Origin of the sequence: Streptomyces luteosporeus, from assembly GCF_039532865.1 — a bacterium.
In the GTDB taxonomy this organism is placed as follows: domain Bacteria; phylum Actinomycetota; class Actinomycetes; order Streptomycetales; family Streptomycetaceae; genus Streptomyces; species Streptomyces luteosporeus.
The window spans coordinates 1-53,652 of sequence record NZ_BAAASL010000025.1; the positions used below are offsets into that span (position 1 = coordinate 1).

59 protein-coding genes and 2 pseudogenes (1 of these 61 only partly in view) are annotated in these 53,652 nt (G+C 74.1%); 34 read left to right on the top strand and 27 right to left on the bottom strand.

The features are described 5' to 3' along the window. Positions 1 to 960 (top strand): SbcC/MukB-like Walker B domain-containing protein (locus tag ABD361_RS26330; protein WP_344438686.1); only part of this gene is annotated, 960 nt, incomplete at its 5' end. Here the strand turns inward: ABD361_RS26330 and ABD361_RS26335 are convergent. Then, on the bottom strand, positions 905 to 1,396 hold the full coding sequence (locus ABD361_RS26335) for an Lrp/AsnC family transcriptional regulator (protein ID WP_344438688.1): 492 nt from the start codon (positions 1,394 to 1,396) through the stop codon (positions 905 to 907). The genes ABD361_RS26330 and ABD361_RS26335 overlap by 56 nt on opposite strands. A gap of 94 nt (positions 1,397 to 1,490) precedes the next feature. Here ABD361_RS26335 and ABD361_RS26340 point away from each other — a divergent pair, with 94 nt between their 5' ends. The 9 genes from ABD361_RS26340 (at position 1,491) to ABD361_RS26380 (ending at position 10,586) form a co-directional block, all read left to right on the top strand. Continuing rightward, positions 1,491 to 1,967: a rhodanese-like domain-containing protein gene (locus tag ABD361_RS26340; RefSeq protein WP_344438690.1), complete on the top strand. Its 477-nt coding sequence runs from the start codon at positions 1,491 to 1,493 to the stop codon at positions 1,965 to 1,967. 107 nt (positions 1,968 to 2,074) lie between these two features. Then, a complete protein-coding gene (locus tag ABD361_RS26345; RefSeq protein ID WP_344438692.1) occupies positions 2,075 to 2,746 on the top strand; it encodes a class I SAM-dependent methyltransferase in 672 nt (223 codons plus the stop codon). Between the two features lie 85 nt (positions 2,747 to 2,831). Continuing rightward, positions 2,832 to 3,731, top strand: coding sequence for a TIGR03621 family F420-dependent LLM class oxidoreductase (locus tag ABD361_RS26350; RefSeq protein WP_344438694.1), 900 nt, complete (start codon positions 2,832 to 2,834; stop codon positions 3,729 to 3,731). A gap of 175 nt (positions 3,732 to 3,906) precedes the next feature. Beyond that, entirely contained in the window at positions 3,907 to 5,259 is a 1,353-nt protein-coding gene (locus tag ABD361_RS26355) for a hemolysin family protein (protein WP_344438696.1), read from the top strand. After that, positions 5,256 to 6,269 carry a hemolysin family protein gene (locus ABD361_RS26360; protein ID WP_344438699.1) on the top strand — a complete coding sequence of 338 codons (1,014 nt, stop codon included), beginning with the start codon at positions 5,256 to 5,258 and terminating at the stop codon, positions 6,267 to 6,269. The genes ABD361_RS26355 and ABD361_RS26360 overlap by 4 nt, the downstream gene beginning before the upstream one ends. Before the next feature lie 29 nt (positions 6,270 to 6,298). After that, on the top strand, positions 6,299 to 7,171 hold the full coding sequence (locus tag ABD361_RS26365; RefSeq protein ID WP_344438701.1) for an SGNH/GDSL hydrolase family protein: 873 nt from the start codon (positions 6,299 to 6,301) through the stop codon (positions 7,169 to 7,171). 182 nt (positions 7,172 to 7,353) lie between these two features. Further along, on the top strand, positions 7,354 to 8,787 hold the full coding sequence (gene purB / locus ABD361_RS26370) for an adenylosuccinate lyase (RefSeq protein ID WP_344438882.1): 1,434 nt from the start codon (positions 7,354 to 7,356) through the stop codon (positions 8,785 to 8,787). A 47-nt stretch (positions 8,788 to 8,834) separates the two neighbouring features. Then, positions 8,835 to 9,338, top strand: a complete 504-nt coding sequence (gene mug / locus ABD361_RS26375) for a G/U mismatch-specific DNA glycosylase (protein ID WP_344438703.1) — start codon at positions 8,835 to 8,837, stop codon at positions 9,336 to 9,338. 90 nt (positions 9,339 to 9,428) lie between these two features. Then, entirely contained in the window at positions 9,429 to 10,586 is a 1,158-nt protein-coding gene (locus ABD361_RS26380; protein WP_344438705.1) for an ROK family transcriptional regulator, read from the top strand. 28 nt (positions 10,587 to 10,614) lie between these two features. On the opposite strand, the gene ABD361_RS26385 is transcribed toward ABD361_RS26380, so the two are convergent. Continuing rightward, positions 10,615 to 11,349, bottom strand: coding sequence for a GntR family transcriptional regulator (locus ABD361_RS26385; protein ID WP_344438707.1), 735 nt, complete (start codon positions 11,347 to 11,349; stop codon positions 10,615 to 10,617). A gap of 202 nt (positions 11,350 to 11,551) precedes the next feature. On the opposite strand from ABD361_RS26385, the gene ABD361_RS26390 reads away from it, so the two are divergent. Then, complete coding sequence (locus tag ABD361_RS26390) at positions 11,552 to 12,310, top strand: SDR family oxidoreductase (RefSeq protein WP_344438709.1); 759 nt, start codon at positions 11,552 to 11,554, stop codon at positions 12,308 to 12,310. 218 nt (positions 12,311 to 12,528) lie between these two features. On the opposite strand, the gene ABD361_RS26395 is transcribed toward ABD361_RS26390, so the two are convergent. Beyond that, a complete protein-coding gene (locus ABD361_RS26395) occupies positions 12,529 to 13,440 on the bottom strand; it encodes an RNA polymerase sigma-70 factor (RefSeq protein WP_344438711.1) in 912 nt (303 codons plus the stop codon). Between the two features lie 90 nt (positions 13,441 to 13,530). Between ABD361_RS26395 and ABD361_RS26400 the strand changes: the two genes are divergently transcribed. Beyond that, on the top strand, positions 13,531 to 14,361 hold the full coding sequence (locus tag ABD361_RS26400; RefSeq protein ID WP_344438713.1) for an alpha/beta fold hydrolase: 831 nt from the start codon (positions 13,531 to 13,533) through the stop codon (positions 14,359 to 14,361). Between the two features lie 7 nt (positions 14,362 to 14,368). On the opposite strand, the gene ABD361_RS26405 is transcribed toward ABD361_RS26400, so the two are convergent. Next, positions 14,369 to 14,821, bottom strand: coding sequence for a VOC family protein (locus tag ABD361_RS26405; protein WP_344438715.1), 453 nt, complete (start codon positions 14,819 to 14,821; stop codon positions 14,369 to 14,371). 168 nt (positions 14,822 to 14,989) lie between these two features. Here ABD361_RS26405 and ABD361_RS26410 point away from each other — a divergent pair, with 168 nt between their 5' ends. Next, positions 14,990 to 16,366, top strand: a complete 1,377-nt coding sequence (locus ABD361_RS26410; protein ID WP_344438717.1) for a dihydrolipoyl dehydrogenase family protein — start codon at positions 14,990 to 14,992, stop codon at positions 16,364 to 16,366. Between the two features lie 221 nt (positions 16,367 to 16,587). Here ABD361_RS26410 and ABD361_RS26415 read toward each other — a convergent pair whose 3' ends face one another. Next, the gene (locus tag ABD361_RS26415) at positions 16,588 to 17,373 is read right to left on the bottom strand and encodes an alpha/beta fold hydrolase (protein WP_344438720.1); all 786 of its coding nucleotides are present in this window, start codon (positions 17,371 to 17,373) and stop codon (positions 16,588 to 16,590) included. Positions 17,374 to 17,541: 168 nt separating this feature from the next. On the opposite strand from ABD361_RS26415, the gene ABD361_RS26420 reads away from it, so the two are divergent. Further along, on the top strand, positions 17,542 to 18,960 hold the full coding sequence (locus ABD361_RS26420) for a GNAT family N-acetyltransferase (protein ID WP_344438722.1): 1,419 nt from the start codon (positions 17,542 to 17,544) through the stop codon (positions 18,958 to 18,960). A 47-nt stretch (positions 18,961 to 19,007) separates the two neighbouring features. Then, positions 19,008 to 20,693 carry a DUF885 domain-containing protein gene (locus tag ABD361_RS26425; RefSeq protein WP_344438724.1) on the top strand — a complete coding sequence of 562 codons (1,686 nt, stop codon included), beginning with the start codon at positions 19,008 to 19,010 and terminating at the stop codon, positions 20,691 to 20,693. 6 nt (positions 20,694 to 20,699) lie between these two features. Here ABD361_RS26425 and ABD361_RS26430 read toward each other — a convergent pair whose 3' ends face one another. Genes ABD361_RS26430 through bioB form a run of 4 tightly spaced genes read right to left on the bottom strand, consistent with a single transcriptional unit; the run spans position 20,700 to position 24,841 of the window. Next, on the bottom strand, positions 20,700 to 21,482 hold the full coding sequence (locus tag ABD361_RS26430; protein WP_344438726.1) for a polysaccharide pyruvyl transferase family protein: 783 nt from the start codon (positions 21,480 to 21,482) through the stop codon (positions 20,700 to 20,702). Between the two features lie 43 nt (positions 21,483 to 21,525). Continuing rightward, positions 21,526 to 22,239 carry a dethiobiotin synthase gene (bioD, locus tag ABD361_RS26435; RefSeq protein ID WP_344438728.1) on the bottom strand — a complete coding sequence of 238 codons (714 nt, stop codon included), beginning with the start codon at positions 22,237 to 22,239 and terminating at the stop codon, positions 21,526 to 21,528. Between the two features lie 9 nt (positions 22,240 to 22,248). After that, positions 22,249 to 23,565, bottom strand: coding sequence for an adenosylmethionine--8-amino-7-oxononanoate transaminase (locus ABD361_RS26440; RefSeq protein ID WP_344438729.1), 1,317 nt, complete (start codon positions 23,563 to 23,565; stop codon positions 22,249 to 22,251). Further along, positions 23,558 to 24,841 (bottom strand): biotin synthase BioB, encoded by a 1,284-nt coding sequence (gene bioB / locus ABD361_RS26445; protein WP_344438731.1) that lies wholly within the window; start codon positions 24,839 to 24,841, stop codon positions 23,558 to 23,560. Before bioB ends, ABD361_RS26440 begins: the two co-directional genes overlap by 8 nt. Positions 24,842 to 24,988: 147 nt before the next feature. Here bioB and ABD361_RS26450 point away from each other — a divergent pair. Beyond that, positions 24,989 to 26,134, top strand: a pseudogene (locus tag ABD361_RS26450) (8-amino-7-oxononanoate synthase); the annotation flags it as partial. A gap of 66 nt (positions 26,135 to 26,200) precedes the next feature. On the opposite strand, the pseudogene ABD361_RS26455 reads toward ABD361_RS26450, so the two are convergent. Then, positions 26,201 to 26,383, bottom strand: a pseudogene (locus ABD361_RS26455) (DUF397 domain-containing protein); the annotation flags it as partial. A gap of 15 nt (positions 26,384 to 26,398) precedes the next feature. Further along, on the bottom strand, positions 26,399 to 27,280 hold the full coding sequence (locus ABD361_RS26460; RefSeq protein WP_344438733.1) for a helix-turn-helix domain-containing protein: 882 nt from the start codon (positions 27,278 to 27,280) through the stop codon (positions 26,399 to 26,401). Positions 27,281 to 27,455: 175 nt separating this feature from the next. Between ABD361_RS26460 and ABD361_RS26465 the strand changes: the two genes are divergently transcribed. Continuing rightward, positions 27,456 to 27,884, top strand: a complete 429-nt coding sequence (locus tag ABD361_RS26465) for an ATP-binding protein (RefSeq protein WP_344438735.1) — start codon at positions 27,456 to 27,458, stop codon at positions 27,882 to 27,884. 22 nt (positions 27,885 to 27,906) lie between these two features. Here ABD361_RS26465 and ABD361_RS26470 read toward each other — a convergent pair whose 3' ends face one another. From ABD361_RS26470 to ABD361_RS26480, 3 genes are all read right to left on the bottom strand, one after another. Next, a complete protein-coding gene (locus tag ABD361_RS26470; protein ID WP_344438737.1) occupies positions 27,907 to 28,392 on the bottom strand; it encodes a C40 family peptidase in 486 nt (161 codons plus the stop codon). Between the two features lie 496 nt (positions 28,393 to 28,888). Further along, positions 28,889 to 29,233: a hypothetical protein gene (locus tag ABD361_RS26475; protein ID WP_344438739.1), complete on the bottom strand. Its 345-nt coding sequence runs from the start codon at positions 29,231 to 29,233 to the stop codon at positions 28,889 to 28,891. Positions 29,234 to 29,238: 5 nt separating this feature from the next. Continuing rightward, positions 29,239 to 29,826: an ATP-dependent Clp protease proteolytic subunit gene (locus ABD361_RS26480; protein ID WP_344438741.1), complete on the bottom strand. Its 588-nt coding sequence runs from the start codon at positions 29,824 to 29,826 to the stop codon at positions 29,239 to 29,241. Between the two features lie 64 nt (positions 29,827 to 29,890). On the opposite strand from ABD361_RS26480, the gene ABD361_RS26485 reads away from it, so the two are divergent. The 8 genes from ABD361_RS26485 to ABD361_RS26520 all read left to right on the top strand — a co-directional run bounded on the left by ABD361_RS26485 (position 29,891) and on the right by ABD361_RS26520 (position 36,695). Further along, a complete protein-coding gene (locus tag ABD361_RS26485) occupies positions 29,891 to 30,193 on the top strand; it encodes a type II toxin-antitoxin system Phd/YefM family antitoxin (protein WP_344438743.1) in 303 nt (100 codons plus the stop codon). A gap of 128 nt (positions 30,194 to 30,321) precedes the next feature. After that, positions 30,322 to 30,624 carry an urease subunit gamma gene (locus tag ABD361_RS26490; RefSeq protein WP_344438744.1) on the top strand — a complete coding sequence of 101 codons (303 nt, stop codon included), beginning with the start codon at positions 30,322 to 30,324 and terminating at the stop codon, positions 30,622 to 30,624. 17 nt (positions 30,625 to 30,641) lie between these two features. Continuing rightward, positions 30,642 to 30,953, top strand: coding sequence for an urease subunit beta (locus ABD361_RS26495; protein ID WP_344438746.1), 312 nt, complete (start codon positions 30,642 to 30,644; stop codon positions 30,951 to 30,953). Further along, positions 30,946 to 32,667, top strand: coding sequence for an urease subunit alpha (locus ABD361_RS26500; RefSeq protein ID WP_344438748.1), 1,722 nt, complete (start codon positions 30,946 to 30,948; stop codon positions 32,665 to 32,667). The genes ABD361_RS26495 and ABD361_RS26500 overlap by 8 nt, the downstream gene beginning before the upstream one ends. An 8-nt stretch (positions 32,668 to 32,675) precedes the next feature. Beyond that, positions 32,676 to 33,377, top strand: coding sequence for an urease accessory protein UreF (locus ABD361_RS26505; RefSeq protein WP_344438749.1), 702 nt, complete (start codon positions 32,676 to 32,678; stop codon positions 33,375 to 33,377). A gap of 26 nt (positions 33,378 to 33,403) precedes the next feature. Continuing rightward, entirely contained in the window at positions 33,404 to 34,105 is a 702-nt protein-coding gene (gene ureG / locus ABD361_RS26510) for an urease accessory protein UreG (RefSeq protein WP_344438751.1), read from the top strand. Beyond that, complete coding sequence (locus ABD361_RS26515) at positions 34,102 to 34,896, top strand: urease accessory protein UreD (protein ID WP_344438753.1); 795 nt, start codon at positions 34,102 to 34,104, stop codon at positions 34,894 to 34,896. The genes ureG and ABD361_RS26515 overlap by 4 nt, the downstream gene beginning before the upstream one ends. Before the next feature lie 206 nt (positions 34,897 to 35,102). After that, entirely contained in the window at positions 35,103 to 36,695 is a 1,593-nt protein-coding gene (locus ABD361_RS26520) for an alpha/beta hydrolase (RefSeq protein WP_344438756.1), read from the top strand. A gap of 43 nt (positions 36,696 to 36,738) precedes the next feature. Here the strand turns inward: ABD361_RS26520 and ABD361_RS26525 are convergent, their stop codons facing one another. The 3 genes from ABD361_RS26525 to ABD361_RS26535 form a co-directional block, all read right to left on the bottom strand. Beyond that, positions 36,739 to 37,434, bottom strand: coding sequence for a hypothetical protein (locus tag ABD361_RS26525; RefSeq protein WP_344438758.1), 696 nt, complete (start codon positions 37,432 to 37,434; stop codon positions 36,739 to 36,741). Beyond that, the gene (locus tag ABD361_RS26530) at positions 37,431 to 37,988 is read right to left on the bottom strand and encodes an RNA polymerase sigma factor (protein WP_344438759.1); all 558 of its coding nucleotides are present in this window, start codon (positions 37,986 to 37,988) and stop codon (positions 37,431 to 37,433) included. The genes ABD361_RS26525 and ABD361_RS26530 overlap by 4 nt, the downstream gene beginning before the upstream one ends. 257 nt (positions 37,989 to 38,245) lie before the next feature. Beyond that, entirely contained in the window at positions 38,246 to 39,238 is a 993-nt protein-coding gene (locus ABD361_RS26535; protein WP_344438761.1) for a GlxA family transcriptional regulator, read from the bottom strand. Between the two features lie 53 nt (positions 39,239 to 39,291). On the opposite strand from ABD361_RS26535, the gene ABD361_RS26540 reads away from it, so the two are divergent. Further along, positions 39,292 to 39,687: a cupin domain-containing protein gene (locus ABD361_RS26540; RefSeq protein ID WP_344438762.1), complete on the top strand. Its 396-nt coding sequence runs from the start codon at positions 39,292 to 39,294 to the stop codon at positions 39,685 to 39,687. A gap of 2 nt (positions 39,688 to 39,689) precedes the next feature. Here ABD361_RS26540 and ABD361_RS26545 read toward each other — a convergent pair whose 3' ends face one another. Continuing rightward, positions 39,690 to 40,034 carry a hypothetical protein gene (locus tag ABD361_RS26545; protein WP_344438764.1) on the bottom strand — a complete coding sequence of 115 codons (345 nt, stop codon included), beginning with the start codon at positions 40,032 to 40,034 and terminating at the stop codon, positions 39,690 to 39,692. Positions 40,035 to 40,076: 42 nt separating this feature from the next. On the opposite strand from ABD361_RS26545, the gene ABD361_RS26550 reads away from it, so the two are divergent. Then, the gene (locus tag ABD361_RS26550; protein WP_344438766.1) at positions 40,077 to 40,763 is read left to right on the top strand and encodes an RraA family protein; all 687 of its coding nucleotides are present in this window, start codon (positions 40,077 to 40,079) and stop codon (positions 40,761 to 40,763) included. A 25-nt stretch (positions 40,764 to 40,788) separates the two neighbouring features. Here ABD361_RS26550 and ABD361_RS26555 read toward each other — a convergent pair whose 3' ends face one another. Next, positions 40,789 to 41,610 carry a TIGR02452 family protein gene (locus tag ABD361_RS26555; protein WP_344438769.1) on the bottom strand — a complete coding sequence of 274 codons (822 nt, stop codon included), beginning with the start codon at positions 41,608 to 41,610 and terminating at the stop codon, positions 40,789 to 40,791. A gap of 243 nt (positions 41,611 to 41,853) precedes the next feature. Between ABD361_RS26555 and ABD361_RS26560 the strand changes: the two genes are divergently transcribed. Beyond that, positions 41,854 to 42,261 carry an SSI family serine proteinase inhibitor gene (locus ABD361_RS26560; protein WP_344438771.1) on the top strand — a complete coding sequence of 136 codons (408 nt, stop codon included), beginning with the start codon at positions 41,854 to 41,856 and terminating at the stop codon, positions 42,259 to 42,261. Between the two features lie 34 nt (positions 42,262 to 42,295). On the opposite strand, the gene ABD361_RS26565 is transcribed toward ABD361_RS26560, so the two are convergent. From ABD361_RS26565 to ABD361_RS26585, 5 genes are all read right to left on the bottom strand, one after another. After that, entirely contained in the window at positions 42,296 to 42,454 is a 159-nt protein-coding gene (locus tag ABD361_RS26565) for a hypothetical protein (RefSeq protein ID WP_344438773.1), read from the bottom strand. Between the two features lie 120 nt (positions 42,455 to 42,574). Then, entirely contained in the window at positions 42,575 to 43,528 is a 954-nt protein-coding gene (locus tag ABD361_RS26570; RefSeq protein ID WP_344438774.1) for a cytochrome c oxidase assembly protein, read from the bottom strand. Between the two features lie 54 nt (positions 43,529 to 43,582). Continuing rightward, positions 43,583 to 44,596, bottom strand: coding sequence for an ATP-dependent 6-phosphofructokinase (locus ABD361_RS26575; RefSeq protein WP_344438777.1), 1,014 nt, complete (start codon positions 44,594 to 44,596; stop codon positions 43,583 to 43,585). A gap of 254 nt (positions 44,597 to 44,850) precedes the next feature. Next, entirely contained in the window at positions 44,851 to 45,579 is a 729-nt protein-coding gene (locus ABD361_RS26580) for a type 1 glutamine amidotransferase (RefSeq protein ID WP_344438778.1), read from the bottom strand. Between the two features lie 31 nt (positions 45,580 to 45,610). Next, positions 45,611 to 46,849: a MurT ligase domain-containing protein gene (locus ABD361_RS26585; RefSeq protein ID WP_344438781.1), complete on the bottom strand. Its 1,239-nt coding sequence runs from the start codon at positions 46,847 to 46,849 to the stop codon at positions 45,611 to 45,613. Between the two features lie 169 nt (positions 46,850 to 47,018). On the opposite strand from ABD361_RS26585, the gene def reads away from it, so the two are divergent. Then, positions 47,019 to 47,558 (top strand): peptide deformylase, encoded by a 540-nt coding sequence (def, locus tag ABD361_RS26590; protein WP_344438783.1) that lies wholly within the window; start codon positions 47,019 to 47,021, stop codon positions 47,556 to 47,558. A 12-nt stretch (positions 47,559 to 47,570) separates the two neighbouring features. Here def and ABD361_RS26595 read toward each other — a convergent pair whose 3' ends face one another. Further along, positions 47,571 to 48,227: a TetR/AcrR family transcriptional regulator gene (locus ABD361_RS26595; protein WP_344438785.1), complete on the bottom strand. Its 657-nt coding sequence runs from the start codon at positions 48,225 to 48,227 to the stop codon at positions 47,571 to 47,573. Positions 48,228 to 48,376: 149 nt separating this feature from the next. Between ABD361_RS26595 and ABD361_RS26600 the strand changes: the two genes are divergently transcribed. Continuing rightward, a complete protein-coding gene (locus tag ABD361_RS26600) occupies positions 48,377 to 49,606 on the top strand; it encodes an acyl-CoA dehydrogenase family protein (RefSeq protein ID WP_344438787.1) in 1,230 nt (409 codons plus the stop codon). A 28-nt stretch (positions 49,607 to 49,634) separates the two neighbouring features. Here the strand turns inward: ABD361_RS26600 and ABD361_RS26605 are convergent, their stop codons facing one another. After that, positions 49,635 to 50,135, bottom strand: coding sequence for an EF-hand domain-containing protein (locus tag ABD361_RS26605; protein ID WP_344438788.1), 501 nt, complete (start codon positions 50,133 to 50,135; stop codon positions 49,635 to 49,637). A gap of 342 nt (positions 50,136 to 50,477) precedes the next feature. Here ABD361_RS26605 and ABD361_RS26610 point away from each other — a divergent pair, with 342 nt between their 5' ends. The 3 genes from ABD361_RS26610 to ABD361_RS26620 all read left to right on the top strand — a co-directional run bounded on the left by ABD361_RS26610 (position 50,478) and on the right by ABD361_RS26620 (position 51,461). Next, a complete protein-coding gene (locus ABD361_RS26610; protein WP_344438789.1) occupies positions 50,478 to 50,813 on the top strand; it encodes a hypothetical protein in 336 nt (111 codons plus the stop codon). Positions 50,814 to 50,922: 109 nt separating this feature from the next. After that, positions 50,923 to 51,225, top strand: coding sequence for a hypothetical protein (locus ABD361_RS26615; RefSeq protein ID WP_344438790.1), 303 nt, complete (start codon positions 50,923 to 50,925; stop codon positions 51,223 to 51,225). After that, the gene (locus ABD361_RS26620) at positions 51,222 to 51,461 is read left to right on the top strand and encodes a hypothetical protein (RefSeq protein WP_344438792.1); all 240 of its coding nucleotides are present in this window, start codon (positions 51,222 to 51,224) and stop codon (positions 51,459 to 51,461) included. Before ABD361_RS26615 ends, ABD361_RS26620 begins: the two co-directional genes overlap by 4 nt. Before the next feature lie 22 nt (positions 51,462 to 51,483). Here the strand turns inward: ABD361_RS26620 and ABD361_RS26625 are convergent, their stop codons facing one another. Then, entirely contained in the window at positions 51,484 to 52,245 is a 762-nt protein-coding gene (locus tag ABD361_RS26625; protein ID WP_344438795.1) for a 4'-phosphopantetheinyl transferase family protein, read from the bottom strand. Positions 52,246 to 52,559: 314 nt separating this feature from the next. Between ABD361_RS26625 and ABD361_RS26630 the strand changes: the two genes are divergently transcribed. Then, a protein-coding gene (locus tag ABD361_RS26630) for a GMC oxidoreductase (protein ID WP_344438884.1) crosses the window boundary here: on the top strand, positions 52,560 to 53,652 show its 5' portion. Its footprint extends 524 nt past the window's final position; the window shows 1,093 of its 1,617 coding nt (coding positions 1-1,093); its start codon is at positions 52,560 to 52,562; its stop codon lies off the right edge, out of view.

Consider the following 53,652-nt stretch of genomic DNA (forward strand, 5'->3'; position numbering starts at 1 on the left):
GAGGCCGCGCGCGAGGCGGCCCGCCCGCCCGCCAGGGCGCCCGCCGAGGCGGACCTCGCCGGCGCGGCCGCCCGCGCCGGCTTCGCCGGGCCGGGCGAGGCGGCCGGCGCCCTGCTGGACGCGGCCGGGCAGCGGGAGCTGCGGCAGCGGCTCGAACAGTGGCGGGCCGAGGAACTGGCGGTGGCCGCCGAGCTGGCCGACCCGGAGCTGGTCGCGGCGGCCGCCGCGCCCCCCGCCGACCCGGCCGCCGCCCGGGCCGCCGCCGACGCCGCGCACGAGGCGCTGCAGCGGGCCTTCGCCCGGGCCGCCGCGGCCCGTACCCGCTGCGACGAGCTGGACCGGCTGTCCGCCGAGGCCGCCGCCGACGTGCGGCGGCTCGCGCCGCTGCGCGAGGAGTACCACCGGGTGGCGGAGCTGGCCGCGCTGGCCGCCGGCACCTCCGCCCGCAACGAGCTCAAGATGCGCCTGGAGTCGTACGTGCTGGCCGCCCGGCTGGAACAGGTCGCCGCGGCGGCGACGGCCCGCCTGCAGCGGATGTCGGCCGGGCGCTACACGCTGGTCCACTCCGACGCCAGGGCCGGCGGCCGCGGCCGCTCCGGCCTCGGCCTGCACGTCGTCGACGCCTGGACCGGCAGCGAGCGCGACACGGCGACCCTCTCGGGCGGCGAGACGTTCTTCGTCTCCCTCTCCTTGGCCCTGGGCCTCGCGGACGTGGTCACCGAGGAGGCCGGCGGCACCCGGCTGGAGACGCTGTTCATCGACGAGGGCTTCGGCAGCCTCGACGAGCAGACCCTCGACGAAGTGCTGGACGTCCTCGACTCCCTGCGCGAACGCGACCGCGCCGTGGGCATCGTCAGCCACGTCGCCGACCTGCGCCGGCGCATCCCCGCTCAGCTGCAGGTCGTCAAGGAGCGCTCCGGCTCGGCCGTACGGCACCGGACGGCTCGCTCCGCGGGCTGAGCGCCCGGCGGGGGAGCGGCGAGGAGTACACCACGCTGGTCGTCACCGCGCCCAGTGCCCCGATGCGGCCGGCGACCTCTTCCAGGTGGCGCATGGAACCGGCGGCGACCTTCAGCACGAAGCAGTCGTCGCCGGTGACGTGGTGGGCCTCCAGGATCTCGGGCCTGGCGGCCAGCAGGTCGTGAAAGGGTTTGTAGTTGCCGTTGGGGTAGCGCAGGCGCACGAACGCGAGGACGGGCAGTCCCAGCTTCTCGGGTTCCACGACGGCGGTGTAGCCGCCGATCACTCCGGCCTCCTCCAGTCGCCTGACCCGCTCGGTGACCGCGCTCGCGGACATGTTCACCGCCCGCGCCAACTCGGCGTAGCCGGCACGGCCGTTGCTCTGCAGGGCGTCGAGGATGCGCCAGTCGGTGGCGTCAGGGGAATACCCGGTCATGGGCGATGTCTAGCAGCGGAATCCCCGGCGGGGCAATACCTTTCCCGTGGATCGTTCGTTCCGGCCACTGATCACGGACCGTAGGTTTACCGGCATGACGAACACCGCCATGACGCACACCGCCGTCACCGCCACCCTCGCCACGCCCGCCGAAGCGGCGGCCCACTTCGCCGCCCGGCTGACCTTCTACACCGACGTGGCCGACGTCCACGCCGCGCTGGCCGCGGGCACGGCGGACTTCACCGTGGTCGACTGCCGTTCCACGGCGGCGTGGGACCAGGGTCACGTGCCGGGTGCGGTGCACCTGCCCACGGCGCAGATCCCGCAGCTGGCCGGCGCATTCCTCGATGCGGCCGTGCCGGTCGTCGTCCACTGCTGGGGCCCCGGCTGCGACGGCGCCGCGCGGGCGGCCTTGGCGCTGGCGCGCCGGGGCTACCAAGTGAAGGAGATGCTGGGCGGCATCGAGTACTGGATCCGCGAGGGCTACGAGGTCGAGACGTGGCAGGGCCGGACGCAGTCCGCCCCCGACCCCCTCACGGCCCCGGTCGACGGCGCCGACTGCGGCTGCTGACGCCGCGAGCGTCGACACCACGACCGCCCCGGGAAACGGTGAGCGGGCGGGGTGGGGGAACACCCCCTCTGGGAAGGATCCCGGTAGCCGTCAGGAAGGGGTCCGCCATGCCGCACCGGACCAGAACCGCGCACGACCCCGTGCACCACCCCCTCTTCGCGCGCTTCTACGCGCGCGTCGCTCCCGCCCTCGACGAGCGTGCCGGGGTGCGGGCCCACCGCCGGGAGCTCGTGGCCGGCTTGTCGGGGCGCGTGATCGAGATCGGCGCCGGCGCGGGGCTGAACTTCGCGCACTACCCCGGCACGGTCTCGGAGGTCGTGGCGATCGAGCCGGAGCGCCTGCTGCGCCGGCTGGCGGTGGAGGCCGCCGTGCGGGCCGGGGTGCCGGTGGACGTGGTGCCCGGTGCCGCCGAGGCGCTGCCCGTCAAGAGCGAGGCGTTCGACGCGGCGGTGGTGAGCCTGGTGCTGTGCTCCGTCCGCGACGTGCGGCGGTCGCTGGCGGAGCTGCGCCGGGTGCTGAAGCCGGGCGGCGAGCTGCGGTTCTACGAGCACGGGGTGGCCCGCGGCCGGGTGCCGGCGCAGGTGCAGCGGGCCCTGGACCGTACGGTGTGGCCGGTGCTGTTCGGCGGGTGCCACACCGCCCGTGACCCGCTGGCGGCGATCCGGGCGGCCGGGTTCGAGCAGGTGACCTGCAGACGGTTGCTGGTGCCGGGCGGCAGGATCCCGATGCCGCACGCGCCGCACGTCCTGGGCTCGGCCAGACGCCCGGCGGACGGGTAGGAGCGCCGGAAAATCCACGAGCAAACGGAGGGATCCTCCCCTACGGTGGCGATCGTCAAGATCATCGATCACCGAGGGGGTCTCCATGACGCATCAGGCCGACCGGCCCTTCCGCTTCGCCGTCAACATGTTCACCGCCGGCACGGGCGCCCAGTGGCGCGAGAAGTGCCGCCGGGCCGAGGAGCTCGGCTACGACGTGATCCTGGTGGCCGACCACCTCGGCATGCCGGCCCCCTTCCCCTCCCTGGTGGCCGCCGCCGAGGTCACCGAACGGCCCCGGCTGGGCACCTACGTGCTCAACTCCGGCTTCTACAACCCCGCGCTGCTCGCCCGCGAGGTGGCCACCACCGACCGGCTGACCGGCGGCCGGCTGGAGCTGGGCCTGGGCACCGGCTACGCGCAGGCCGAGCACGAGCGCGCCGGCCTGCCGTTCGGCTCGCCGCGCGAGCGCGTCGACCACCTGGCCCGTACGGTCGACGAGGTCGGCCGGCTGCTCGCCGACCCCGGGCACGTGCCCGCGGCCGTCCAGCCGCGCGTCCCGATCGTGATCGGCGGCAACGGCGACCGGGTGCTGCGCCTGGCCGCCCGGCACGCCACCACCATGGCCTTCACCGGGGGCGGCGCCGGCCCCGACGGCGCACCGCGGCTGCACGCGCCCGCCGCCCTGGAGGAGCGCGTGGCCGCCTTCCGTCGCTTCGAGGCCGGGCAGCGGCCCGCGGGGCTCGCGCCCGCCGAGCTGAACTTCCTGGTCCAGATCGTGACCGTCGGCGGCGATCCCTTCGCCAGGACCGGCGACCTGATCGGTGACGTGTCGCATCTCACCGAGGACGAGCTGCTGGCCCACCCCGCGCTGCTCTCCGGCTCGGTCGAGGAGATCGCCGAGCGCCTGCGGGCCCACCGCGCGCGGTACGGCTTCGGCTACTTCACGATCCTGGAGCCGTACATGGAGGAGTTCGCACCGGTGATCGCGCACCTGCGCGACTGAATCCCACGCTGTTTTGCCTCTCCTTTACCATGGAGGGGCATCAGTACAGCCGACGGAACCCCGCACACGAAAGGTGTGAGCGTCCGCCCATGGGCGAGCCTCCCAGTAGCCATCCCCGGAACCGACATCGCGCGGTCCTTCCGCCCCTGCCCGACCATGGGACGGAGGTGAACCGATGACCGAGCTCCTCCTCCTGGGGATCGCGCTGCTGCTCACGCTGGCCTGCGCCGTCTTCGTCGCCGCGGAGTTCTCCCTCACCACCGTCGAGCGCGCCGAGCTGCAGCGGGCGGCCGAGAAGGGCGAGCGCGGCGCCGAGAGCGCGCTGAAGGCCGTGCGCGGCCTGACCTTCCAGCTCTCCGGCGCCCAGCTGGGCATCACGCTCACCGGCCTGGTCATCGGCATGCTCGCCAAGCCGTCCATCGCGGCCCTGCTCACCGGCCCGCTGGCGGCCGCGGGCCTGCCCGCCTCGGCGGCCTCCTCCACCGCGCTGGTGCTGGGCACCGTCCTGTCCACCGTGGTGCTGATGGTCGTCGGCGAGCTGGTCCCCAAGAACTGGGCGATCTCCCGGCCGCTGCCCGTCGCCCGCCACGTGGCCGGCGCGCAGCGCGCCTTCAGCACCGCCTTCCGCCCGCTGATCCGGCACCTGAACAACAGCGCCAACCACATGGTGCGCCGCCTGGGCCTGGAGCCCTCCGAGGAGCTCGCCACCGCGCGCGGCCCGCAGGAACTCATCGCCCTCGCCCGGCACTCCGCCCGCGCCGGCGCCCTGGAGGCGGACACCGCCGAGCTGTTCGTGCGCACCCTGAACCTGGCCGACCTGACCGCGGAGAACGTGATGACCCCGCGCGTGCAGGTCATCGCCCTGGACGAGCGCGCCACCGCCGAGGACGTCGCCAACGCCACCCTGGCCACCGGCCTGTCCCGCTTCCCCGTCTACCGCGACACCCTCGACACCGTCGTGGGCACCGCCCACATCAAGGACGTCCTCGCCATACCCGCCGACGAGCGCCCCCGCCGCCCCGTCGCCACCCTGATGCGCGAGCCGCTGTTCGTCCCCGCGTCCCTGACCGTGGACCGGCTGCTCGACCGCCTCTCCGGCAAGCGCACCATGGCCATCGTCATCGACGAGTACGGCGGCACCGCCGGCGTGGCCACCCTGGAGGACATCATCGAGGAGGTCGTCGGCGAGGTCCGCGACGAGCACGACCCCCTGGAGCTGCCCGACCTCGCCCCCGCCGGCCGGGACCCCGAGGGCCGCAAGCGCTACGACGCCGACGGCGCCACCCGCACCGACCAGCTCGAACACATCGGGCTGCGGGCCCCCGAGGGCCCCTACGAGACGCTCGCCGGGTTGGTGGCCGCCCTGCTCGGCCGCATCCCCGCCCGGGGCGACACCGTGGCGGCCGGCGGCTGGCGGATCGAGGTCACCGACGACTCCGGGCGCCGCGCCGCCCGCGTCCTGCTGACGGCCCCCCTGCCGCACGAGCGGCAGGCGAGCGCCGACGGCGCCGGGGAGGCGGGCCGATGACCTTCCTGCAACTGCTCATCGGCCTGGCCACGCTCGTGGCCAACGCCTTCTTCGTCGGCGCCGAGTTCGGCATGATCTCCGTGCGCCGCGGCCAGATCGAGCCGTACGCCGAGCAGGGCGACCGCCGGGCCCGGGCCGTGCTGTGGGGCCTGCAGCACATCTCCGCGCTGATGGCGGCGGCGCAGCTGGGCATCACCCTGTGCACGCTGGTCCTCGGCGTGGTCGCCGAGCCGGCCATCGCCGACCTGCTGGGGCCCGTCGCGGACGCCGTGGGCCTGCCGCACCAGCTGGTCCACCCCGTCTCGTTCGTCATCGCGCTCGCCGTCGCGACGTACCTGCACATGCTCTTCGGCGAGATGGTGCCCAAGAACATCGCGCTCGCCGAGCCCGTGCGCACCGCGCTGCTGCTCGGCCCGCCGCTGGTGACGCTGGCCCGCGCTCTGCGCCCGTTCGTCTTCACCATCAACCAGCTGGCCAACGGCGCACTGAAACTGCTGCGGGTCGAGCCCAAGGACGAGATCACCGCCGCCTTCTCCGACGAGCAGCTCTCCCGCATGGTCGCCGACTCCAGCGAGGCCGGCCTGCTCGACCAGCGGGCCACCGCACGGCTGCGCCACGCCCTGAGGCTCGGCACGCGCCCGGTCAGGGACGTGGTCATGCCGCTGGAGAAGGTCGTCTCCGCCCCCTTCGGGATCACCCCCGAGGAACTGGAGCACCTGGCCGCCTCCTCCGGCTACTCCCGCTTCCCCGTGACCGACGACGCCGGACGGATCCTGGGCTACCTGCACGTCAAGGACGCCCTGGACGCCCGGCCCCGCACCGCGCCCTTCCCGCTGCGCCGGCTGCGGCCCATCGCCCGGGTGCAGGCGGACACCCCGCTGGACGACGTCATCCGCGCCATGAGCCGCACGGGCGCCCACCTGGCCGCGGCCATCGGCGAGAACGACCGGCTCACCGGCCTGGTCATGCTGGAGGACGTGCTCCGGCAGCTGGTGGGCACCCGCTCGTGAGACGCGGCCGGCGGTAGGATTTGCGGGCCATGCCGATGAACGCCGCATCCCGCCCGTACACCAGCTTCGTCGCCGTCGGCGACTCCTTCACCGAGGGGATGTCCGACGCACTGCCGGACGGCCGCTACCGCGGCTGGGCCGATCTGCTCGCCACCCGGCTCGCCGGGCGGACGAGCGGCTTCCGGTACGCCAACCTGGCGGTGCGCGGCAAGCTCATCGGCCAGATCGCCGACGAGCAGACCCGGGCCGCCGCCGACCTCGGCGCGGACCTGGTGACCCTGGTCGGCGGGCTCAACGACGTCCTGCGGCCCGGCTGCGACGTGGACCTGGTCTGCGCCCGCCTCGCCGAGGCCGCGGGCCGCCTCGCCCCCAGTTGCCGGCAGCTGGTGCTCATGCGCAGCCCCGGCCGGCGCGGCCCCGTCCTCGAACGCTTCCGGCCGCGCATGGAGCACCTCTTCGGCTTCATCGACGAACTGGCCGAGCGGCACGGCGCGCTGGTCGTCGACCTGTTCTCCTCCGAGACCCTGGGGGACTCCCGGCTGTGGGCCGAGGACCGGCTGCACCTGAACGCCGAGGGCCACCGCCGCGTGGCCGAGGCGGTGTGGCAGGCGCTCGGCCACGAGCCCGAGGACGACTGGCGGGCCCCGCTGCCGCCCGCCGTCCGCCCGGGCTGGGCCGCCCGGCGCACCGCCGACCTGCGTTTCGCGCGCGAGCACCTCGGCCCCTGGATCGGCCGGCGGCTGACGGGGCGCTCCTCCGGCGACGGCCGCAACGGCGCCCACGTCAGCGCCGAGGACGGCAAGGCGTTCTGGGTCACCCCCGTCGACGCCGCGGCCCCCGGCTGCGTGAGCACCTGGCGGCGCTGGCAGGACGGAACCGGCGCCGTGGTCAACGCCGTGTGACCGGCGGATCGTTTCGCCGGTCACGCCGGCGCCGCCCCGGGCACCAACGCGCTCCTGCCGGTGACGCTCGGCCGACCGGGCGCGGGCGCGCGCCCGGGCGGTCTCTCGTAGCAAGGCACGAATCCACCCGGGGCGCCGGCCTGCGCGTTCCGCCAGTAGACTTTCGCCACGTGACTGCACCTGTGTCCTCCAAGCCCCGCATCCCCAACGTCCTGGCCGGCCGCTACGCCTCCCCCGAGCTCGCCGTGCTGTGGTCCCCCGAGCACAAGGTGAAGCTGGAGCGGCAGCTGTGGCTGGCCGTGCTGCGCGCCCAGAAGGACCTGGGGATCGAGGTGCCGGAGGCGGCCCTCGCCGACTACGAGCGGGTCCTGGACCAGGTCGACCTCGCCTCGATCGCCGAGCGCGAGAAGGTCACCCGCCACGACGTCAAGGCCCGCATCGAGGAGTTCAACGCCCTCGCCGGCCACGAGCACGTCCACAAGGGCATGACCTCCCGCGACCTGACCGAGAACGTCGAGCAGCTGCAGATCCGGCTCTCCCTCGAGCTCGTGCGCGACCGCGCCGTCGCCGTCCTTGCGCGCCTGGCCCGCCTCGCCGCCGAGCACGGCGAGCTGGTCATGGCCGGCCGCTCGCACAACGTCGCCGCCCAGGCCACCACCCTCGGCAAGCGCTTCGCGACCGGCGCCGACGAGCTGCTGGTCGCCTTCCACCGCCTGGAGGAGCTGCTGCAGCGCTACCCGCTGCGCGGCATCAAGGGCCCGGTGGGCACCGCCCAGGACATGCTCGACCTGCTCGGCGGCGACGCCGGCAAGCTCGCCGAGCTGGAGCGGCGCATCGCCGGCCACCTCGGCTTCGGCCAGGCCTTCACCTCCGTCGGCCAGGTCTACCCGCGCTCCCTCGACTACGACGTCGTCACCGCCCTGGTGCAGCTGGCCGCGGCCCCCTCGTCGCTGGCCAAGACCATCCGCCTGATGGCCGGCCACGAGCTGGTCACCGAGGGCTTCAAGCCCGGCCAGGTCGGCTCCTCGGCGATGCCGCACAAGATGAACACCCGCTCCTGCGAGCGCGTCAACGGCCTGATGGTGATCCTGCGCGGCTACGCCTCGATGACCGGCGAGCTGGCCGGCGACCAGTGGAACGAGGGCGACGTCTCCTGCTCCGTGGTGCGCCGCGTGGCCCTGCCGGACGCCTTCTTCGCCCTCGACGGCCTGCTGGAGACCTTCCTGACCGTCCTCGACGAGTTCGGCGCCTTCCCGGCCGTCGTCGCCCGCGAGCTGGACCGCTACCTGCCCTTCCTGGCCACCACCAAGGTGCTCATGGGCGCCGTGCGTGCCGGGGTGGGCCGCGAGGTCGCCCACGAGGTCATCAAGGAGCACGCGGTGGCCTCCGCGCTGGCCATGCGCGAGCAGGGCGCCGAGCGCAACGAGCTGCTGGACAAGCTCGCCGCCGACGAGCGCATCCCGCTGGACCGCGCCGCGCTGGACGCTCTGATGGCCGACAAGCTGTCCTTCACCGGTGCCGCCGCCGACCAGGTGGGCTCGGTCGTCTCCCGCATCGAGGACCTCGCCAAGCGCCACCCGCAGGCCGCCGAGTACACGCCGGGGGCGATCCTCTGAGGCGCTCCTTCACCCAGGAGGAACTCCAGGCCGCCCGCGACCGCCTCGTGCCGGACGTGGTCGCGGACGGCCTGAAGGTGCTGTTCTGCGGCATCAACCCGGGCCTGATGTCGGCGGCCACCGGCCACCACTTCGCCCGGCCCGGCAACCGCTTCTGGCCCGCCCTGCACGCCTCCGGCTTCACGCCCCGCCGCCTGGAGCCCGCCGAGGAGCGGGAGTTGCTCGCCTACGGGCTCGGCATCACCAACGTCGTCGCCCGGGCCACGGCCCGCGCCGACGAGATCGGTGAAGTGGAGTTCCGCGAGGGCGGGGCCGTCCTGGTGGAGAAGGTGAAGCTGCTGCGGCCGGGGTGGCTCGCGGTCGTCGGCGTCACCGCCTACCGCGTCGCCTTCGGCGACCGGCGGGCGCGCATCGGCCCCCAGGAGCGGACCATCGGCGACACCCGGATCTGGGTGCTGCCCAACCCCAGCGGCCTCAACGCCCACTGGACGCTGCCGAAGATGGCCGAGGAGTTCGCCCGGCTGCGCGAGGCGGCCGGCGCCACGGGCTGAGGAGCCCGGCGCTCGCCGCCCGGACGCGCAGCGGATACGATCCGTGGCGGGCGAGCGGGCAAAGGGAGCGCAAAGCGAGGAGGCGGCACGTTGGGGCGGCTCACCGGTGGGGACCCGTCCCTGCTGCGGCGGATCAACTCGGCAGTGGTGCTGCACGCGCTGCGCGCCGCCCAGGCCCCGACCCTCACGGACCTGGTCAAGGTCACCGGCCTGTCCCGGCCGACCGTCGAGGGCGTGGTCGAGGGCCTGATCGGCGCCGGCCTCGTCGTGGAGGCGGCCGCCGACGAGGGCGCCGCCCGCCGCCAGGGCCGGCCCGCCCGGCGCTTCCGCTTCCGGGTCGAGGCGGGCCACCTGCTGGGCATCGAGATCGGTGCGCACCGCGTCGCCGTCCTGCTGGCCGACCTCGGCGGCCGCATCGTGGGCTCCGCCCAGGCCGAGGTGCACGAGAGCGACCCGGCCGAGCAGCGCCTGGAGCGCACCCGCGAGGCCGTCGCCGACCTGCTCGCGCGCGCGGGCGTCCCGCGCACCGCCCTGCGGGCGGTGGGCGTGGCCAGCCCCGGCATCGTCGAGGCCGACGGCACCGTACGGCTGAGCACCGCCCTGCCCGGCTGGACGGGGCTGCCGCTCGGCGACCGGCTGCGGCGCTCCTTCCGCTGCCCGGTGCTGGTGGAGAACGACGCCAACGCCGCCGCGGTCGCCGAGCACTGGAAGGGCGCGGGCACCGGCAGCGACGACCTCGTCTTCGTGCTGGCCGGGCTGAGCCCCGGCGCCGGCGCGCTCATCGGCGGCCGGCTGCACCGGGGCTTCGGCGGCGCGGCCGGCGAGATCGGCGCCCTGCACCTGCTGGGCCGCGAGGCCACCCCGGAAGAAGTGCTCTCGCCCACCGGGGAGCCGCTGCACCCGCTCGACGAGGCCCAGGTGGCCCGGGTCTTCGCGCTCGCGGCGGAGGGCGACGAGCCGGCCCGGGCCGCCGTGCAGCGCTATCTGCGCCGCCTGGTGCACGACGTGGCGGCACTCGTCCTCGCCCTGGACCCCGAACTGGTCGTCGTCGGCGGCTGGGCCGCGGGCCTGGACGGCATCCTCGAACCGCTGCGCACCGAGCTGGCCCGCTACTGCCTGCGCCCCCCGAAGGTGGCCCAGTCCCTGCTGGGGGAGGCCGCGGTGGCCACCGGCGCGCTGCGCCTGGCCCTCGACCACGTCGAGGCGGAGCTCTTCGCGGTCGAGGGCACGGTCACGGCGCGCCGCTAGCGCCTGCCCGGCGGTCGTTGCGGATCGGTCAGCCGGCGAGGGCCACGGCCGGCGGGGTGCTCTCGCCGAAGGTCAGCTTGCAGGTGTCCGCCCGGTAGGTGGCCACGGCGACGGCCGCGGTGCGCCCGGCGGCGACGTAGCGTGTGGTGACGACGAGCACGGGCGAGCCGGGCAGCCGGTCGAGCTGCCGGGCCTCGTCGGCGCCGGCCGATCCCAGCTCCACGGAGCGGTCCTGGCCGTCCAGGGGCAGCGCCTGCAGCTCGTGCAGCACGGCCGTGCTGTCCTCGGCGGGCCCGGCGGCCAGGGCGGGAACGCTGCGGGCAGGGACGTAGAGCAGCTCGGCGGCCACGATCTGACCGCGCGTACGGCGGGTGCGGCGCACGATGTGCACGCACGCGCCCGGCTCGGTCTCCAGCAGCCGGGCGACGGCGGCGGGCGGTGCCTCCCACGCGCTGCCGATCGGCTGCCAGGCGTCGCCGGCGGCGCCCGGCCGGTTCGGGCCCGCGTCGGTGACGGCCACGCCCATGCGCGGCGGGGCGACGCTGGTGCCCACCCCCCGGCGGCGCTGCAGCCGTCCCTCCAGCTCCAGTTGTTCCAGCGCCTGGCGGAGCGTGGCCCGCGCGACACCGAAACGGGCCGCGAGATCGCGCTCGTTGGGCAGGATCTCCCCGACGGCGAACTCGGAGTCCAGTGCGTCACTGAGGACGGTCTTCAGGTGCCAGTACTTCGGCTCCGGCACCGCTTCCGGTTGCGTGGTCCCCACCCTGATCCTCCGCGAGGCTTTTTGCGCGCTTCTTTATTAAAGGTTGTTGCAGTATGCCTGCGACCATAGGGCGGCGTGCGTACTTGGTCAAGACCAATGCCACCCTGCGCCCTGCCGCGCATCCACCCTCGGTTACGGTCGTCGCCACCGGTGCACACCGGAGGGACACGCACGACAACAGCACGACAACAGGGGGCGCACCATGAGCCGTAACGCCGGACAGGTCACCGTGGTCACGGGAGGCAGCAGGGGCATCGGGGCGGCCGTGGCGCTGCACCTGGCCCGCGCCGGTCACGCCGTGGCCATCGGCTACGAGCACGCGCAGGAGGCCGCCGAGCGCACGGCGGCGGCGGTGCGCGAGGCGGGCGCCGCCTGCCTGGCCGTCCGCGTCGACGTCAGCGACGAGGCCGCCGTGGACGCGCTCTTCGACGCCGCCACCGCGCAACTGGGGCCCGTCACCGGCCTGGTGAACAACGCAGGCGTCACCGGTCTGCTCGGCCGCTTCACCGAGACCCCCGTCGCGCGCATGCGCCGCGTCCTCGACGTCAACGTGACCGGCGCCCTGATCTGCGCCCGCCGCGCCGCCCTGGAGATGTCCACCCGGCGCGGCGGCGCCGGCGGTGCCATCGTGAACATCTCCTCGGCCGCCGCGACGCTCGGCAGCCCGGGGGAGTACGTGCACTACGCGGCGAGCAAGGCGGCCGTCGACGCCATGACCGTGGGCCTGTCCAAGGAGCTCGCCGCCGAGGGCATCCGCGTCAACTCCGTCCAGCCCGGCCTGATCGCCACCGACATCCACGCCGCGATGGGCGCGCCGGACCGCGCCCGCACCAAGGCGGCCGTCGTGCCCATGGGGCGCGCCGGCGAGCCCGCCGAGATCGCCGGCGCGGTGGCCTGGCTGCTCTCGCCGGAGGCGTCCTACACCACGGGAGCCGTCCTGCGCGTCGCCGGCGGGCTCTAGGCAATACAACCGGGGCCTGTCCGGCGGCACCACGGCGCCCCGTCAGGGGCGCGGGGAACTGCGCGACAAGCCACGACGTGCCCGCAGATGAGGTGCCGTGCTGCGCCCGGGGCCCGGGGTGGCTCGTCGGCTGCGGGCCGTCGGTGGCCGATCGCGCAGTTCCCCGCGCCCCTTCGGGGCGCCGTAGTGCTGCGTGACGAAGGCCCGCCGGACAGGCCCTAGGCGGAATGCCCCCGGGCCGTGTGTGCCACCGGCCGCAGGCCGGAGAGCTTGTCCGGGTTGCGCATGAGGTAGACGGTGGAGACGCGGCCCTCGGCGACGGCGAGGCACAGGACCGAGTCGGGCCTGCCGCGGGAGAGCAGCAGCAGGGCTGGCCCGCCGTTGACCTCCACCAGCCGGTACTCCGGCTCGGGCAGCGGCACCGCGGCCACCGCCAGCAGGAAGCGGGCGACCTTGTCCGCGCTGTGGATGATCCGCCGGGGGCCCTTGGCCCTGCCGCCGCTGTCCGCCACCAGGCGGACGTCGGGGGCCAGCAGCGCGAGCAGGTCCTGCAGGCTGCCGCCGCCCGCCGCGGCCAGGAACCGTTCGGTCAGCTCGCGGCCGCGCGCCGGATCGGCGTCGAAGCGCGGCCGGCGCTCGGCCACGTGCCGCCGGGCGCGGCCGGCCAGTTGCCGCACCGCCGCCTCGCTGCGGCCGGTGGCCTCGGCGATGTCCTTGAACGGCAGGTCGAAGGCCTCGCGCAGCACGAACACCGCCCGTTCCAGCGGGGAGAGCGACTCCAGCACGACGAGCAGGGCGAGGGAGACGGAGTCGGCGAGCTCCGCGCGTTCGGCGCCGGTGCAGGCGGTGGTGTAGGCGGTGGTCACCGGCTCGGGCAGCCACGGCCCCACGTACTCCTCGCGCCGCGCCTGCACCTGGCGCAGCCGGTCGAGGGCGAGGCGGGTGGTCACGCGCACCAGGTAGGCGCGTGGTTCCCGGACCTCCTCGCGCCCGGCCGAGGACCAGCGCAGCCACGCCTCCTGCACGACGTCCTCGGCGTCGGCGAAGCGCCCGAGCATGCGGTAGGCGACGGCGGTGAGCAGGGCACGGTGTGCCTCGAAGGCTTCGAGCAGGGTCTCGCTGGTGGTCACGGACCCATCTTGCACCGTCCTCTACCCAGCGGTAACCGTTGCTGACATCCTGTCTCGGTACGCGTGACCACGATGGCGAGGAGTCGCCCCATGGCCGAGAAGATCTCCTTCCCCGTCGCCGCGCCCGCCGGGGACCGCACGGTCGAGGTGGCCTACGAGCGGCTGGGCGACGGCGAACCGCTGGTGCTGCTGCACGGCATCGGCCATCACCTGCAGGTCTGGGACCCGGTCATGGGCATCCTCGCCGCCGAGCGCGACGTGATCGCCGTGGACCTGCCGGGCTTCGGCCGCTCCGCCGCCGTCCCCGAGGGCATCCCCCACGACCTGCGCGGCGTGACGCGGATGCTGCGCGCCCTGTTCGAGGCCCTGGGCCTGGAGCGGCCGCACGTCGCCGGCAACTCCCTGGGCGGCCTGATCGCCCTGCGGCTGGGCCAGGAGAAGCTCGTACGGTCCGTCACCGCCCTGTCCCCGGGCGGCTTCTGGACGCCGGCCGAGCGCAACTACGCCTTTGCCGTGCTGAGAGGGCTGCGCCTGGGGGCCCTGCGGCTGCCCGAGCCCGCCGTGGCCCGCCTCGCCCGCACGGCTGCGGGCCGGGCGGCGCTGACGAGCGCCATCTACGCCCGTCCCGGGCGCCGTTCGCCCGACGCGGTGCTCGCCGAGATCCGCGCCATGCGGGAGTCGACCGCCTTCGACGCGGTGCTGGAGACCGGGCGCTCCTTCGTCTTCACCGGGGACGTCCCCGACATGCCGGTGACCATCGGCTGGGGCACGGCCGACCGGGTGCTGCTGCGGCGCCAGGGCGTGCGGGCGAAGCGGATCATTCCCGCGGCCCGGCTCGTCAGGCTGCCCGGCTGCGGGCACGTGCCCATGAGCGACGACCCGGCGCTGGTGGCCCGGGTCGTCCTCGACGGTTCGCGCTGACGCGCGGTCAGCTGCCCAGGCCGCGAAGGTTGGTGGTGAGGTCCGCGTTCGACCAGGTGCGGGTGGACAGCACCAGGCGGTAGCCGTCGGGGTCCTCGACCGTCACGCCCCAGGTGTCCCAGTAGGGGTTGTGAGCGGGGACCCGCTTGCCGCCGTGCTCCTCCAGCCGTGCCACGAGCTCCTCGGGCACCTCCTCGCCCGCGTAGATCACCAGCAGGTCCTCCACGGTCGGGGCCGGCTGCGGGAAACCGTCGGGCGAGGCGACCAGTTCCAGGTGCCAGCCGGCGTCCGGCCAGCCCACCATCAGCAACGCGTGGGCCTCGGCGGGCGGCGCGCCCTCCTCGGCCGTCTTCCGGAAGAGCACCGACAGACCGAGGCCGCCGGTGTAGAACCGCTCCACCGCCGCGAGGTCGCGCGACGGGCGGGCTATGCGCACATGGGCTTGTCCGTTGACGGGCACGGTGCTGCCTCCTTGTCTCCGGGGGCCGCCGTACGGCGGCCCGTACCGATCATGACCCTACGCCGCGGCCGCGGCGCGCCCGCAGCCCGGGGCGCGTCGCAGACCCGTACCCCGCGGCCGCGGTGGGATGGTGGGCATGCGGAACCGACGCGAGGAAGGGCGGGCGCTGTGGCCGAGCAGGTGGACGTCGTGGTCATCGGCATGGGCCCGGGCGGCGAGCACGTGGCCGGCCGGCTCGCCGACGCGGGGCTCGGCGTGGTCGGCGTGGAGGCCGAGCTGGTCGGCGGCGAGTGCCCGTACTGGGCCTGCGTCCCCAGCAAGATGATGATCCGCGCCGGGAACCTGCTGGCCGAGGCCCGGCGCGTGCCCGGCATGGCCGGCACGACCGACGTGCGCGCCGACTGGGCCCCGGTGGCCGCCCGCATCCGCGACGACGCCACCGACGACTGGAACGACCAGGTGGCCGCCGACCGCTTCACCGGCAAGGGCGGCCGGCTCGTGCGCGGCCACGGCCGGCTGGCGGGCCCGGGCCGGGTGGCCGTCGAGGGCGAGCAGGGCGGCGTCTTCGAGGCCCGCCACGGCATCGTGCTGGCCACCGGCAGCCACCCGCAGGTGCCGCCGGTGCCCGGGCTGGAGACGGTGCCCTACTGGACCAACCGGGAGGCCGTCGCCGCGAAGGAACCCCCGCGCTCGCTCCTCGTGCTCGGCGGCGGCGCCGTCGGCGTCGAACTGGCCCAGACCTTCGCCCGCTTCGGCACACAGGTCACCGTCGTCGAGGCGCTCGACCGCCTCCTGCCGGCCGAGGAACCCGAGGCCGGTGCCCTGCTGGAGCGGGTGCTGCGCGCCGAGGGCCTGACCATGCGCACCGGCGCCCGCGCCACCGGAGCCCGCCACGACGGGGACGCCTTCACCCTCGCGCTCGACGGCGGCGAGGAGCTGACGGCACAGCAGCTGCTGGTGGCGACGGGCCGCCGGGCAGCCCTCGCCGACCTCGGGCTGGAGACGATCGGCCTGGACCCGCGGGCGCGCAGCCTGCGCACGGACGGCCGGATGCGTGTCGCCCCGGGACTGTGGGCGGTCGGCGACGTCACCGGGCACGGCGCCTTCACCCACGTGGCGATGTACGAGGCGGAGATCGCGGTGCGCACCGTCCTCGGCGAGCCCGGCCCCGAGGCCGACTACCGGGCCCTGCCCCGGGTGACGTTCACCGACCCCGAGGTGGGGGCGGTGGGCCTGACCGAGCAGCAGGCGCGGCAGAAGATGCCCCGCGTGCGCACCGGCACCGCCAGCCTGCCCTCCTCGGCGCGCGGGTGGATCCACAAGGCGGGCAACGAGGGCTTCGTCAAACTCGTCGAGGACGCCGACCGGGGCGTGCTGGCCGGGGCGACCGTCGCGGGCCCGGTGGGCGGCGAGGTGATGTACGGGCTGGCGGTGGCCGTCCAGGCCCAGGTGCCGGTCGAGACGCTGCGGCACATGATCCATGCCTACCCGACGTTCCACCGTGCCGTCGAGGACGCGCTGCGTGCCTTGGAGCTGGCCTCCTGAAGCCTGGCAGTGCCCCGAAGGGGCGCGGGGAACTGCGCGATTAACCACCGACGGCCCGCAGTCGACGCACCGCCCCCGCGGTCCGGGCGCAGCATGGCACCATATCTGCGGGCGCGTCGTGGCTTGTCGCGCAGTTCCCCGCGCCCCTACGGGGCTGCGGGCCGTCGGTGGCCGATCGCGCCCGCGCGGCGGCAGCCGCAGATCGACACTGCCCCGCGCCCCTACGGGGCGCTGCGCGGCCCCGCGGCCAGCTCCAGCAGGAGGCCGGCGACCGCCCCCGGGTCGCGCAGCGACGGGAAGTGGTCGCAGTGCGGCCAGCGCACCAGGCGGCAGCCGGGGATGCGGGCCGCCATCGCCTCGTTGCAGCGCACCACCTCGTCCTGGTCCTGCTCGCCCAGGGCCAGCACGCACGGCACGTCCAGCTCGGGGAGCCGGTCGAAGGCGGGCGCGTCCTGGGTGACGTACGGGTGGGTGGCGAACCACGCCGGGACCGCCGCCCGCAGCTGGGCGGCGGCCTCGTCGTCGGTGCCGCTGCCAGCCGCGCCCCAGGTGCGCAGGCCCAGCTCGACCAGCCCATCCACGTCGCCGGCCTTCGCCAGCTCCCCGATGCGGGCCGTGACCGCGGGCGAGGACAGCTCGGGGTAGCCGGTGACGCCCGGGCACAGCAGCCCCAGGCCGGCGACCCGGCCGGGGGCCGCGAGCGCCACGGACACCGCGGTGGCGCCGCCCAGGCTGGAGCCGGCCAGCACGGCCCGCTCCAGCCCGAAGTGGTCGAGGACCACCGCCAGGTCGCGCGCGTTGGAGTACGACACCGTCGGTGCGGGGGAGCGCCCGAAGCCGCGCGCGTCGTAGCGGATCACCCGGTGGTGCGGTGCCAGCAGCGGCACCACGCCGTCCCAGATCCGCGAGTCGCCCACCCCCGGGTGCAGCAGGACGACCGGCATGCCCTCCCCGCCCGTGTCCTGCGCCCACACCATGCCGCCCGGCACCGGGACCGTGATGTCCATGTCCATGAGTCTGTCCGCCGTGCCGGACGGCGTAAACGACGAACGGCGTATGCGAAAGGAGGGCCGGCGGAATCCGCCCACCGGCCACAGAAGCGAACAGAAGCGTCCGTAACTCACCGGACACAGAGCGTTCGTGATCACGCAACACCCGTCCGTCAGGGTGGGCGCATGAGCGACGAGACCCCCGAGACCACGGCCCGGAGTCTTGACGACACGCGCCGGCACCATCCCCGGCATCACCACTGGCGCCGCGACCTGGCGGAACTGGCCGCCGTGTTCACCGCGGTCGCCACCGCCGACTGCGTGGCCGACACCGTCGTCCACGGTCCCGACGGCCCCGCCCTGCTGGTCGCCTCGGCCGGCGCCCTGCTGGCCACCGCCGCGTTCCACACCTGGTTCTCCCGGCGCCGCGCCCGCACCGCGGACCACCCGCCCCCCGCACCGTCCGCACCGGCCCCCACGCCCGGCCCGGACGCGACCGCGCTGTGGCGCATGCGCACGACCGTCCGCGACAGCCCCGGCAGCCTGGCCGCCCTCGGCCGGGCCCTGGCCGACCGCGGCGTCGACATCCTCTCCCTGCAGACCCACCCCCTCGGCGACGCCACCGTCGACGAGCTGCTCCTGCGCGCTCCCGCCGCGCTCGCGCCCGCCGACCTGACCCGGGCGGCCGCGACCGGCGGCGGCCGCTCGACCTGGCTGGAGCGCGCCGACGCCCACGACCTCGTCGACGCCCCCACTCGCGTCCTGCGCCTGGCCACCCGCACCGCCGTCGACCCCGCCGAACTCCCCCTCGCCCTGCGCCAGCTGCTCGGCCGCTGCACCATCCGCTCCACGCCGGCCCGCTCCCCGCGCAGCGGCGCCGCCACCGAACCCGTACCGCACGACGGCGTGTGGGAGGAGACGGTGATGCGGCTGCGCGACCCCGCCGGCGGCACCATCACCATCGAGCGGCCCCACCTGCCCTTCACCCCCACCGAGTTCGCCCGCGCCCGGGCCCTGGTCGAACTCGACGCCCGGCTGGGCCCGCGCGTCCCGCACCGCGGTGACGTGCTCACCCTGCCCGAGGGCAACGAGATCACCGTGCGCCGCGCCGGGCCCGGTGACCTGGTCGCCGCCCGGGAGATGCACGAGCGCTGCTCCCCGGCCACCCTGGCCCGCCGCTACCACGGCCCCGTCCGCGACGCCGACCGCTACCTCGGCCACCTGCTCGGCCCCCGCTTCGGCCGCACCCTGGCCGCCTGCACCCGCTCCGGCCGCCTCGTCGCCCTCGGCCACCTGCTGTGGGACGGCGAGGAGACCGAGGTCGCGCTGCTGGTCGAGGACGCCTGGCAGCGGCGCGGCATCGGCGGCGAACTGCTGCGCCGGCTCGTGGAGATGGCCGCCGACACCGGCTGCGACAGCGTCTACGCCGTCACCACCGCCGCCAACACCGGCATCGTCGCGACCATGCGCTCCCTCGGCCTGCCGCTGGACTACCAGGTCGAGGAGGGCACCCTCGTCATCACCGCCCGCCTCGCCCCCGCCCCGGCGCCCGCGACCCCCGGCGCACGGTACGAGGAGCGTGCGCCGAGCACCCGGCAGCCGTGAGCGAAATGCCGGTGACGCGGGCGCCGGTGGCGTACGAGGATGAGGCCATGCCGAACACCAGCAGCGCGCTCCTGCCCCGCCAGGTCGCCGACGCCTACGTCACCGCCCTGACCGAACTCGACCCCATCACCGGCACCTACCTCGGCATTCCCGAGTCCGCCCCGCACCTGCCGGACTTCTCGCCCGGGGGCTGCGACGCCCTCGCCGCCCTGGCCCGCACCACCCTGGAGCGGCTGACCGAGGCCGAAGGACGCTCCGGGGCCGACGACGAACGGGAGCGGCGCTGCGCCCGGCTGCTGCGCGAACGGCTGACCGCCCAGCTCGCCCTGCACGACACCGGCGAGCACCTGCGCACGGTCAGCAACATCCACTCGCCGCTGCACTCCGTGCGCGACGTCTTCAGCCTCATGCCCACCGCCACCGACGAGGACTGGTCGGCGATCGCCGCCCGGCTGCGCGCCGTCCCGGCGGCCCTGGAGGGCTACCGCGCCACGCTCGCCGAGGGCCTGGAGCGCGGCCTGTTCGCCGGGCCCCGGCAGGTCTCCACCGTGCTGGGACAGCTGCGGGAGTGGATCGGCACGGGCGCCGGCTGGTTCGGCGACTTCACCGCCGACGGCCCCGCCGCACTGCGCACCGAGCTCGACGAGGCGGCACGCGTCGCCACCGGCGGCCTGGCCGCACTGCGCGACTGGCTGGAGGGGACGTACGCGCCCGCCGTCGCCGGCGCGCCGGAGGTGGTGGGGCGCGAGCGGTACGCCCGCTTCTCGCGCTACTGGAACGGCACCGACCTCGACCTCGACGAGGCGTACGCCTACGGCTGGTCGGAGTACCACCGCATCCTCGGCGAGATGCGGCTGGAGGCGGAGAAGATCCTGCCCGGCGCGAAGACGCCCTGGGAGGCGCTGGCCCACCTCGACGAGCACGGCACCCACATCGAGGGCGTCGACGAGGTGCGCGTCTGGCTGCAGGAGCTGATGGACGAGGCGATCGAGGCGCTGGACGGCACCCACTTCGAACTGGCCGAGCGCGTCAAGCGCGTGGAGTCGCACATCGCGCCGCCCGGCGGCGCGGCCGCCCCGTACTACACCGAGCCCTCGGAGGACTTCTCCCGCCCGGGCCGCACCTGGCTGCCCACCCTGGGCCAGACCCGCTTCCCCGTCTACGACCTGGTCTCCACCTGGTACCACGAGGGCGTGCCCGGCCACCACCTGCAGCTCGCGCAGTGGATGCACGTGGCCGACAGCCTTTCGCGCTACCAGGCCACCGTCGGCCTGGTGAGCGCCAACGTCGAGGGGTGGGCCCTGTACGCCGAGCGCCTGATGGACGAACTGGGCTTCCTCACCGACCCCGAGCGCCGCCTGGGCTACCTGGACGCGCAGATGATGCGGGCCACCCGGGTGATCATCGACATCGGCATGCACCTGGAGCTGGAGATCCCCGCCCACTCCCCGTTCCACCCCGGCGAGCGCTGGACGCCCGAGCTGGCGCAGGAGTTCTTCGGCCTGCACAGCGGGCGCCCGGCGGACTTCGTCGAGAGCGAGCTGGTGCGCTACCTCGGCTGGCCGGGCCAGGCCATCGGCTACAAGCTCGGCGAGCGGGCGTGGCTCGCGGGCCGCGAGGCGGCCCGCAAGGCCCACGGCGAGGCGTTCGACGCGAAGGCCTGGCACATGGCCGCGCTGTCCATGGGCTCCCTGGGCCTGGACGACCTGGAAGCGGAGCTGTCGGTGCTGTAGCGCCGGTCAGATGTGGTCGCGGGGGAACGCCCGGACGAGCGAGCGCTGGATGCGGGCCGTCTCGCGCGGCCGGTACGCCGCGGCCACCTGCTCCAGCTGCGCCCGCTGCAGCATGTCCGCGCGGAAGGGCCGGGGAGCCGGCGGCGGCATGTCGTACACCGAGTAGTAGTCGCGGAACTTCCACTCGCCGCCGTGCGGCGGCGTCGTGAAGGTCACCCACTGGTTGGGCACCCCGAAGCTGTCCGCGATCACCAGGCCGTGCAGCGCGGAGGACAGGACGACCTCGCAGGAGGCGATCTGCTTCATCACCTCGACCGGGTGCCGCCGCACGTCGATCACCTTGAGCCGCGGGAAGCGCTCCCTGGCCCTGAGCACTTCGGCGTCCGCGCGGTTCCACAGGTGCGGGACGAGCCCGACCGGGGCGTCCTTGCGCGGGGCGTCCACCAGATGGCAGGCCAGCAGCCCGGGGTCGCCCAGCGTGACCCCGTCCAGGGCACTGTGCCGCTGGGTCAGCCTCCCCCGGATGGCCCAGTGCCGCACGCAGGCGTGCCCGATCGCCGGTTCCTCGTCGAAGGGGTAGCCCGTGCCCCAGACGTGGATGTCGCGGGGCCGGGCGGCGATCGACCGGGCCAGCCGGTGCAGGCACGACCCGATGCCGACCAACGTGGCCCGCTCCATCTCCACCCGCCGCACCCGCACACCGAAGAGGCGCTCGACGATCAGCGGGTTGAGCCTGTCCCCGAGGTTCGGCTGGTCGTTCCACCAGTACATCTCGATGGTCTTGCCCATGGCGCCAACCCCTTAGGACAGCTCGCTTCGGGCCGGAGCACCACTATGCGGCCGGCAGGAGCGCCTCGCACGTCCAGTTGCCGTGCAGCCGGGGAGCCAGCCAGGTGGGCGCCAGGCGCCGGAAGGCCGCGCCGTCCAGACCGCCGGAGTGCTCCGGCACCGAGCCGAGCAGGGGCGCGCCCGCGACCTCGGGCAGGTCCGCCAGGTTGCAGCGCATGGCGAGGTCCGGCTCGGCCGGCCAGCTGCCGATGACCAGGCCCGCGCACGCCAGGCCGCGCGAGCGCAGCGCCTCCGTGGACAGCTGGGAGGTGTTGAGCGTGCCCAGCCCGGCCTGGACGACGAGGAGCACCGGGGCCCCGAGCAGCCCGGCCGCGTCGGCCAGGGTCGCACCCTCGTCGTCCAGACGGACGAGCAGCCCGCCCGCACCCTCGACCAGGACGAGGTCGTGCTCCTCGGCGAGCCGGGAGGCCACCTCGGCGATCTCCGCCGGGCGCACCGGCTCCCGCCCGGCCCGGCGGGCGGCCGTGTTGGGGGCCAGCGGGTCGGGGAAGCGGGCGATCTCCACGCCGGTGACCTCCTCGCCCGCCAGGCGCCGCACCGCGGCGACGTCCCCCGGCTCGTGGGGGCCCACCCCGGTCTGGGCCGGCTTGAGGACGGCCACCGACTTCCCGGCGGCCAGCGCGGCCGCCGCGACGGCGGCCGTGACGACCGTCTTGCCGATCTCCGTGCCCGTGCCCGACACGACCAGCACCGACATCTTGCGCTCCTATCCCTCCCGCGCGGCGGCGCACACCGCCGCGCAGATCCTCGCCAGGTCCTCGTCGCCGGTGACGTACGGCGGCATCGTGTAGATCAGGTTCCGGAAGGGGCGCAGCCACACGCCCTCCCGCACCGCTGCGGCCGTGGCGGCCGCCATGTCCACCTCGTGGTCGAGCTCGACCACGCCGATCGCGCCCAGGACCCGTACGTCCCGCACGCCCGGCAGGTCCGCGGCGCCGGCCAGGCCGTTGCGCAGCCCGGTGCCGATGTCCTTGACCCGGGTGCGCCAGTCCTGGCCGAGCAGCAGGTCGATCGAGGCGTTCGCGATCGCGCAGGCGAGCGGGTTGCCCATGAACGTCGGGCCGTGGGCGAGCACCGGCACCTCGCCGGAGCTGATCCCGTCGGCCACGCGCGGGGTGCACAGCGTCGCCGCCAGCGTCACGTACCCACCGGTCAGCGCCTTGCCCAGGCACATCACATCGGGGGTCACGCCCGCGTGACCGGCCGCGAAGAGCTCGCCGGTGCGGCCGAAGCCCGTCGCGATCTCGTCGAACACCAGCAGCACGTCGTGCTCGTCGCACGCCTCGCGCAACACCCGCAGCAGGGACGGGTCGTGGAAGCGCATGCCGCCCGCGCCCTGCACGACCGGCTCGACGATCACCGCCGCCAGCTCGTGCGCGTGCTGCGCGAGCGTCTCGCGCAGGTGCGCCGCGTACGCGGGCAGGGCGGCGGTGTCGCGGTCGTGCGGGGGAGCGTCGGCGAACACCTGCCGGGGCAGTGCCCCCGACCACAGGTGGTGCATGCCGCCGTCGGGGTCGCACACGGCCATCGGCTGCCAGGTGTCCCCGTGGTAGCCGCCGCGCCAGGTCATCAGGCGCCGCTTCTCCGGCCGGCCGACCGAATGCCAGTACTGCAGGCACATCTTGACGGCCACCTCGACCGACACCGAACCGGAGTCGGCGAGGAAGACGTGGTCGAGGCCCTCCGGGGTGATCTCCACCAGCCGGGCGGCCAGCCGCACGGCGGGCTCGTGCGTGAGCCCGCCGAACATCACATGGCTCATCCGCCCCAGCTGGTCCCGGGCGGCCTCGTTGAGCACCGGGTGGTTGTAGCCGTGGACGGCCGACCACCACGAGGACATGCCGTCCACGACCTCGCGGCCGCCGTGCGCCGCCCCGGCCAGCCGCAGCCGCACCCCGGACGCCGACTCGACGACCAGCGGCTGCTGCCGGCCCGGCATGGGCCCGTACGGGTGCCACACGTGCCGCCGGTCCAGCTCCAGCAGCCGGGCCGCATCGAGCGGCCCCTCCAGCGGCTCAGGCATTGGGCGGCAGGTCCGTGCCCGCGCCCCGGCGCCGCACGGCCACCAGGTCGCTGCGCACCTCGCCCGGCACGGCCTGTCCCGCCGCGCCGGACACACCGGCCGGGACGGCACCGGCCTGCTGCGCACCGGCCGTAGCCGGAGCGCAGCCCCCCGCGGAGCCGCAGCCGCTCGCGTCGGCGCCCTCCGGCGCGGCCGGCGTGCCGCCGTCGCCGCACGGCCCGCAACCGCCGCCGCTCGCGTGCCCCCCGCAACCGCCGGCGGCGACCGCATCCGCGCGGTGCGCGGGCAGCGTCGTGGTGTCCGTGCCCTCGACCTCGAAGCCGGCGTCCTCGATCATCGCGAGGTCGGCCCTGCCCTCCTGGCCCTCACTGGTCAGGTAGTCGCCGAGGAAGATGGAGTTGGCCAGGTGCAGCGCCAGCGGCTGCAGCGAGCGCAGGTGCACCTCGCGCCCGCCCGCCAGGCGGACCTCCACGTCGGGGCAGACGAAGCGCACCATGGCCAGGATGCGCAGCGCGCGCTGGGGGGTGAGGTTCCACTCCTTGGCCAGCGGCGTGCCCTCGAACGGGATGAGGAAGTTGACCGGCACCGAGTCCGGGTCCAGCTCGCGCAGCGAGAAGACCACGTCCACCAGGTCCGCGTCGCTCTCGCCCATGCCCGCGATCAGGCCCGAGCAGGCCGACATGCCCGCCGCCTGGGCCTTGTGCACGGTGTCCACGCGGTCGGCGTAGGTGTGGGTGGTGGTGATGTCGCCGTACGTGGCCTCGGAGGTGTTGAGGTTGTGGTTGTAGGCATCGGCACCCGCCGCGCGCAGCCGCTCGGCCTGGCCGTCCGAGAGCAGGCCGAGGCAGGCGCACACCTCGACGCCCTCGTTGTTCTCCTTGATCGCCTCGATCGTCTTCGAGACCCGGTCGACGTCCCGGTCGGTCGGACCGCGACCGCTGGCGACGAGGCAGACCCGCTTGGCGCCGCCGGCGATGCCCGCCGCCGCGGCCCTGGAGGCGTCCTCCGGCTTGAGCCAGGTGTACTTGAGGATCTCGGCCTTCGACCCCAGCCGCTGCGAGCAGTAGGAGCAGTCCTCCGGGCACAGCCCGGACTTGAGGTTGACGAGATAGTTCAACTTCACTCGCCGCCCGAACCACCTGCGGCGTACCTTTCCGGCCGCCGCGACCACGTCGAGCAACTCGTCGTCGGAGGTCGCCAGCACGGCCAGCGCCTCCTCGCGGGTCGGCAGCTCGCGCCGCAGCCCCTTGTCCACCAGCGTGTTCAGCAGGTCCATGGCGCAGATCCTCGCCTACACCCGCGGCCGGGGCCAAGGGAGGGACCGCACAAGGAGAGCCGAGGCAGGTGTGTGTATCGCCACATCCTGTCCGGGGCCACCGACGGCTAGGTTTTATGCAAACCCACCAAACGCGAGGGACGGCGCATGCAGCGGGACCCGTTCGACTGGATCGACGCCCACCACGAGCGGCTCGCCGCCGCGGGGCTGGTGCGCACCCTGCGCCCGCGCCCGGCCGAGTCCTCCCTCGCCGACCTGGCGGGCAACGACTACCTGGGCCTGACCCGCCACCCCGAGGTCACCGCCGCCGCGGCGCAGGCGGCCCGGCACTGGGGCGCCGGCGCCACCGGTTCCCGCCTGGTCACCGGCAGCACCGAGCTGCACGCCCGCCTGGAGGAGGAACTCGCCGCCTTCTGCGGCTTCGAGGCGGCCCTCGTGCTCTCCTCCGGCTACGCCGCCAACCTCGCCGCCGTCACCGCCCTCGCCGGACCCGCCGCGGACGAGACCCTGCTGGTGTGCGACGAGGCCAACCACGCCTCCCTCATCGACGGCGCGCGCCTGGCCCGTGCCCGCAAGGCCGTCGTCCCGCACGCCGACCCCGAGGCCGTGCGCAAGGCGCTCGCGGCCCACGGCGGGCGGGCGATCGCCGTGACCGACTCCGTCTTCTCCGTCGACGGCGATGCCGCCCCGCTGCCCGCCCTCGCCGCCGCCTGCCGGGAGCACGGCGCGGCCCTGCTGGTCGACGACGCGCACGGCCTGGGCGTGCTCGGCGACGGCGGCCGCGGGGCCGTGGCGGCCGCCGGCCTGGCGGGCGCGCCCGGAATCGTGGCGACCGTGACGCTGTCGAAGTCGCTCGGCAGCCAGGGCGGGGCGGTGCTCGGCCCGGCGCGCGTCATCGCCCACCTGGTCAGCACCGCCCGCACCTTCATCTTCGACACCGGCCTGGCCCCGGCCGCGGCCGGGGCGGCCCTGGCGAGCCTTGCGGTGCTGCGCCGGGAGCCCGAGCGCGCCCGCCGGGTGCGGGAGGTGGCCGCGGAGCTGCACCGGCGCCTCACGGCGGCGGGGCTCCAAGCCGTACGGCCCGACGCCGCCGTCGTCTCGGTGCGGGCGCCCTCGCCGGAGGCCGCCGTCCGATGGGCGGCCGACTGCCGGGCCGCGGGGCTCGCGGTCGGCTGCTTCCGGCCGCCGTCGGTGCCCGACGGCGTCTCACGGCTGCGGCTGACCGCCCGCGCGGACTTGTCCGACCGCCAGGTGGCGGCGGCGGCCGCCACGATCGCCCGGACGGCGCCGCGCGCCTCGCGGGGCGCCGCCCGCGGGCGCGGTGCGCCGGGCGGGCGGCCGGCAGGCCGGCGCCCGCAGGGAGACGACGAAGGCCGACCAGGCGGCGCGGGAGAACAGCAGCACGGGCCCCGAGGCCCGTTTGGAGTCGCGGACCGCGAGCAGCCCGGGCCCCAGCAGCGCCGTCTCGACGCAGTTGTTCATGCCGGTGCTGTGGCTGCTGTGGACGTACCGGGGCTGCGCGTACCGAGGCCTGAGGGACATGGACATGGCGCCTCCTTACGTGCCGTCGGCGACTGCGGTGATGTAGGCGAGGGACTCCTCGTGCGGCAGGGCCTTTTCCCGCAGCGAGGCGAAGGCCGCGGCGTACGCCCGGAGGTCCTCTCGCCGCTCCAAGTGGAGGCTACTCGTCAAATGGTCGAGGACAACCACGTCCAGATCGGCGATGCGCGCAAACGAGAAGATGACGAAAGGCCCCGTGATGCCGATATGACTTCCCCGGCTGAACGGCAGCACGTGCAGCCGCACGTGCGGCAGAGCGCCCTGGCGGACGAGGTGGCGCAGCTGCCCGTCCATCACCGCGCGGCCGCCCACCTCGTGCCGCAGCGCCGCCTCGTCCAGGACCGCGCACAGCTGCAGCGGGCGCTCGCCCGCGAGGACCGACTGGCGGGCCATCCGCACCCTGACCAGCTCCTCGACCAGGTCCTCCGGCGGGTCGCCGAGCGCCGCGCGGGTCACGGCCCGGGCGTACGCCGGCGTCTGCAGCAGGCCGGGCACCACCGTGGTCTCCAGCGTACGGGCGCAGGAGGCCTCCGACTCCAGGCGGATGAAGTCGAGGTACGCCGCGGGCAGCAGCTCCCGGTAGGCGTACCACCAGCCGCGCCGGCCCGGGGAGCGCTTCCGGCTCCCGTCCGGCGCGGGCGCCCCGCACAGCGCACCGAGCATTTCCCTGAGCTCCGGGTCCGAGACGCTGTAGACGTCCAGCAGCCGGGCGACGTCCGAGGGCTTCGCGCCACTGCTGCCCGTCTCGATCCTGCTCACTTTCGACTGGTGCCAGCCCAGCGCGCAGGCGGCCTCCCGGCTGGTCATGCCGATCAGCTCGCGCTGACGGCGCAGTTCCGCGCCGAGTTTGCGGCGGCGCACCGCAGGTTCGTACCGCATCAGCTCTCCTCAGAGGTGATGAGAGTCAATAAACCAATGCGGCGGCCAAATGCGGTCGCGGTTCGCAGAGTTCACCGCTTCGAGCGACAGATATATCCATAATCCGGTGGAACCCGCCCATCGGGGCCGTTATCAGTGGCACGCTGCACGGACGCGTCGGGAAAGGTGCAGCGCCATGGCAGACCACCAGGAAGCAACCGTCACCCTGCCGAGCGTCCCGGCCTCGGTCGCGGTGGCCCGCCGCCGGATCGCGCACCTGCTCGCCGAGTGGGGTCTGCCCGAGGACACCGGGGCCGCCGACGTCATCCGCCTGATCGTCTCCGAGCTGGCCACCAACGCCGTGCTGCACACCCGGGGGTACTCGCCCTCCTTCACCGTGGAGCTGCGCCTCGACCGCGACGAGTGCCTGCGCATCGGGGTCGGCGACAGCTATCCGCGCCACCCCCGGCGGCTGCCCGCGGCCGTCCAGCAGGACAACGGCCGGGGCCTGGTCATCGTGCGCTGCCTCGCCGCCGAACAGGGCGGCGGCTTCCACATCGCCCCCACGGCGGACGGGGGCAAGACGGTGTGGGTCCGGCTGCCGTGGCCCGGTCCGACGAGCTGACGGCAGCCGGACGCGCGGTGCGTCAGCCGTTCACGCGGCCGTAGGAGACGCTCCTGGTCCAGATGCGCTCCATGCGGACGACCGAACCGGTCTTGGGGGCGTGCCAGATGAGGTTGTCACCGGCGTAGATGCCCACGTGGTAGACCCCGCCCCGGCCGTGGAAGAAGACCAGGTCGCCCCGCTCACGGGTGGCGGCGGGGATGTGGCGGGTGCGGTTGTACTGCTCCTGCGCGGTGCGCGGCAGCTGTTTGCCGGCGCGCTTGAAGGAATACTGCGTCAGCCCCGAGCAGTCGAAGCGGTACGGGCCGGTGGCTCCCCACTGGTAGGGGGAGCCGGCCTTCGAGGCCGCGATCAACAGGGCTTGGACGGAGACGGTTGCCGCTTCGGCCTTTCCGGCCGCGCCCGGTGCCAGTACCGAGGCGCTCACGGCCGCGAGGGTCAGTGCCGAGACGGGAACCGCCGCGGCCCGGGCCCGGGACAGCTTCGAGGGACGCCTGTGCACGCCCATGCTCTCACCCTTCGTCAGCCGCCTGTGAAGGATGACCTGTCGGGTTCGGGCAGGCGAAGAATGCCCGGCCGCGCTTGGCGGCTTCACCCCAAGGGGCGGTCCGGTGGCGCTCGGCTCCGGCCGTCCCGTCGTGCTCGGGTCCTCCATCCCTGCCGAGTGCACCCATGTCGACCCGCGCCCGGGCGGCGGCAGGGTTCGGCGTCCGCCCGGACCGCCCCGCCGTGGTGGCGGGGTCTTGTCGTCGGGAGGGATCTTGGCGCAGCCGGGCCCGGGAAACCGAGGGGATCCCCTGTTATGTGAGCCTCGTCACCTTCGGGCAATTCGGGTGGACGCAGCGGGATTTGGCACTCACCGATCAGCCCTGGTGAGGTCGCCACCTGCGCCGGAGCGATCTCCCCGGGCGGCGGCCCGGCGCGCTGCCCGAGGAGATCACCGCGCTCCGTCTACGCTCGCCTCCGGCGTCTGGAGGAGATCGGGGGAAGAATGTTTCCGCTCCTCAGTTCGCCGCCTCCGGAGGCAACATCACCCGGCGGGCCCGTCGTTCACCGTCCAGGACCCGCATCGCCCGCGTCAAAGTCCTCCCGTACACCTCGCGTTCACCGCGTTCGTGCATCGCGGCGAGCGCGTCGCGCAGGGCGGTGGCCGCGACCACGAGCCGCTGCGCGGCTCGTAGCCCGCTGTACGTGTCGTGCGCCCGCGCCGGGTTGATCCTGCCGAGCTGATCCAGTACTTCCAGATAGCGGTCGACCAACTCGCCCTCCGCACGCGTCAGGGCGGGCAACGGGGGCAGCGGGGGCGGCCACCGGTGCGCCGCGTCCCGGGGCGTGTCCTCGTGCGGCATGTCGCTCACCTCGTCCCCGCCCAGCCCCGCTGCGAGCGGCGGTCGGTGACCACGGCGTCGGCCAGCCCGTAGGCGACGGCGGCCTCGGCGTCCAGCACGGTGTCGCGCTCGACGTCCCGGCGGATCCGCGCCGCGTCCTGCCCGGTGTCCCCGGCCAGCGCCGTCACCATCTCCTCTCCCTCACGCAGCAGTTCCGCCGCCCACAGGGCTAGGTCCGTGGTCTGCCCGCGCACCGGCTCGGGCAGGGCGGGCCGGCGCAGCACGACCCGCGCGTGCGGCAGCACCAGCCGCTTGCCGCGGGTGCCGGCCGCCAGCAGCACGGCGGCGGGACCGGCGGCCTGGCCCAGGCAGACGGTCTCGATGTCGCACTCGACGTAGCGCATGGTGTCGCGGATGGCGCTCATGGCCCGAAGGGAGCCGCCGGGCGAGTTGAGGTAGAGCCCGATGTCCCGGCCGGGCGCCGCGTGCTCCAGGTGCATCAACTGCGCGATCACGTCCTGGGCCGCCGCGTCGTCGATGGGTGTGCCGAGGACGATCAGGCGTTCCGCGAACAGCTTCTCGTACGGGTTCAGGTCCCGGATGGCGGTGTCCATGACGGCGCTCCCTCTCGACATCTGTAAAAAATGTACAGGATGTACGTCCAGTTAGAATGGGAGCATGGCCTACGAGATTCCCGTGACGCAAGCCCGAGCCGAGCTGGCGGACCTGATCAACCGCGTGGTCTACGGCGGCGAGCGGGTCGTCGTCACCCGCCACGGCAAGCCGCTGGTGGCCCTCGTCTCCGCCGCCGACCTGCAGCGGCTGGAGCAGCCCGAGGCCGCGGCGCAGGCGGAGGGCGAGCAGGTGATCAGCACGGTGGCGGCGCTGCGCCCGGCGTCCTCCTTCACCGCGGGCGAACGCAGGCGCTTCGGCATCGCCGCCGAGCACCGCGATGCGGGGAGCACGGATCCGGGCCGCTGAGCAGGCTCGTCATGCGCACGCAAAGAACGGGTCAGACCTGTTAACGCGTTGGAAAAGCTTGCGCCTTAATCTGCGTGCACCGGCCACGGGCGCAGAAGCCCTGGTCAACCCTGTGCTGAGGTGGGCGCATGCAACTATCCCCGCACGAGACGGACAAGCTCCTCGTCCACGTCGCCGCCGACGTCGCCGAGCGGCGCAGGGCCCGGGGCCTGCGGCTGAACCACCCCGAAGCGGTCGCCCTGATCACCGCCCACGTCCTCGAAGGCGCCCGGGACGGCCGCACGGTCACCGAACTGATGGCCTCCGGGCGCGCCGTCCTCACCCGCGCCGACGTCATGGACGGCGTGCCGGAGATGATCCACGACGTGCAGGTCGAGGCCACCTTCCCCGACGGCACCAAGCTCGTGACCATCCACGAGCCCATCGCGTGACGGGGAGGCGGAACCACGTGATACCCGGAGAGATCCTGCACGCCGCCGGCACCGTACGGCTCAACGAGGGCCTGCACCGCACCGTCGTCACCGTGCTCAACGCCGCCGACCGGCCCGTCCAGGTTGGCTCCCACTACCACTTCGCCGAGGCCAACCCGGGCCTGCGCTTCGACCGCGCGGCCGCCCACGGCCGGCGCCTGGACATCCCCGCGGGCACCGCCGTGCGCTTCGAACCCGGCATCCCCGTCGAGGTGCAGCTCGTCCCCATCGCCGGCAAGCGCATCGTCGAAGGACTGCGCGGCGCATGCGGGGGACCGCTGGATGCCTGAGCTCACCCGGGCCGCGTACGCCGGCCTGTACGGCCCCACCACCGGCGACCGCATCCGGCTCGCCGACACCGACCTGCTCGTGGAGATCGAGGAGGACCGCTGCGGCGGCCCCGGCCACGCCGGCGACGAGGCGGTCTTCGGCGGCGGCAAGGTCATCCGCGAGTCCATGGGCCAGTCCCGCACCACCCGCGCCGACGGCGCCCCCGACACCGTCGTCACCGGCGCGGTCGTCCTCGACCACTGGGGCGTGGTCAAGGCGGACGTCGGCATCCGCGACGGCCGCATCACCGGCATCGGCAAGGCCGGCAACCCCGACACCATGGACGGCGTCCACCCCGACCTCGTCATCGGACCGGAGACCGAGATCATCGCCGGCAACGGCAGCATCCTGACGGCCGGCGCCGTCGACGCCCACGTCCACTTCATCTGCCCCCGGCTCGCCGACGAGGCCCTCGCCTCGGGCATCACCACCCTCGTCGGCGGCGGCACCGGCCCCGCCGAGGGCAGCAAGGCCACCACCGTCACCCCCGGCGCCTGGCACCTCGCCCGGATGTTCGAGGCCATGGAGGCCCACCCCGTCAACATCGGCCTGCTCGGCAAGGGCAACACCGTCTCGTACGACGCGATGCGCGCCCAGCTGCGCGCCGGCGCCGTCGGCTTCAAGATCCACGAGGACTGGGGCGCCACCCCGGCCGTCATCGACGCCTGCCTGAGGATCTGCGAGGAGAGCGGCGCCCAGCTCGCCATCCACACCGACACCCTCAACGAGGCGGGCTTCGTCGGCGACACCCTCGCCGCCATCGCCGGCCGCTCGATCCACGCCTACCACACCGAGGGTGCGGGCGGCGGGCACGCCCCCGACATCATCACCGTCGTCTCGCAGGCCAACGTCCTGCCGAGCTCCACCAACCCCACCCGGCCGCACACCGTCAACACCGTCGACGAACACCTCGACATGCTGATGGTCTGCCACCACCTCAACCCGGCCGTCCCCGAGGACCTCGCCTTCGCCGAATCCCGCATCAGACCCGGCACCATCGCGGCCGAGGACATCCTCCACGACATGGGGGCCATCTCCATCATCTCCTCCGACTCCCAGGCCATGGGCCGCATCGGCGAGGTCGTCCTGCGCACCTGGCAGACCGCACACGTGATGAAGAAACGGCGCGGGGCACTCCCCGGAGACGGACCGGCCGACAACCGGCGCGCCCGGCGCTACGTCGCCAAGTACACCATCAACCCGGCCGTCGCCCAGGGCCTGGACCACGAACTCGGTTCCGTCGAGAGCGGAAAGCTCGCCGACCTCGTGCTGTGGGACCCGGCGTTCTTCGGCGTCCGGCCCCGCCTCGTCCTCAAGGGCGGACAGATCGCGTACGCGCAGATGGGCGACGCCAATGCCTCCATCCCCACGCCGCAACCCGTCCTTTCCCGCCCCATGTACGGCGCCCTCGGCCGTGCCCCGGCGGCCAACTCCCTGAACTTCGTCACCCAGTGGGCGCTCGACGACGGCCTCCCCGAACGCCTCGGCCTCGGCAAGCGCTTCGTGCCCATCCGCAGCACGCGCGGCGTGACGAAGGCCGACATGCGCAACAACGACGCGCTGCCGCGGGTGGAGGTGGACCCGGACACCTTCACGGTGACGATCGACGGCGAACCCGTCGAGCCGGCTCCGGCGTCGGAACTGCCCATGGCTCAGCGCTACTTCCTCTTCTGATGGCAACGGTGGACGCCCCGAGGACCGTCGGGGGCACCGGGCGCGCAGCCCTCCTCGTGCTCGCCGACGGCCGCTTCCCCGCCGGCGGCCACGCCCACTCCGGCGGCGCCGAGGCCGCCGTCAAGGCCGGCCGCATCGCCTGTGCCCCCACGCTGGAGGAGTTCTGCCGCGGCCGCCTGCACACCACCGGCCTGACCGCCGCCGCCCTCGCCGCCGCGGCGGCGGCCGGCGCCGACCCTCTCGCCCTGGACGAGGCCGCCGACGCCCGCACCCCCTCGGCCGCCCTGCGCGCCGCCGCCCGGCGGCTCGGCCGGCAGCTGGTGAGCGCGGCCCGCGCGGCCTGGCCCTCGCCCGAGCTGGAGGCCCTGGCCGCGGCCCGCCCGCGCTGCGCCCACCAGCCCGTCGTGCTCGGCCTCGCCGCCCGCGCCGCCGGGCTGGGCCCGCCGGACGCCGCCCACGCCGCCGCGTACGAGTGCGTGAGCGGCCCCGCCACCGCGGTCGTACGGCTCCTCGGCCTGGACCCGTTCGCCGCCACCGCCGTCCTGGCCCGCCTCGCGCCGGAGCTCGACGAGGTCGCGGCCGCGGCCACGGAGGCCGCCGCGCGCGTCCGCGCCGAGGGCCCCGGAGCCCTGCCCGCCGCGTCGGCACCGCTGCTGGAGATCACCGCCGAGGAGCACGCCGCCTGGCCCGTGCGCCTCTTCGCGACCTGACCCGAACCCCCCGGAGAGACGAGACCATGCACCTCGACCACCCCGAAGCCTTCCCCCACCGCCACACCTACGGCGCCACCCCCGCCCTGCGCCCCGACGGCACCCGGCGCGCCCTGCGCATCGGGCTGGGCGGCCCCGTCGGGTCCGGCAAGACCGCCACGGTCGCCGCGCTCTGCCGGGCCCTGCGCGAGGAGCTGTCCCTCGCCGTGGTCACCAACGACATCTACACGCGGGAGGACGCCGAGTTCCTGCTGCGCAACGCCGTCCTGCCGCCGGAGCGGATCACGGCGGTGGAGACCGGCGCGTGCCCGCACACCGCGATCCGCGACGACATCTCCGCCAACCTCGAAGCGGTCGAGGAGCTGGAGGAGGCCGTCGGCCCGCTCGACCTCGTCCTGGTCGAGTCCGGCGGCGACAACCTCACCGCGACGTTCTCCAAGGGGCTGGTCGACGCCCAGATGTTCGTCATCGACGTCGCCGGGGGCGACGACATCCCCCGCAAGGGCGGCCCCGGGGTGACCACCGCCGACCTGCTGGTGGTCAACAAGACCGACCTCGCCCCGTACGTCGGCGCCGACCTGGAGCGCATGGCGCGCGACGCGGTGGCCCAGCGCGGCGGCCTGCCCGTCGTGTTCACCTCCCTCACCGCGCCGGACGGCGTGGACCCGGTGCGCCGGTGGGTGCGCGAGCGCCTCGCGGCCTGGACGGGCGCGCCGGCCGCCGCATGACGACGACCGCGCCGGCCGGCGCCGCCTCCGCCCTGCGCGCGATCGCCCGCATCGCCGCCGTGCCCGACGGCCGCGGCGGGGTGGCCCTGCCCGTGCTGCGGGGCGAGGGCCCCCTCGCCCTGCGCCGGCTGCGGCCGGACGACGGGCCCCGCGCGCGGGTCTGCCTGGTCGGTGCCATGAGCGCACCGCTGGGCGGGGACGCGCTCGCCCTGAGCGCCGACGTCGCCGACGGCGCCGGGCTGACCTTCACCACCGCGGCCGCGACGGTCGCCCTGCCGGGCCGCTCGGGCGCGCCCGCCACGTACGACACCCGGCTGAGCGTGGGGGAGGGCGCGGTGCTGCACTGGCTGCCCGAACCGCTGATCTCCGCCCGCGGCAGCGACCTGCGGCAGACCACCCGCGTCGAACTCGCCGCCGGTGCCCGCCTGGTGCTGCGCGAGGAGCAGGTGCTCGGGCGGGCCGGCGAGCCCACGGGCCGGCTGGCCACCCGGCTGACCGTGCACCGCGCCGGGCGCCCGCTGTACGACCAGGAACTGCGCTACGGGCCGGGGGTGCCCGGCTGGGACGGGCCGGCGGTGCTCGCCGGCAACCGGGCGGCCGGCCAACTCCTCGTCGTCGACCCGGCCTTCGCGGACCACCCGGTGCAGCCGCAGGTACTGGGCCCGGGGGCCGTGCTCGTCCCGCTCGCGGGACCGGCCGCCCTGGTCAGCGCGGTGGCGCCGGACGCCCTGGGCGTGCGCAGGGCGCTCGAAGCGGCGGCAACCGCTCTCAATGCCGTATTCCGGCCGTAAAACGGGCAGTCGGGGGATAGCGGACCGGCGACCGCGGGTAACAGCCGCCCGTACGGCGGTTCATGCGTCCTCTCGTTTACGGATTAGTAAAGAACACCCTTCCGGTCTGTCCTTTGTGGCAGGGGAGGCGAAAGGATTCCCCCCTGCACATCGTGTGATCATCGCCGCCCCGGGCGGGCGGCGCACTCTGCAGGGGGATTCCTACTTTGAGACCGAACGCGATAGCCGGTGCGGCCGGCACCGTGGTGGCGGGCGCACTCGTCGCCGGCTTCCTGACCGCGACGCCGGCCGGTGCCGCGCAGTCCGTGCCGGGCGGCGCCGCCGAGGCCCGCGGCGCGAAGATCGCCGCCGACCGTGCCGCCAAGAGCGGCATCACCTGGCAGGACTGCCCGGCCGACTGGGGCCTGGACAAGCCCATCCAGTGCGGCTTCGTCACCGTGCCCGTCGACTACGCGCGCCCCAACGGCCGCACGATCAAGATCGCCGTTGACCGGGTGAAGTCCACCGGCACCGCGAGCGAGCGCCAGGGCTCCCTCGTCTACAACCCGGGCGGCCCCGGCGGTTCCGGCCTTCGCTTCCCGAAGAAGGTCACGACCAAGAACCCGCTGTACACCAACATCGCCAAGGCCTACGACTTCGTCGGTTTCGACCCCCGCGGCGTCGGCCACTCCGCCCCGATCTCCTGCGTCGACCCCCAGGCGTTCGTCAAGGCGCCCAAGGCCGACCCGGTGCCGGGCAGCGAGGCCGACAAGCGCGCCCAGCGCAAGCTGGCCAAGGAGTACGCGGACGGCTGCGCCGAGCGCAGCGGCGACATGCTGCCGTACATGACCACGGCCAACACCGCGCGCGACGTCGACGTGGTCCGTGCCGCCCTCGGCGACAAGAAGCTCAACTACCTGGGCGTCTCCTACGGCACCTACCTCGGCGCGGTCTACGGCACGCTCTTCCCGGACCACGTCCGCCGCATGATCGTCGACAGCGTCGTCAACCCGGCGCGCGACAACATCTGGTACCAGGCCAACCTCGAGCAGGACATCGCCTTCGAGGGCCGCTTCAAGGACTGGGAGAACTGGGTCGCCCAGCACGACTCCGTCTTCCACCTCGGCACCACGCAGGCCAAGGTCCAGCAGGAGTGGGAGAAGCTCCGCGCCGCCGCCAAGAAGGAGCCCATCGGCGGTCTCGTCGGCCCGGCCGAGCTGATCAACTACTTCCAGGGCGCGGCGTACTACGACTCCTCGTGGGTCCCGGTCGCGCAGACCTGGGCGAAGTACCGTGCGGGCGACGTGAAGGCGCTCGTCGAGGCGGCCGGCCCGAACCTCGACGACAAGGCCGGCAACATCGCCTCCGAGAACAGCAACGCCGTCTACACCGCCGTCGAGTGCGCCGACGCCAAGTGGCCCACCAGCTGGCGCAAGTGGGACCGCGACAACACCCGCATCCACCAGCAGGCCCCCTTCATGACCTGGGCCAACGCCTGGATGAACCTGCCGTGCGCCACGTGGAAGGGCCCGCAGTACAGCCCGGTCGAGGTGACGACCCACAAGGGCCTGCCGCAGACCCTGATCGTCCAGTCCGACCGTGACGCCGCCACCCCGTACGCGGGCGCGGTCGAGCTGCACAAGCGCTTCCGCGGCTCGCAGATGATCACGGAGAAGGGCGCCGGCTCGCACGGTGTCACGGGCCTGAAGAACCCCTGCATCAACGACCGCGTCGACGCCTACCTGCTCACCGGCAAGCTCACCGGCGGCAGCGACGTCACCTGCACCCCCCACGCCACCCCGGAGCCCCCGAAGGCGTAATGCCGCGGAGCTGCACCTGGTGTGACCACGCCGCCCCGGCCCCTCACGGGCCGGGGCGGTGCGTCTTTCCGGGGGCCGCCGTCGCCAGTACGTCCGCGAAGCGCTGCCCGGGCCGGCCCACGACACCGCAGTTCTTCATCGTCTCCGCAGCGAGACGATGAACCTCGTCCTCGATCTCCCTGGAGACCCCGTCGCCGGGCGGAAGGCGCCGGTGCCGGTGGCGGGAGGCCGCGGCCAGCAGTTCGTAGTGGGCCACCGCGTCGGAGCCGCTGCCGGCCCGGGACGGCAGCGCCGCGAACCGCTCGTACCAGTGGGAGCTCGCCCCGTAGGCGACGTCGAGCTGCAGGTGGTGCAGGTGCAGGCAGTAGGCCGCACCCCGGTGGTCCGCCCCGGCCGCCAGCCGCCACCAGAACTGGGCGCTCTTGCCGTAGCCCAGCCGGTGCAGCAGGCACCCGAAGACGAACGGCCCCTCCGGGTCCGGGTCCGGGTCGTCCCCGGCGAAGCGGCGCAGCTGCTCCTGCGCGTCCGTGAGCGACCACTGGCAGATCCAGTCCAGGGCGATCTGCGCCTTGCGCGCCTCGCGGGCCTGCCAGTCCCGCAACTGCCGGCGGTGCCCCCGCGCACCCGCCCCGGCCGCCAGCCGGTGCACTGCCGCGGCCGCATCGAAGCCGGCACCCGACGCCGTGGGAACCGCCGCCTGCGCCAGCAGCTCCTCGATGCCCGCACCCCGCCCGGTCACTTCCTGACCTCCTTGATACGCGTCACTTCCGGAATGCCGAGCTGCCGGCGCAAGTACTCCTTGCCCTTGCGGCCGTGGTAGTCGACGGTCCGTTCGTCCAGTCCGAGGAGCCAGGCGGTCCGCGTGACGGGGTAGCCGATGACGTACTGCAGCACGATGACGTCGAACTGGCGGTTCGGCAGCTCGGCTATCGCCGCGTACAGGCCGATGCTCTCCTCCAGCACCGCCAGCTGGTCCCCGGCGGCGTCCATGGCCCGGGCGAAGGCCCCCTTGGCCACGAACGCCGGCCGCCCGCTGCCGCTGCGCAGCCGGCGCATCGTGGCCAGCCGCAGGACGGACCAGGCGCCCTCCTCGACGTTGCTGCTGCTGAGCAGGTCCGCCCACTCGTCGCGGATCAGGCAGAACGCCTCGTGCACGGCCTCCTCGGCATCCTCCCGGTTCCCGAGGATCTCCGTGGCGTAGGAGTGGTACATCTCCTCGACGCCCAGGTAGAAGGCCTGGAAGTCCAGTGGCAGGCGGCCGTCCTCGAGCCGGCTCCGGCGGTCGCCGGTCATCGCACCGGCCCCGGGCCGGTGCGGGGCGCCGTCGGTACGGCGCAGGGCATGCTGTCCATTGAAGTCCTCTGGTGGATCGATGTGACGGTGGCCTGGAACGCGCCCTTCCCCCACCATCCAAGCGATCCGCGGCCCGGAAATACTCACGACGACACTGTCCGGAAGATCTCCGTCAAAAGGGAAGCCGACCCTGTCGGATCCGACTCCTCATCGGCCACTCCAGGCCCACGGAACGACCGGAACCGGTCTTCCGGCCGTCAGTCCGCCCCCGGTCCGAACCGGCGCCTGTACGCCGAGGGATTGAGACCCGTCTCGCGCCGCATGAGCGCGCGCAGGTTCGCGGCGGTGCCCAGTCCGGTGCGGCGGGCGACCACGTCGAAGCGCGACTCCCCCCGCTCGATGAGCCGGCAGGCCAGGGCCACGCGTTCCCCCGTGAGCCACGCCAGGGGCGTCGTGCCCAGCTGCGCCCGGAAACGGCGGTGCAGGGTCGCCGGACTGACCGCGGCCCGTGCCGCGAGCCCGGAGACGGTCAGGGCCGAGTCCAGCCGTTCCCGGGCCCAGGCCAGCACGGGCGCCAGGGACTCGTCCGGCACGTCGGGCACGGGCCGCTCGACGAACTGCCGCTGCCCGCCGTCGCGGTGGGCGGCGAAGACCAGCCGCCGGCCGACGGCCGCCGCGATCTCCGCGCCGTGGTCGCGGCGGACGATGTGCAGCCCGAGGTCGAGCGCGGCGGCGCTCCCGGCGGCGGTGAGGATGTCGCCGTCGTCCACGAACAGCACGTCCGGTTCGAGCCGCACGGAAGGAAAGCGGGCCCGGAAGGAATCCGCCCACTGCCAGTGCGCGGTGGCCCGGCGCCCGTCGAGCACGCCCGCCTCCGCCAGGGTGAACGCGCCGCTGCAGAAACCGACCAGGCGCGCACCCCGCGCGTGGGCCCGCCGGACGGCATCGAGCACGGCCGGGCGGCGGGGCACCTCGACGTCGGGCCGGTTGGGCACGATCAAGGTGTCCGCCGAGTCGGCCGCCGCCAGGTCCGCGACGCCCGTGAGCGTGAAGAATCCGTCCCGCATCAGCGTGCGGGGCGCGGGCGAGCAGAGCGTGAACGCGTAGAGGTCACGGCCGAGCTCGGGTCTGCGCAGGCCGAAGACCTCGGTCGCGCAACCGAGCTCGAAGGGGTTCGAGTTCTCGTCCACGATCACGACGACGCGGTGCGGGCCCGCGGTACGGACTGCATGCGAGGATTCTTGCGCCATGTGCAATTCCTAGCACTCACGCCGGCCGGGAACAGGGCGGAAGGATGAGCCCCATGAACAGCGAACCCATCGCCCTCGGCAAGGCCCTGGCCTCCTTCGACGCCCTGTGGAGCCCGCGCATCGTCACGCGCGTCAACGACTACGACGTACGCGTCGCCAAGGTCGACGGCGAACACCTCTGGCACGCCCACGACGACACCGACGAGTTCTTCCTCGTACTCGACGGCGAACTGCACATCTCTCTCCGCGAGCCCGCAGGGGAGCGCACGGTGGTGCTCGCCCAGGGCGAGGTCTTCACCGTTCCCCGGGGTACGGAGCACAAGCCGTACACTCCGTCCGGCGCCGCCATCCTCATGTTCGAGCCCACCGGAACGGCGACGGTCGGCGACCGGCACGATCGGATCCCTGCCCATGTCGACGTGACGACAGGGCACGCACTCACCCTTTGAGCCTACGGGCGGGTGGCCGGCCGGCGGTGCGTCGTCAGGGCGGCGCAAGCCACTGCCGCCACCACGCCCGCCGTCAGGAAGCCGCGGCTGGAGCGCCAGGAGAGCACCGACCACCGCGACTGGGCGGACAGGACGGAGCCGGTGCTCAGCCAGGAGCCGGCCGAGGCGAAGGACAGGGCGGAGCCGATCGAACCCAGGGAGAGGGCACTGCCCACTGAGCCGACGGACAGCACCGAGCCGACCGAGCCGATCGACAGCACCGAGCCCACGGAACCGATCGACAGGAGGGAATCCCGCGACCACAGGGACAACGAGGAATGCGACGAGTCTGCGCTGTGCTTGGACATACGGTGATCGTAAACTCCCGTTGCCACCAAGGAGGCAGGCAATTGGACCGCACCGACCTGACCACCGCTCACATCGCCGACGGCTGCGTGCGCACCGGCGTGCCCGTGCGGTGCGCACCTGCGGGCATGCGGCCCGTCGTGGAGGGGACGCGGCTCGCCGGGCGCGTGCTGCCCGCGCGGCACGCGGGCAGCGTGGACGTCTTCCTGGAAGCCGTCGCACAGGCCGCACCCGGGGACGTGCTGGTCGTCGACAACGACGGCCGGACGGACGAGGCGTGCATCGGCGACCTCGCGGTGCTGGAGGCCGCGGACGCCGGGCTGGCCGGCGTCGTGGTGTGGGGGCTGCACCGGGACACCGCCGACATCCGTGCCATCGGCCTGCCGGTGTTCAGCCTGGGCGCGCTGCCCGCCGGGCCGCTGCGCCTGGATGCCCGGCCGCCGCAGGCCCTGCGGACGGCGGTCGTGGGGCAGTGGACCGTGGGCCCGGCGGACCTGGTGTTCGGTGACGACGACGGCGTGGTGTTCGTGCCGGCCGCGCGGGCCGAGGAGGTGCTCGCCGCCGCGGAGGCGATCCGCGACGCCGAGCGGCGGCAGGCCACGAGGATCAGGGAGGGCGTCCCGCTGCGCCGCCAGGTGGGCTTCGACGCGTATCTCACCGCCCGCGCGGCCGACCCCCACCTCACCTTCCGCGAGCACCTGCGCGCGGTCGGCGGGGCCATCGAGGAGTAGGAGCAGCCCGCCGGCGCCCCGCCGCTCACCCGGCGAAGACGCCGGTGAAGGCCGCCCTGTTCGCGGAGTGCGGCTGCCGGTCCAGGACCGCGAAGACGACGTGCTCGAAGCGGCCCGCGAAACGCCCCGCGCCCTTCAGGTGGCCGGCGAAGGCCGCCGCCACCTGCGCCGGGTCGTTGCGGAAGACGCCGCAGCCCCACGCGCCGAGCACCAGGCGCTCGTACCCGTGCGCCGCCGCGACCTGCAGCACCCGCGCCGCGCGCTCGGCGAGCGCCGCCGGGATCAGGTCCGCCTGCTCGGGCGTACGCCGGGCGATCACGCCCGCGTTGGGCGCGGGCGAGGTCAGGAAGCCGGCCGTGTACGGCTCTTCGAGCAGCTCGCCGCGGTCGTCGCGGAAGACGGGGACGCCGGGGGAGTGGATGACCCGGTGGCTGTAGAAGGGGCTGGGATCCGCGCGGTGGGCGGCGTAGTACTCGGGGGCCTGCAGCAGGCACGCGTACAGCGCCGACCCGCGGCAGACGGCCTCCTCCTGCGCCTGCGCGCCGTTGAGGTAGCCGCCGCCGGGGTTGCGGGCGGAGGCGAAGTTGAGGACGGCCACCGGCGGGCCGTCGGCCGCCAGCCGGCGGGCGGCGTCCAGGCTGCCCTCCGCGGTCACTTCGAAGACCGTCGGACGTACCGGGCCCGCCTGCGGCACCGGCACCGGCTCCGGCCCGTACAATCGCGTTCCCTCGCGGGCCCGCCGGACGTCCTCGGCGATGTCCGCCCAGCGGCCGCCGGGCGTGGTGTAGCCGCCCTCGGCGACGATCCGTTCCGTGTTGCGCGCGACCTCGCGCAGCCGGGCACTCATGCGTTTCCCGGTCCTCCCCGTTGAATGATCAATGACAAGCGAGGACAGTACGGGCCCGGACGGCCCGGGGCGACCTGTTTTCCCGGTGGCCGGGCTGCCGGCGCTCGGGCTTCCGGCGCGGACATCGCCCGACCGGGTGGCCGGCATCCCCCACACGAGTGCGGGTGCGGTGCGGCCCCTTGGCGGGCCCGGCCCGGGCGCGGTGGCCTGGCCGGCACACCAGCGCCCCGGAAGGCTCGGCCCATGTCCCCACGCACGTCCACCCTCCCTGCCGCCGCGGCCGCGGCCGCCGCCCTGCTCACCTGGCCCTTGGGCCAGGCCCACGCCACCGACCGGGAGGACGCGAGCGACGGGCAGTACCTGCTGACGATCTCCGGGGCGCACGGCACCTGGATCCGCGGCGTACGCCTGGTCTGCCCCGGCCCCGGCGGCCGGCACCCGCACGCGGCGGAGGCCTGCGAGAGCCTGGCCCTGGCCGGCGGGCAGCCGGAGGCGCTGCTCGGGGACGCGGAGCAGGTGTGCACCCGGGAGGAGGACCCCGTCGAGGCGACCGCCCGGGGCGACTGGCACGGCCTGCCCGTCGCCTGGCGCCGGACCTTCCCGAACCTGTGCGCCCTCGAGGCCGCGACCGGGCCCGTCTTCCGCTTCTGACCCGCTGGCTCAGGGTTCCGATGCGCAGGCCGCCTCACGCCCCGCCGGCCGCCACCGTGCCTATCGTCGCCAGCCCCAGCACGGACCAGATGAACCACAGCCAGCCGTTGCCGCCCAGGGCCACCGAATAGGCGGTCACCAGCACCAGGGCGCCCATGGTCAGCCACGCCATCGTCTTCGCCGATCCCGACATCGCCGCACCTCCTCAACGGCGGTCCGGCGCGAGCAGCTCAGTGCACCAAAACGCGGACCGCGGCCAGGAGACCATGGTCTCCCGGCCGCGGTCCGCGGGCCATACCGCCGTCGGCCGCCTTCACTGCCCCCGGGCGTTGAGCGAGGCCAGGTAGGCGTTGTAGGCCGCCAGCTCCTTGTCGCCGTTGCGGTCGGCGGCCCGGTCGCTGCGCCGGGCCTGCCGCTGCTCGGAGCGGTACCACTGGAAGACGAGCGCGAGGAGCACGACCACCGAGGGGATCTCGCTGAAGGCCCAGGCGATGCCGCCGCCCGCCTTCTGGTCCTCCAGCGCGTCGATGCCCAGCGAGGCCGCCGGGTGCATGTACGTGCCGATCATCGGCTCGGAGGCCATCATCAGCGCGATGCCGAAGAACGCGTGGAAGGGCATGCCGGCGAACAGCTCCAGCATCCGCATCACGTACCCCGGGCGGTGCGGGCCGGGGTCCACGCCCATGATCGGCCAGAAGAACACCAGGCCGACCGCGAGGAAGTGCACCATCATCGCGATGTGGCCCGCCCGGCTCTGCATGAGGAAGTCGAACAGCGGGGTGAAGTACAGCGCGTACAGGCTCGCGATGAACATCGGGATCGTGAACGCCGGGTGCGTGATGATGCGCATGTAGCGGCTGTGCAGCAGGGCGACGAGCCATTCGCGGGGGCCCGTGCGCCCCCGGCCGGCGGCCGGCAGCGCGCGCAGGGTCAGCGTCACCGGCGCGCCGAGCAGGACCAGGATGGGGGAGAGCATGCTGATCACCATGTGCTGCACCATGTGCACGCTGAACATGACCATGCCGTAGTCGTTCAGCTTGGTGCACATCACCAGCGCCACGGTCAGCACGCCGGTGACGAAGGCCACGACGCGGCCCCACGGCCAGGCGTCGCCGCGCCGGCGCAGCCGCACCACGGCCCAGCTGTACAGGCCCAGTGCCAGCAGGCAGCCGATCATGAAGAACGGTTCGCTACTGAACTGCAGACCCCGCCCCAGCGTGAACGGCGGCATGTCCATGTGCATCATGCCGTGCCCGCTGTGATCCATCCGCTCTCTCCCATTTCGCACCGATGCGCCGGGACAAGCGTAGAGGCGCCCTCCTCACAGCACGCACCCGACCTCGGCATAGCGTTCCGGCGGCACCGGCCGGTGCCCGGGCGCCGAGGTCAGGGGCACCGGGACGAGCGCCTCGCCGTGCAGCGCGGTCATCACCGCGGCGGGCGCGCCGGCCCGTGTCCGGGCGGTCTCCACGGCGTACCGGCCGAAGCGGCTGGCCAGCACCCGGTCGTACGCGGTGGGCGCGCCGCCGCGCTGGGCCGGGCCCAGGGGCAGCGGGTGGACGTCGGCCCCCAGACGCTGCTGCAGCTCTGCGGCCAGCAGCTCGGCGACGCCGGGGCGGGCGGCGGCCGGCGGCGCAGCGGCCGGCAGGGCGTCGTGGGCGGTGGCGCCCTCGGCGACCACCACGACGGTGCAGCGCTTCCCCGAGGCCAGGCCGCGGCCGGCCGCGGCGGTCAGGGCGTGGACGGAGAAGGGGCGCTCGGGCACGGCGATCACGTCCGCCCCGGTGGCCAGCCCGGTCTGCAGCGCCACCCAGCCCGAACGCCGGCCCGCCACCTCGGCGACGACGACGAGCTGCCGCGATGCCGCCTGCGTCCGCAGCCGGTCCAGGGCGTGCCCCGCCACGGCCACGGCGGTGTCGAAGCCGAAGGCCACGTCGGTCGCGGCGATGCCGTCGTCGACGGTGCGCGGGACGCCGACCGCGGGCAGTCCGTCCCGGGCCAGCAGGTGTGCGGCTCCGAGCGTGCCGGCGCCGCCGATGGCGATGATCACGTCCAGGCCGAGGGCCGCCGCCCGGTCGCGGGCGAGCTCCACGCCCCCGGGCAGCTCGGCCAGCGCGATGCGGGAGGAGCCCAGCAGCGTACCGCCGGTGCCCAGGACGCCGGCGACGGCCGCGGGGTCGAGCAGGCGGTGATCGCCCTCGAGCAGGCCGTGCCAGCCGTCGTGCAGGCCCACGACCTCGTCGCCGTGGTCGCAGACCGCGTGGTGGACGACGGACCGCAGGACGGCGTTGAGGCCGGGGCAGTCGCCGCCGGAGGTGAGCACACCGATGCGCACGACAGGGTCACCTCACACAGGGCGGGCCTTGCGCGGCCGGCCCGCCGCCGGGCGCGGTCCCCGCCACCCTACGGCCTGTCCGGCGGATCGTCGGGGAACGCTGCCCCGTAGGGGCGCGGGGTGGTGTCGACCTGCGGCTGCCGCCGCGTGGGCGCGACAAGCCACGACGTGCCCGCAGATGAAGGCCGTGCTTCAGCTGCAGGCCGTCGGTGGCCGATCGCGCAGTTCCCCGCGCCCCTACGGGGCGCGAGGCCCTACGCCGGCTGTGTCGCGGCGGCGATGCGCTCGGCGCGCAGCGCCTCGTACCAGCGGTCGTCGACCGGCGGCAGGGCGTTGACGTCCAGCGCCAGCTTGATCAGCAGGTCCGCGATGTGCGGGTTGCGGGCCATCACCGGCCCGTGCATGTACGTGCCGAAGACGGTGTCGTTGAACGCGCCCTCGGTGCCGTCACCGGTGCCGTTGCCCTTGCCGAAGCGGACCCGGGCCAGCGGGCGGGCCGTCGGGCCCAGGTGGGTGACGCCCTGGTGGTTCTCGAAGCCGGTCAGCGGCGGCAGGCCGAGCTGCGGGTCGATGTCCGCCAGCACGTCGCCGACGCAGCGCTCGCCCTCGCCACGGGTGCTGATCACGTCCAGCAGGCCCAGGCCCTGCTCCCGCTGACCGAGGTCGTTGATGAACTCGTGGCCCAGGATCTGGTAGCCGGCGCACACCGAGAAGACGATCGCGCCGTTGGCCACGGCCCGGTTCAGGCCGCCGTCGCGGCGCAGCCGCTCGGCCGCCAGCCGCTGCGGGCGGTCCTCGCCGCCGCCGATCAGGTAGATGTCCCCGGAGGTGGGGATCTGCTGGTCGGAGCGCACGTCGACCCGCTGGACGTCCAGGCGGCGCTGGTGCGCCCGCCGCTCCAGGACCAGGACGTTGCCCTGGTCCCCGTAGGTGCTGAGCAGGTCGGGGTAGACCCACACCACACGCAGACTGTTCTGGCTCATGCTCACAATCCCTATGAAGCGCTGTCGCGGGTCAGTTGCCGACGCGGCGGCGGATGTCCTGGAAGGCGGTGTAGTTCGCGATGACCTCGATCCTGCCGGGCGGGGCCATCTGCACCGCCTCGTCCATCGTCTCGCAGACCCGGAAGTCCACGCCCGCGACCTCCAGCCGGACCGCCAGGTCCAGTTTGCGGTCGCCGATGACCATGATCGGGTGGCCGGCGAGGCGGGTGTAGTCGACGTCCCACAGCCAGGAGGTGTCGGTGCCGTCCGCGCCGCGGGCGTTCACCGACAGGATCACCGGCGCCGGCGGCCCGTCGATCAGCGAGAAGGTCTCCAGCCAGCCGGCCGGGTTCTTCGCCAGCAGCAGCCGCACGTCACGGCCGAGGAACTGCACCACGTCGTACCGGCCGGCCACCGCCTGCACCTGGTACATCCGCTCCAGCGCCACCTGCGGCGGCACGCCGAAGGTCGCGGCCACGGCGGCCGAGGTGGTGGCGTTGGCCTTGTTGGCCCGGCCCGGCAGCTGCAGGTGGATCGGCCACGCGGAGCCGTGCGGGTCGAGCACGTAGTCGCCCGACAGCGCCCAGCTCGGCGTCGGCCGGCGGAAGCCGCACTCGCCGCAGAACCAGTCGTCGCCCGGGCGCTGCATCACACCGCCGCAGGACGGACAGGACCACGCGTCGTCCTTCCACTCCTGACCGGCCGCGACCCACACCACGTTCGACGAGGAGGAGGCGGCCCACACCACCAGCGGGTCGTCGGCGTTCGCGATGATCACGGCCTTGGTGCCGGCCAGGCCCTCGCGCCACTTCTCGGCGAGCATGCGGGTCTCCGCCGCGCGGTCGAGCTGGTCGCGGGAGAGGTTCAGCAGCGCTATCGCCTTCGGCGCCACGTCACGGGCGACGCCCGCCAGGTACTTCTCGTCCACCTCGATCACGCCGTAGCGGGCGTCCGAGCCGCCCGCGAGGGCGGAGGTGATGCCCGCGGGCATGTTCGCGCCCAGCGCGTTCGACACCACCGGGCCGCTGGCCCGCAGCGCCTCGGCGATCAGCCGGGTCGTGGTCGTCTTGCCATTGGTGGCCGAGACCAGGACCACGTCCAGGTGGGTCGCCAGCCGGGCCAGCAGATCAGGGTCGAGCTTCAGCGCGACCTTGCCGCCGATCACCGACCCGCTGCCGCGGCCCGCGGCCCGCGACACCGCCGCAGCCGCCTTGCCCGCCGTCACGGCCAGCTTGGCCCGCGGCGACAGCGGCCCCGAGTTGCCTGCCATCGTCCTAGATCCTTCCTTGCATCCGGCGCCGCGCCGCTTCCCTGGTCAGCCGGTGGAACGCCCCCCTTGCGCTCGTCATCGCCGGCCAGGAGGCAACGGTCGGGGATCAGCCTATCGAGATCCGGACCGGGGCCCGAACCCGCTGCCCCCGGAACGTACCCTGGGGGCCATGCGAAGAGCCACGATTCCCGGCAGTTCAGGACGAGTGCGGCCCATGAGGCTGCTCGGGGACGCGGCTCTCGTTGCGCCCTGCGAACCCGTCACCGACTTCGGTACGGACCTCGCACGGCTCGTGGAGGACATGTTCGCCACCATGTACGCGGCGAACGGCGTGGGACTCGCCGCCAACCAGATCGGTGTGCCCTTGCGGGTCTTCGTCTACGACTGCCCGGACGACGAGGACGTCCGGCACCTGGGCCACCTCGTCAACCCCACTCTGGTCGCCACCGACGGGCCGGTGCTGCGCGGCCCGGAGGGCTGCCTGTCCGTGCCGGGCGTCGAGGCCGGCACGCCGCGCCACGACGAGGCCGTGGTGGAGGGCTTGCGCATGGACGGCACCCCGGTGACGGTACGGGGCACCGGTTTCTTCGCGCGCTGCCTGCAGCACGAGTGCGACCACTTGGACGGTGGCCTGTACCTCGACCACGTGACGGGCCTGCGCCGCAGGCGCGCCCTGCGGGCGGTACGGCGCGCGGGGCTGCGCCCCTGACAGCGGGCCGGGTCAGAACCCCGGCCCGTCCGCGCGGTCGCCCGAGACGGCGAGCCGCCCCCACAGCAGGTCCGCGAGGTGGCGCACCAAGTCCGCGCGCGGGCAGGGCCGCTCGCGCAGCCACCAGTCGCCGGCCGCGTGCATCATGCCCACGATCCCGTGTCCCCACGAGCGCGCCAGCCCCTCCCCGTCCGGGCCGAGGTCGACGCGCTCGGCTATGACCTCGGCCAGTTCCTCGCCGAGGCGGCGCAGCAGCGGTGCGGAGTGCCGGCCGACGTCGAAGCCCTGCTCGGTCGGCTGGCCCTCGTCGGCGGGGTGCATCAGGAAGCGGTAGACCTGCGGCCGGGCCTCTATGGCCGCCAGGTACGTGTCGAGCGTGGCCTCGACGCGCTCGCGCCGCTCGGCGGGCGCGTCCAGGGCCGCGCGCAGACCCGACAGCAGGGCGTCGGTGTGCCGGACGGCCAGCGCCCGGTACAGCCCGCCCTTGTCGCCGAAGTGCCGGTAGAGGATCGGCTTGGTGATGCCGGCCTCCGCGGCGATGGCGTTCATCGACGCGCCGGGGCCGTCCCTGAGCACCACCCGGTCCGCGGCCTCCAGCAGTTCCTTGCGCCGCTGTTCGGCCGCGCGCTGCTGTTCCTCCCGCTGAGTGGTCTGCTGACTGGTCTCCATATGAGGTGCCTCCCCGCCCCGGTGATTCAAAATGCCTGCGCAACGTAACACCCCCTCCACGCTGCGGATTGGACGGGCGTGCCGTTGACAGGCTTTACCGATGGGTAACATACTGCGGTTACCGGAGGTAGCGCATGCTGGGAGGGGTCATGGCGCAGTTCACGCCGGAGCTGAACGACGATCAGGAAGCCGTCCGCGACTGGATCCACGGCTTCGCCGCCGACGTCATGCGTCCCGCCGCGGCGGAATGGGACGAACGGGAGGAGTTCCCCTGGCCCGTCGTCCGGGAGGCCGCCCGGATCGGCCTGTACTCCCTCGACTTCTACGCCCGGCAGTTCTTCGACCCCACCGGTCTGGGCATCCCGCTGGCCATGGAGGAGCTGTTCTGGGGCGACGCCGGTCTCGGCCTGGCGATCTCCGGCACGGCACTCGCGGCGGTCGCCGTGTTCACCAACGGCACCGACGAGCAGGTCGGCACCTGGGTCCCGCAGATGTACGGCGACGCGAACGACGTGAAGATCGCCGCCTTCTGCTCCTCCGAACCCGACGCCGGCTCCGACGTCGCCGCCATGCGCACCCGCGCGGTGTACGACGCGGCCAAGGACGAATGGATCCTCAACGGCACCAAGACCTGGGCCACCAACGGCGGCATCGCCGACGTCCACGTCGTCGTCGCCGTCGTCGACCCCGGGCTCGGCGCCCGCGGCCACGCCTCCTTCGTCGTACCGCCCGGCACCCCGGGCCTGGCCCAGGGCCAGAAGTTCAAGAAGCACGGCATCCGCGCCTCCCACACCGCCGAAGTCGTCCTGCAGGACGTCCGCGTGCCCGGCCACTGCCTCCTGGGCGGCAAGGACAGGCTCGACGAACGCCTGGCCCGCGCCCGCGAACGCACGCGCACCGGCGGCGCCGAGCGCGCCGCGAACGCCGCCATGGCCACCTTCGAGGCCTCCCGCCCGGCCGTGGGCGCCCAGGCGGTCGGCATCGCCCGTGCCGCCTACGAGGTGGCCCTCGACTACGCCCGCACCCGCGTGCAGTTCGGCCGCCCCATCATCGACAACCAGGGCGTCGCCTTCCAGCTCGCCGACATGCGCACCCGCATCGACGCGGCCCGCCTGCTGGTGTGGCGCGCCTCGTGGATGGCCGCGACCGGCAAGCAGTTCACCTCCGCGGAGGGCTCGATGTCCAAGCTCTTCGCGGGCGAGACGGCCAAGACGGTCACCGCCCAGGCCATGCAGATCCTCGGCGGCAACGGCTACACCCGCGAGTACCCGGTCGAGCGCATGCACCGGGACGCGGCCATCTACACGGTGTTCGAAGGCACCAGCGAGATCCAGCGCCTGGTCATCGCCCGTGCCCTGTCGGGCCTGCCGATCCGCTGACCGGCCCCGGTCGAAGGCCGGCGCCGGGTCAGTACAGGACGTCGCCCATGGCCGATCCCTCGCCCGTGACGTGGGCGCGGATCCCCGCCAGGTACGCGGCGCGGGTGATGCGGCCGTCGCCGTCGGTGTCCAGGGCCTCGAAGGCGGCCTCCGCGTTGCCGGCAGGATTGCCCAGCGCCCTGCGCAGCGCCAGGAATTGCGTGCGGTCCACGGCGCCGTCGCCGTCGGTGTCGGCGAGGTCGAACAGCAGGCCGAGGGTGGGCCTGCAGACGGTGTCGAACGCCTCGGCGCCCGCCCAGGCCGCGTACTGCTCGAAGGTCACCCCTCCGTCGCCGTCCGCGTCCATCGATGCCCACGCCCCGGCGCCGGCCGAGCGGGCGGCCGCGACCAGGGGGTCGTCCGGCCGGCGCCCGGTCGCCCGGACCACGTTCTCGGTGCGGGCGAGGTACTCCTCCCGCGAGATGATCCCGTCCCCGTCGGCGTCCAGCATGGCGAAGACGCGGGCCTTGGCAGCGGTGCAGTTCGTCACCGGCTGTCATTACCCTCCCCTGCGCCGTTCCAGGCGTGGTGAGGGTGGCGAGCGCCCGCGTGCGGGGCGGGCGCGCGCGGGCGGAGTGCTGCCGGGAGCCGGGGGCGGGCGTGGCCGGCCGGGGTAGGCAGGGGCCATGGTCACCAGGCGTGCGACGACATGGGTGTTGAGTGCCGCGGTTCTCCTCGCCTCGTCCGTGATGTGGGCCGCGGCGGGGCGGGCCCCCGACGGCGACAGCAGACCCGTCTGAAGCCTCCACTTCGAACTCGTTGAACCAGCCTGGCTGTGGTCCGTGAATCCTCCTTGAATGAGGGTGTTTACGCCCCGATCGAAGGAGAAGTCATGGGCAACTTAGTCAAGTTCAAGACCACGCTCGCCGCGCTCGCCGTCGCCGCCGGCGGTCTGACGCTCGCCGTGTCCGGGCAGGGCACGGCACAGGCCGCCACGGCCGAGCCCGCGCCGAGCTGCGTCGAGGGCTACGGCTGGAACATGATGGACATGTACGCGACCGTCCACATGACCAACAAGTGCACCACCGTGCAGCGCGTGCGGCCGACCTATGCGAACGACGCCCTGCAGTGGGGGTGCTACGAGCTGCAGCCCGGGCAGACGGTGGAGGACAAGAAGGCCGTGGTCTTCCCTCCCCTCTACAAGTACACCGGCCTCGTCCGCTGCTGAGCGGGCCGCTGCCGGAGCGGACCCGGGCACGCCGTCGCGGCGTGCCCGGCCGCAGGCGTGCCGACGGGTTAGGGTGGGGCCCGCACGCCGCCGCATCCGGGGAGGGCCCGTGAGCACCCCACACTCGTGGACCATCGACAGCATCGGCCACGCCCTGCCGCACCCCGAGCTGCGCGCCACCTTCCTGCGCGAGGTCACCTTCACCGACGTACGGGAGCTGCCGGGGGTGATCGAGCGGTGGGTGGCCTTCATCGAGGACTTCGAGGCCGAGCGGCCCCGGCTGGAGCAGCTGCGGGCGCTGGTGCACGACAACGGCCGGCTGCCGGCCACCTACACCGCCGGCCTGGTCGAGATCAGCCCCGAGGAGCTGCGCGCCGCCACCGGGCGCCGCGGGCGCCGGGGTGCCGCGTGACCTACCGGCTCAGTCTCGATCCCAGCCTGCACGCCTCCTACAAGAGCCTGCCCGACGAGGCGCGCCGCGACCTCGCGGTGTGCCTCCTGGACGCCCTCGCCGATCCGATCGCCCATTCGAGTGCCTACGGGGTGGACGACGGCACCATGCGCACCATCGCCCACGGCCGCACGGCCGGTGTGGTCCTGATCGGCGACGACACGGTCACTCTCGTGCACATCACCTGTCTGGGCTGACCTCGCCGGCGGGCGGCCCCCGTCAGGCCGCCAGCTCCTGCGGGTCGAGCCGCGCCACGTCGTACCGGCTGCCGATCGGCCCCCGCACCGCGGCCGCCGCGTGGCCCGCGCCCACGGGGACGTCGACGATCGTCCAGCCGGCGGGCCAGGCGGGGGTGCCGGGGCCGCCGTTGCCGAGGTAGTCCAGGGCGGGGGAGCGGCCGAGGCCGGTGCCCAGGCCCTTGAGGTAGGCCTCCTTGCGCACCCACAGCCGGGTGAAGACCGCCGCGCGGCGGACGGCGGGGGCGGACATCACCTCGCGCTGTTCGTCCGGATGGAGGGCCGTGGCCACCTGGCCGACGGTGTGGGCGGCGGGCAGCTGTTCGGTGTCCACGCCGACGGGCGCGGCGGCGACGCCGACGAGGACGAGGTTCCCGCCGTGCGAGAGGGAGAAGTGCGGGCCGTCGCCGGCGAGGGCCGGCCGCCCGTGGGGCGCGCCGCAGCAGGGGCAGGGCTCGCGCACGAACGCCACCTCGCCGGCGGGCCGGTCCAGGTACGCGCCCAGCAGCCGGCGCAGCATGAGGTGGGACGCGACGTACTTGGCGCGGTCGACGGCGTGCACGAAGGAGGCGGCGCGCGTGCGCTCCCGCTCGTCGAGCGGGGAGGTGTCGAGGACGGCGCCGGCGAGCCAGGGATCGGGAACGTGCAGCAGCCACAGGTCGAGCGCTCCGTCGGCGGGGGCGCTCAGGGTCTTCGGCCAGGGGACGACGGCGGCGTGGCCCGGGCGGAGGGCGGCGGTGTCCATAGGTCGCTCCAGTCGATCCACGTGCGGCTGCACAGCTCGCTCCGGTGGTGTCGGTGAACGGCCCGGAGCGTACAGCAGTCATATGTCCCGCACATATCAGCATCGCGAGAGTCGTTCAGTACCGAACCAACCGGGTGGGTGAACGCTCAACTCCGGTCGAAAACAGGGCTCCAGGACCCGAGTGAGCCCATGTCTAGGTCTTTCCTTGTCGTGCCGGTGGGCACAGTGTGAGCTTCACCAGGCTCACCAGCCGCCAGGAAGGCGAGGTACCTCCCGTGGTAGACCAGCACCTGTCGCGTCGCCGGTTGCTCGGCATGACGGCACTCGGCGCTGCCGCCCTCACCGGGGCCACCACCATCACCACCGCGAGCCGCGCGGCCGCCGCCACGGCCGTACGCGCCAAGGGCGCCGGAGCGGACGGGCCCCGGCACGTGCGGGCCGTGGTCGTCGGCACCGGCTACGGCGCCGCCGTCACGGCGCTGCGCCTGGGGGAGGCGGGCGTCGAGACGCTCATGCTGGAGATGGGCCGGCAGTGGGACACCCCCGGCGCCGACGGCAACGTCTTCCCCGGCATGCTCAAGCCCGACGAGCGCTCCACCTGGTTCAAGAGCCGCACCGAGGCCCCGCTGGGCAGCTTCCTGTGGCTGGACGTGGTCAACAAGAACATCACGCCCTACGCCGGTGTCCTGGACCGGGTCGCCTTCGAGGAGATGTCCGTCTACGTCGGGCGCGGCGTCGGCGGCGGCTCCCTGGTCAACGGGGGCATGGCCGTCATGCCGCGGCGCTCGTACTTCGAGGAGGTCCTCCCGCAGGTCGACGCGGCGCAGATGTACGAGCGCTACTTCCCGCGCGCCAACGCCGCCCTCGGGGTCAACCACATCGACAAGCAGTGGTTCGAGGAGACGGAGTGGTACAAGTTCGCCCGCGTCTCGCGCAAGCAGGCGGAGAAGGCGGGCCTGGGCACCACCTTCGTCCCCAACGTCTACGACTTCGACTACATGAAGCGCGAGGCGGCCGGCGAGGTGCCGAAGTCCGCGCTCGCCACCGAGGTCATCTACGGCAACAACCACGGCAAGAAGAGCCTGGACAAGACCTACCTGGCCGCGGCCCTGGGCACCGGCAAGGTCACCATCGCCACCCTCCACCAGGTCAAAACGATTCGGCAGCGCAGTGACGGCGCGTACCTGCTGAGCGTGCAGGAGAGCGACGCCCACGGGGCGGTGCTGGCCACCAAGGAGATCTCCTGCACCTACCTGTTCCTCGGAGCCGGCAGCCTCGGCACGACGGAACTGCTGCTGCGCGCCCGGGAGACCGGCACCCTGCCTGCCCTGAGCCCCGAGATCGGCAAGGGCTGGGGGCCCAACGGCAACATCATGACCGCCCGTGCCAACCACATCTGGAACCCCA

Bases quoted from the DNA above. Each gene is read 5' to 3' on its own strand.
- ABD361_RS26600 (WP_344438787.1), top strand. From the start codon at position 48,377: ATGGCGCAGTTCACGCCGGAGCTGAACGACGATCAGGAAGCCGTCCGC.
- ABD361_RS26625 (WP_344438795.1), bottom strand. From the start codon at position 52,245: ATGGACACCGCCGCCCTCCGCCCGGGCCACGCCGCCGTCGTCCCCTGG.
- ABD361_RS26335 (WP_344438688.1), bottom strand. From the start codon at position 1,396: ATGACCGGGTATTCCCCTGACGCCACCGACTGGCGCATCCTCGACGCC.
- ABD361_RS26610 (WP_344438789.1), top strand. From the start codon at position 50,478: ATGGGCAACTTAGTCAAGTTCAAGACCACGCTCGCCGCGCTCGCCGTC.
- ABD361_RS26345 (WP_344438692.1), top strand. From the start codon at position 2,075: ATGCCGCACCGGACCAGAACCGCGCACGACCCCGTGCACCACCCCCTC.
- ureG (WP_344438751.1), top strand. From the start codon at position 33,404: ATGCACCTCGACCACCCCGAAGCCTTCCCCCACCGCCACACCTACGGC.
- def (WP_344438783.1), top strand. From the start codon at position 47,019: ATGCGAAGAGCCACGATTCCCGGCAGTTCAGGACGAGTGCGGCCCATG.
- ABD361_RS26535 (WP_344438761.1), bottom strand. From the start codon at position 39,238: ATGGCGCAAGAATCCTCGCATGCAGTCCGTACCGCGGGCCCGCACCGC.
- ABD361_RS26460 (WP_344438733.1), bottom strand. From the start codon at position 27,280: ATGCGGTACGAACCTGCGGTGCGCCGCCGCAAACTCGGCGCGGAACTG.
- ABD361_RS26565 (WP_344438773.1), bottom strand. From the start codon at position 42,454: ATGTCGGGATCGGCGAAGACGATGGCGTGGCTGACCATGGGCGCCCTG.
- ABD361_RS26570 (WP_344438774.1), bottom strand. From the start codon at position 43,528: ATGGATCACAGCGGGCACGGCATGATGCACATGGACATGCCGCCGTTC.
- ABD361_RS26560 (WP_344438771.1), top strand. From the start codon at position 41,854: ATGTCCCCACGCACGTCCACCCTCCCTGCCGCCGCGGCCGCGGCCGCC.
- ABD361_RS26390 (WP_344438709.1), top strand. From the start codon at position 11,552: ATGAGCCGTAACGCCGGACAGGTCACCGTGGTCACGGGAGGCAGCAGG.
- ABD361_RS26415 (WP_344438720.1), bottom strand. From the start codon at position 17,373: ATGGACATCACGGTCCCGGTGCCGGGCGGCATGGTGTGGGCGCAGGAC.
- ABD361_RS26470 (WP_344438737.1), bottom strand. From the start codon at position 28,392: ATGGGCGTGCACAGGCGTCCCTCGAAGCTGTCCCGGGCCCGGGCCGCG.
- ABD361_RS26355 (WP_344438696.1), top strand. From the start codon at position 3,907: ATGACCGAGCTCCTCCTCCTGGGGATCGCGCTGCTGCTCACGCTGGCC.
- ABD361_RS26490 (WP_344438744.1), top strand. From the start codon at position 30,322: ATGCAACTATCCCCGCACGAGACGGACAAGCTCCTCGTCCACGTCGCC.
- ABD361_RS26595 (WP_344438785.1), bottom strand. From the start codon at position 48,227: ATGGAGACCAGTCAGCAGACCACTCAGCGGGAGGAACAGCAGCGCGCG.
- ABD361_RS26430 (WP_344438726.1), bottom strand. From the start codon at position 21,482: ATGGGCAAGACCATCGAGATGTACTGGTGGAACGACCAGCCGAACCTC.
- ABD361_RS26475 (WP_344438739.1), bottom strand. From the start codon at position 29,233: ATGCCGCACGAGGACACGCCCCGGGACGCGGCGCACCGGTGGCCGCCC.
- bioD (WP_344438728.1), bottom strand. From the start codon at position 22,239: ATGTCGGTGCTGGTCGTGTCGGGCACGGGCACGGAGATCGGCAAGACG.
- ABD361_RS26580 (WP_344438778.1), bottom strand. From the start codon at position 45,579: ATGAGCCAGAACAGTCTGCGTGTGGTGTGGGTCTACCCCGACCTGCTC.
- ABD361_RS26545 (WP_344438764.1), bottom strand. From the start codon at position 40,034: ATGTCCAAGCACAGCGCAGACTCGTCGCATTCCTCGTTGTCCCTGTGG.
- bioB (WP_344438731.1), bottom strand. From the start codon at position 24,841: ATGGACCTGCTGAACACGCTGGTGGACAAGGGGCTGCGGCGCGAGCTG.
- ABD361_RS26585 (WP_344438781.1), bottom strand. From the start codon at position 46,849: ATGGCAGGCAACTCGGGGCCGCTGTCGCCGCGGGCCAAGCTGGCCGTG.
- ABD361_RS26555 (WP_344438769.1), bottom strand. From the start codon at position 41,610: ATGAGTGCCCGGCTGCGCGAGGTCGCGCGCAACACGGAACGGATCGTC.
- ABD361_RS26485 (WP_344438743.1), top strand. From the start codon at position 29,891: ATGGCCTACGAGATTCCCGTGACGCAAGCCCGAGCCGAGCTGGCGGAC.
- ABD361_RS26500 (WP_344438748.1), top strand. From the start codon at position 30,946: ATGCCTGAGCTCACCCGGGCCGCGTACGCCGGCCTGTACGGCCCCACC.
- ABD361_RS26350 (WP_344438694.1), top strand. From the start codon at position 2,832: ATGACGCATCAGGCCGACCGGCCCTTCCGCTTCGCCGTCAACATGTTC.
- ABD361_RS26530 (WP_344438759.1), bottom strand. From the start codon at position 37,988: ATGACCGGCGACCGCCGGAGCCGGCTCGAGGACGGCCGCCTGCCACTG.
- ABD361_RS26360 (WP_344438699.1), top strand. From the start codon at position 5,256: ATGACCTTCCTGCAACTGCTCATCGGCCTGGCCACGCTCGTGGCCAAC.
- ABD361_RS26365 (WP_344438701.1), top strand. From the start codon at position 6,299: ATGCCGATGAACGCCGCATCCCGCCCGTACACCAGCTTCGTCGCCGTC.
- ABD361_RS26465 (WP_344438735.1), top strand. From the start codon at position 27,456: ATGGCAGACCACCAGGAAGCAACCGTCACCCTGCCGAGCGTCCCGGCC.
- ABD361_RS26515 (WP_344438753.1), top strand. From the start codon at position 34,102: ATGACGACGACCGCGCCGGCCGGCGCCGCCTCCGCCCTGCGCGCGATC.
- ABD361_RS26425 (WP_344438724.1), top strand. From the start codon at position 19,008: ATGCCGAACACCAGCAGCGCGCTCCTGCCCCGCCAGGTCGCCGACGCC.
- ABD361_RS26340 (WP_344438690.1), top strand. From the start codon at position 1,491: ATGACGAACACCGCCATGACGCACACCGCCGTCACCGCCACCCTCGCC.
- ABD361_RS26540 (WP_344438762.1), top strand. From the start codon at position 39,292: ATGAACAGCGAACCCATCGCCCTCGGCAAGGCCCTGGCCTCCTTCGAC.
- ABD361_RS26440 (WP_344438729.1), bottom strand. From the start codon at position 23,565: ATGCCTGAGCCGCTGGAGGGGCCGCTCGATGCGGCCCGGCTGCTGGAG.
- ABD361_RS26400 (WP_344438713.1), top strand. From the start codon at position 13,531: ATGGCCGAGAAGATCTCCTTCCCCGTCGCCGCGCCCGCCGGGGACCGC.
- ABD361_RS26420 (WP_344438722.1), top strand. From the start codon at position 17,542: ATGAGCGACGAGACCCCCGAGACCACGGCCCGGAGTCTTGACGACACG.
- ABD361_RS26480 (WP_344438741.1), bottom strand. From the start codon at position 29,826: ATGGACACCGCCATCCGGGACCTGAACCCGTACGAGAAGCTGTTCGCG.